This is a genomic window from Marinovum sedimenti, from assembly GCF_054052205.1.
On the sequence record NZ_CM133223.1, the window covers coordinates 2398918 to 2456588 of the forward strand.

Genomic DNA, 57671 nt, shown 5'->3' on the forward strand with positions numbered 1-57671 from the left:
CAACGCGATGTTCAGCGCGCCGGGCACGGGTTTGGCGGGCTTGGGGTCGCGCACCCAAAGGAAGAACGGGATCATGAACACCACGTACCACAGCGCTGAAAGCGGCCCGACAAACCGCGTGCCTTCGCGCGCCTCGGCGTCCAACCCCAACAGCGGCGAGATGCCGATCAACGTCTTGCCGGTGTCGGCGCTTTCGGCAAAACAGGTCAGCATGATCACCAGCGCCACCAGCCCGCCGCAATAGCCAAAGGCCCAGCCATTGCCCGAGATCCGGCCGATCTCTTCTTTGGTGCCCAAATCGGGCAGCATCGAGTTGGTGAAGATCGTGGCGAACTCCATCCCGATCAGACCGATGGCAAAGGCCACAAGGATCAGCACGAGGTTGAAATCCTGCGGCGCGGCAAACCACAGCGCAGCGGAGCCGACGACATACATTAGCGAAAACAGCCAGATAAAGCGCATGCGCTGGCCCGAGGTGTCGGCCAATGCGCCAAGCACCGGGGCGAACAGCGCGATCACCAGACCGGCGGCGCCGATGCCATAGCCCCAGGCGGCCTGTGCGGTGGTGCCGTCGCCGACCAGCTCCTTGACGTAGGGGCCAAAGATGAAGGTCAGCAGTAGGGTGTTGAACGGCTGGCTGGCCCAATCGAAAAAGAACCAGCCCCAGATGCGCTTGCGTTTGGTTGCGTCCATGATGTCCCCCGCGTTTGACGGGGTTAGAGCCCGCAGGGGTCGGTCGCGCAAGCCTTTTTGCTAGGCGACCCGGCTGGACGTTCCGTCGCTTGGGGCACTTTCGGCCATCGGCGGCCAGGGGCGCAGCTCTTCGGCGGCGATCCAGGCGGTGAAATGCGGCGGCAAGGGCGGAACGTCTGCGCCGCCGTCGAGGTTGATCAGTACCGTTTCGGGCGGCACGATCCCCTTGGCCCCGGTGATCGCCATGCGATACATCGCGTGGCCGGCGCATTCGCCATCGGTGCGCCACATCGACTGCTCAAGATAGACGAACCGGTGGTCATACCCTACCGCCCGCGAGCGCATTTCAAACTTTTCAAAGGTGCGGATGCGGCGGCGATAGCGGGTGCAGGACCCGGCCACCGTCAGCCCCCATTTGTTGGCCTTCAGCACCGGAAACAGCCCGGTTCGGATCGCCAGCGGAATGCGCCCGAGGTCATAGAGCGTGAGCGTGCGACCGTTGTTGAGCTCCATCCAGAAATCGATGTCCCACGGCCAGCAGCGGTGATGCGAGACATGCGTGCCCGTCAGCGGCAGCGGCGGGGCATTGCGGTGAACGAACAGTTCTTTGGCCATGCGGATGAAAGGGTACATATGGGCGACCTCCTGCTCCCAGATGTGCGCGGCGGTGCAGCATGGGGCAAGGTGTGACGCGGCGGCACTTGTGCTTTTGACGCGCCACGCTTACCTAAGCGGACGCAAAAGAGGCGGAGAATACCCCAGATGTACGCGATTTACGGCCCCCTGCAGCTTATCCTTGATGTGGTGTTCTTCATCATGATCGCTCATATCATCATGAGCTGGCTGATCAATTTTCAGGTTCTGAACCTGCATCAGCCGCTGGTGTCGCAGCTGTGGTACGGGCTGAACCGCCTGCTCGAGCCGATCTATCGCCCGATCCGCAACATCCTGCCCGACACCGGGCCTTTGGACCTCGCGCCGCTGGTGGCGTTCATCGTGCTGATTTCGCTACGGGATTTCATCCTGCCCGAACTGTTCGGCCTGATCTGACCCAGCCTGATCCATTGATGGATCAGTGCCGATCTGTTGACAGATCGGTTTGCCCCCTTGAGGCCGTCGCGTGACACCCGATCCATCAATGGATCGGCACCGATCTGTCAACAGATCGGGGTGCGCCCGGTCTCGGGCCTTGTTCACCGAATCTCAATGTGAGACTGTTTCTCTCAGAGCAGCTTGAAACAAAACACACAGGTTTTTCCCATGGATGATGCCGCCACGCTATTGCGGGACGTGTTCGGATTCGATGGATTCCGCCCCGGTCAGGGCGAAATCGTCGAAGCCGTGACGCGCGGTGAAAACGTGCTGGCCATCATGCCGACGGGCGGCGGAAAGTCTCTGTGTTTTCAATTGCCTGCCCTCACACGCCCCGGTGTGACCGTGGTGATTTCGCCGCTGATTGCGCTGATGCGCGATCAGGTGCGCGGCTTGCGCGAGGTGGGCGTGTCTGCTGGGGCGTTGACCTCGGGCAATACCCCCGAAGAGACCGAAGAGGTGTGGCAATCGCTCGAGGCCGGCACCCTCAAGCTGTTGTATCTCGCGCCCGAACGGCTGGCCGCCGGGGGCACGATGCAGATGTTGCGCCGCATCGGCGTTAATTCAATCGCCGTGGACGAGGCGCACTGCGTGAGCCAGTGGGGCCATGATTTCCGCCCGGATTACCTGCGGATTGGCGAGCTGCGCCGTGAACTTGGTGTGCCATTGGCCGCCTTTACCGCCACCGCCGACGCCGAAACCCAGGACGAGATCGTCACCCGCCTGTTTGATGGCGAAGAACCGGCGCGCTTCCTGCGCGGCTTTGACCGGCCCAACATCCACCTCGCGTTTCAGCCCAAGGATAGCCCGCGCCGCCAGATCCTCGATTTCGCCGGGGCGCGTCGGGGGCAATCGGGCATCGTTTATTGCGGCACGCGGGCCAAGACCGAGGGGCTGGCGCGTGCCTTGAACGAGGATGGCCACACCGCCTGTTTCTATCATGGCGGGATGGAGGCCGAAGATCGCCGTATCGTCGAAACCCGCTTTGCCCGCGAAGATGGGTTGATCGTGGTGGCCACCGTGGCCTTTGGCATGGGCGTCGACAAACCCGATATTCGCTGGGTCGCGCACGCCGATCTGCCGAAGTCAATTGAGGCGTATTATCAAGAGATTGGCCGCTCGGGCCGCGATGGCGGGCCGGCTGAAACGCTCACGCTGTTTGGCCCCGATGACATCCGCCTGCGCCGCACCCAGATTGACGAAGGGCTTGCCCCGCCAGAACGCCGCGCCGCCGATCACGGCCGGCTGAACGCGCTTTTGGGGCTGGCCGAAGCGCTGGAGTGTCGCCGCAAGACGCTGCTGGGGTATTTCGGCGAAACGGCTGACAACTGCGGCCATTGCGACCTGTGCCAGAACCCGGTTGAGACGTTTGATGCCACCGAGGCGGTGCGCAAGGCGCTCTCTGCTGCGCTGCGCACCGGCGAATGGTTTGGCGCGGGCCATTTGATTGACATCGTGATGGGCAATGAGACCGACAAGGTGCGCCAGAAGGGGCATGACCAGCTGCCGACCTTTGGGGTTGGCCGCGAGTTTGACAAACGGGGCTGGCAGGCGGTGTTTCGCCAGATGATGGGCCATGACCTGATGCGCCCCGATCCCGAACGCCACGGCGCCCTGCAAATGACCGAGGCCGCCCGGCCTATCCTGCGCGGCGAGGCCAGCATCACCCTGCGCCGCGACACGATTGCCAAGGCACAGGCCAAACGCCGCCCCGCCGTCAAGGCGATGGTGAGCGACGAGGATGCGCCGCTGCTGTCGGCTTTGAAGGCCAAACGCCGGGCGCTGGCCGAGGCCGCGAGCGTGCCCGCCTATATCATTTTCAACGACCGCACCTTGGTCGAGATGGCCGAAGGCAAGCCGCAAACCCTTGATGATATGGCGCGGATCAGCGGCGTTGGGGCCAAGAAGCTGGCCAGTTACGGCGCGGATTTCCTCTCGGTGATCACCGGCGCGAGCGAAGATATGCACCCGACCCGGCGCAAGCTGGCGGGGCGGGATGCGGGCTCGGTTTATGACCGGTTGATGCGGGTGCAGGCCGATCTGTCGCGCGGCGAAAGTGGCACGGAAAAGCCGCTGTCCTGCTCTGCGTCGCTACTGGCCAAAGTGGCCGAGCGGCGGCCCTCGGTGCCCGAAGATCTGGAACGGTTGCTCGGTGAACGCCGCACCGAACGTTTTGGCGCGGCCTTTCTGGACGTTCTGCGCCAAGCGTCTTAAGTCCGGCTCAAACGGAGTGATATGATGCTTGTGGTGATTTCCCCGGCCAAACGGCTGGACTGGTCCGATGTGGCTGTTGAGACAACCGAACCTGCGATGCAGGAGGATGCCGTGCGGCTGGTCAAAACCGCGCGCAATCTGACGTTGGGCGATCTCAAGGGGCTGATGGGGCTGTCCGACGATCTGGCCAAGCTTAACCGCGACCGGTTTGAAGCCTTTGCCGCCGCGCCCGCCGCCGACGCGACCCGCCCGGCGATGTATGGCTTTGCCGGCGACACCTATACCGGGCTCGAGGCGCGCACGCTCGACCCTGACGAAGTGCGCTATGCGCAGGATCACCTGCGGATTTTGTCCGGCCTTTACGGGGTGTTGCGGCCTTTGGATGCGATCCAGCCGTACCGGCTTGAGATGGGATCGCGGCTGAAAACCCGGCGCGGCAGCAACCTGTATCACTATTGGCGCGACCAGATTTCCAAGGCGCTGAATGCCCAGGCCGAGGCCACGGGATCGGACACATTGATCAATTGCGCTAGTCAGGAATATTTCGGCGCGGTCGACCTCAAGGCGCTGAAACTGCGGCTGGTGACGCCGCAATTTTACGACATGAAGGCCGGAAAACCCAAGATTATCAGTTTTTTCGCCAAGAAGGCGCGCGGATCGATGGCGCGCTATGTGGTGCAGAACCGGTTGAACGATCCGGCGGATATTCTTGGGTTTGACCTTGGCGGGTATCGCCACTGCCCTGAACTGTCTGCCCCCGACCGGCCCGCGTTTCTGCATGACGAACGGACCTGACCGCTTGCGTGCATCGGCGCGTGTAGAGCGGGTTTGAAGCAAATTTGAAATGACGCAAATGTCATGAGGCGCGGGGGAATCCTTGCCAGATGCGCGCGCCTCATGAGACACTGATGGGATTGATCCCGGAGGTTTTTCAGATGCGTCGTTTCCTAGTTTCGCTTTTTTCACTGGCCCTCGCGCTGCCCGCCACGGCGCAGGATATCGTGCCCGACAGGCGGGTTGTCGTCTCGCGCGATGTGGATTTTTACGGCTCCGATCTACAGGCGCTGTTTGACACCACGCTCGACGCCTGCCAGCGCATCTGCCTGAGTGACCCCGCCTGCCGCGCGTTCACGTTTAACACCCGCTCGAATGCGTGCTTTCCCAAAAGCGCGGTGACGGATCGACAAGAGTTTGAAGGTGCGATTTCGGCGCTGGTGGTGCCGACCGACCCCTCTGTCAAAGCCAAGGCCGAGGCGCGGGTCTCGGACCTTAATTTCCTGCGAAAGCAATATGTTGATGATGCTTACGCTCTGGCGATGGCGCTGGGCGGGCGGCATATGGGCGGCAAATGGACGGTCGAGGTCTTGCTCAAGGCGGCGCGCGATAAAGAGGCCGAAGGCGATCTGAAAAACGCGCTGCATTGGGTTGGCGCGGCGCTGGCGCAGAACGATGCGGCGGATCTTTGGGTCGATTATGGCCGGCTTGCGATGGCCAATGCGTCAAAGGCCAACACCAACGCGCAGCGCCGCAATTTTTCCGAAACCGCCCGCGCCGCCGCGATCAATGGCTATCTGCGCGCGCCAACCGATCCGGGGCGGGTTTCTGCGCTGTTGCTGCTGGCCGATGGCATTGAGAAAGCTGGAAATGGCCGCGACATGATCCCGGCGCTACGGCTTGCTGAAAGCATCCAGCCGCGCGCCGATGTGGTGGCGGCGCTGGATGACGCCATTGGCAAATACGGCTTTCGCGTCGTCGAAAACCGGGTTGAAAGTGACAAGGCCGAGCCGCGCATCTGTGCCGAATTCAGCGAGGATCTGGTGCGGTCGGGGCTGGATTATGCGCCGTATGTGCAACTGCCCGATCCCGGCCTCGTGGTGAGCGCGTCGGGCCGCACTATCTGTGTCAGCGGCGTTGCGCATGGGGCGCGGTACACGATCACCTTTCGCAAGGGGCTGCCCTCGGCTGCGGGCGAAGAGATCATTCGCGACGTGACACTCACGCAATATGTCCGTGACCGCGCGCCCTCGGTGGCGTTCAAGGGGCGGGCCTATGTGTTGCCGCGCGCTGCCGATGCCGGGCTGCCGATTGAAACGGTGAACCTGACCGAGGTCGATCTGACCCTGCGCCGCGTGTCCGACCGCAACCTGCTGCGCGCAATTCAAGATAGCTATTTTGGCGAGCCGATGGGCTATTACACCGAGCGGCGGTTTGAGGAAGAGGTGGGCGAAACCATTTGGCAAGGCGTGGGCGAGGTCGAGCAACAGCTTAACCGCGATGTGACGACGCGCCTGCCGATGGGTGATGTGCTCAAGGACCAGCCTGCGGGGATTTACGCACTGTCGGCGCGGGTGCCGTCGGACGATCAATACTCTGATAACATTGCGACGCAGTGGTTTGTGCTGTCCGATCTGGGGCTTGCAAGTATGTCGGGCAGCGACGGCTTGCATGTGTTCATTCGCGGCCTTGGCGATGCCGCCGCGCGCGAAGGGGTGGCGGTTCAGCTGATCTCGCAGGCCAATCGGGTGCTGGCCGAGGCAGAGACCGATGCGGCGGGCCATGTGCGGTTTGACCCCGGTTTGACACGCGGCACCCAGGGCGCGGCACCTGCGCTTTTGGTGGCGCAAACTGGCGAAGATATTGCCTTTTTGTCGCTCACCGATCCCAGCTTTGACCTGTCTGATCGGGGGGTTGAGGGGCGCGAACCGGCGGGGCCGGTGGATGTGTTCCTGGCCACCGATCGTGGCGCGTATCGTGCGGGTGAGGTGATCCATGCCACCGCCTTGGCGCGGGATGAGCAGGCGCGGGCTATCGACGGCTTGCCGCTTATTGCCGTGCTGACGCGGCCCGATGGGGTGGAATACGCGCGCCATCTGTCGAACGATCCTGTGGCGGGCGGGCATGTGTTTGACATGCCGATTGGCGCGACGGTGCCACGCGGCACATGGCGGATTGATCTGCATGCCGACCCTGAGGCTCCGGCTTTGGTGACGCGCACGGTGCTGGTTGAGGATTTCCTGCCGGAGCGGATTGATTTCGATCTGGCGTTGCCCGAAGGCCGGCTGACCATCGCAGACAGTCCTGATCTGACGGTCGAGGCGCGCTATCTGTTTGGTGCGCCGGGGGCGGATTTGCCCGCCGAGGTGGCGGTGCGCCTGTCGCGGGCGCGCGGCATCGCGGGGTGGGACGGCTTTACCTTTGGCCGCCATGACGTGGAATTTGATGCCCGCACCCGCTATCAGGACGGCCCGCTGCGCACCGATGCCGAGGGGCGTTTGACCATGCCGCTGGCCTTTCCCGAGGCTGATGGCGATGCGGCGGACCTGCCGATGCGGGCCGAGGTGGTGGTGACGATGACCGAAGGCTCTGGCCGTCCGGTGGAACGCCGCCTGACCCGTGATCTGGCTGCCGCCGGGCCGGTGATCGGGATCAAGCCGCTGTTTGATGGAGTGGTCCGTGAAGGCACGCAGGCGCGGTTTCAGGTGATTGGCTTGGCGGCTGATGGGCAGGCCGACACCATGCCGGTGCGCTGGACGTTGAACCGGGTGCAGACGCAGTATGAGTGGTATCGCCTGCACGGCCAGTGGAGCTGGGAGCCGACGGTGACGCGCACCGCTGCGGCCAGTGGCGAGGTCACGCTCGGCAGTGCTGCGACTGAGATTGCCGCCGACGTTGAGTGGGGCAATTACGAGCTGGTGGTGGAGCGCGCGGGCGGGGCCTATGTCGCTGCGTCGGTGGATTTCTGGGCCGGGTGGTATGCGCCTGCCGATACCTCGGACACGCCGGATACGCTGGAATTGTCGCTCGACAAACCAGCCTACCGCGCGGGCGACACCGCGACCCTGCGGCTGGTGCCGCGCTACGCGGGCACGGCGCTGATCACGGTGATGTCGAACCGGGTGATCGAGATGCAAAGCGTGGCCGTCACCGAGGGCGAAAACATCGTGTCGCTGCCGGTGACGGATGAATGGGGCGCGGGGGCGTATGTCTCGGCCACTGTGATCCGGCCGATGGATGCGCCAGCGGGGCAAAACCCGGCGCGTGCCTTGGGATTGGCGCATGCCAGCATTGATCCCGGCGACAAGGCGCTGGAGGTGAAGCTGATCACCGGCGACAGCTCTGCGCCGCGCGGGCCATTGCAGGCGATGGTCGAGGTGTCAGGTGTGGCCGCGGGCGAAGTGGCCTTTGTCACCGTTGCCGCCACCGATCTGGGTATTCTCAACATCACCGGTTTCCAAAGCCCCGATCCGAAGGCGCATTACTTTGGCCAGCGCAAGCTTGGGGTCGAAATGCGTGACATTTATGGCCGTCTGATCAATGGGTTGGATGGCACGATGGGGCAGGTGCGGTCGGGCGGGGATGCCGCCGACAGTGCCCGGTTCAACAGCCCGCCGCCAACCGAAGAGCTGGTGGCGCTGTTCAGCGGGCCGGTCTTGGTGGGGCCGGAGGGCCGTGCCGAGGTGACGTTTGACATCCCCGAGTTCAACGGCACGCTGCGACTGGCCGCTGTTGCATGGTCCGCCAGTGGTGTCGGGCAGGCCGAAAAGGATGTGCTGGTGCGTGATCCGGTGGTGGTGACGGCCAGCCTGCCGCGTTTCCTCGCGCCGGGGGACAGCAGCCGAATGCTGCTTGAGATCGTGCATGCCGAGGGGCCGAGCGGGCGCATGGCGCTTGATGTCACCGCGCAGGGCATTGGCCTTGATGCGGCGGCGATCCCGGCGGACATTGATCTGGCCCCTCTGGGCAAGGCAAGTTTTGCGGTGCCGGTGACGGCGGACAGGGAGGGCGATCACGAGATCACCGTTGCGCTGACCACGCCCGACGGCAAGGTGCTGCGCAAATCGCTGACCGTGGCGGTGCGCAACAACGATCCTGAGGTGTCCGAGACCCGGCGCTTTAGCCTCGCTCCCGGCGAAACCTTTACCTTTGACGACAACGTCTTTGCCGGGTTGCGGAGCGAGACTGCCTCGGCTTTGGTCGCGGCGGGGCCCTTGGCGCAGTTCGATGCGCCCCGGCTCTTGGCCTCGCTCGATCGCTATCCCTATGGCTGTACGGAGCAAATCACCAGCCAGGCGATGCCGATGCTCTATATGTCGTCGGTGGCCGAGGCGATGGGCCTGACGGAAACCACGCGCATTCAGCAACGGATCGATCAGACCGTCGCCCGCATCATGACGCGGCAGGCGCCGAACGGGGCCTTTGGCCTGTGGCGGGCGCAATCGGGTGACTTCTGGCTCGATGCCTATGTCAGCGATTTCCTAAGCCGGGCGCGGGGGCAGGGCTTTGCCGTGCCGGATCTGGCGTTTCGCCAAGCGATGGACAACCTCAAGAACCAGGTGAATTACGCCCCGGATTTCGACCAGGGCGGCGAAGACATCGCCTATGCGCTGTTGGTTCTGGCGCGCGAAGGGGCGGCGGCGGTGGGCGATCTGCGCTATTACGCCGACGTGAAAGGCAGTGATTTCGCCACGCCTCTGGCCGCCGCGCAATTGGGCGCGGCGCTGGCGATGTACGGCGATCAGACCCGCGCCGACCGGATGTTCCGCACCGCAGTCAACATGCTGACCCAGCGGCCCGAGGTTGAAACGCCGGTCTACCGCGTCGACTATGGCACCGACCTGCGCGATGCGGCGGGGCTGTTGTCGCTGGCGGTCGAGGCCGGGTCTTCGGTGGTGGACCGCGCGGCGCTGATCCAGCGCATTTCGACCCATAGGCCTGAACTTTCGACGCAGGAGCAGGCGTGGTCGCTGTTGGCCGCGCACGCGATGGTGGTTGATCCGTCGGCCTCCAAGGTGCTGCTTGATGGCGCGCCGGTGGCGGGCCCGATGGTGCGGCGGTTTGCCAATGGCACGGCCCCGCGCACGATCTCGAATTCCGGGGATCAGCCCACCAGCGTCACCCTCACCACCTTTGGCAAACCCGATGCGCCGGTCGCGGCGGGGGGCTATGGCTATCGCATCGAACGGCTGTATTTCACGCTCGAGGGCGAGGCGGTGAGCGGCCCGGTGCGCTTGGGCGAACGGCTGGTGACGGTGCTGCGGGTGATCCCGGCCGAGGACACCGGCGCGCGGTTGATGATCAACGATCCGCTACCTGCGGGGTTTGAGATCGATAACCCCAACCTGCTGCGATCAGGCGATATTCGGGCCTTGGACTGGCTCGATCCGGCCGAGGCGCGCCACACCGAATTCCGCGCCGATCGCTTTCTTGCGGCGGTGGATCATCGCGGTGATGCAGCGTTTGAGCTTGCCTATGTGGTGCGCGCGATTTCACCGGGGGCGTTCCATCATCCGGCGGCGGTGGTCGAGGATATGTACCGCCCGCAATACCGCGCGCGCACGGCGTCGGGACAGCTTTTGGTCAGCCCATGACACGGATCGCCCTGTTCCTGCTGGTCGCCATGATGTGGAGCGGGGCGGTCGCGCGCGATGCCTTTGACCGCTGGCTGGGCGCGACGGTTTTGCCGCCTGTTTTGGCTGCGACCTCGGTCGAGGTGCGCGACCGCAAGGGCCGGCTGTTGCGCGGTTATACGGTCGAGGACGGGCGCTGGCGGTTTTCCGTCACCTTGGACGAGATCGACCCCAAGCTGATCGCCATGTTGGTCGCCTATGAGGATAAACGGTTTTGGGATCACCCCGGCGTTGATGCCCTGGCGGTGGGCCGCGCGGTGTATCAGGCGCTGCGCAATGGCGAGGTGGTCTCGGGCGGCTCGACCCTGACGATGCAGGTCGCGCGGCTGCTTGAGGACAGCGGCACCGGCGCTTTGGCGGGCAAGCTGCGGCAGGCGCGGCTGGCGCTGGCGATGGAGCGGCGGTTAAGCAAGCGTGAGATCCTGACGCTGTATTTCACCCACGCGCCGTACGGTGGCAATCTTGAAGGCGTGCGCGCTGCGACTTTGGGGTATTTTGGTAAGGAGCCCGCGCGGCTAACCACGGCTGAGGCCGCCTTGCTGGTGGCTCTGCCGCAAAGCCCCGAAGGCCGGCGGCCCGACAAACGGCACAGGCGCGCGGTGGATGCGCGCGACCGGGTGTTGGTGCGGATGCAGCGCTATGGCGTGATTGATGGTGAGACCGCGAAGGCGGCGGTGCACGAAGCGGTGCCGCATCTGCGCAAGGATTTCCCGGTGCTGGCCGCCCATATCGCCGACCGCGCCCGCGAGGATGCGCCCTTTGCCCCGGTGCATGACCTGACGATTGACCGCGATCTACAGGCCCGGCTTGAGGTGTTGGCGGCGCGTGCGGTGCGTGGCAAAGGCGATCACCTGTCGATTGCGATGGTGGTGGCCGATCATGTCACGGGCGAGGTTTTGGCCTCGGTCGGGTCCGCCGGGCTTGATGCGGCGGAATCGCGCGACGGGTTTGTTGATATGACCCGCGCGCTGCGCTCGCCGGGATCGACGTTGAAACCGCTGATCTATGCCTTGGCGTTTGACCGGGGCTTGGCGCATCCGCAGACGCTGATCGATGACAGTCCGGTGCGCTTTGGCCCCTATGCGCCGCAGAATTTCGACGGGATTTTTCGCGGTGACGTCACCGTAGAGCGCGCGCTGCAACTTTCGCTTAACATTCCGGTGGTACGCATGACCGAAGCGCTGGGCCCGGCGCATCTGATGGCGGCGCTGCGGCGCTCGGGGGCGGAGCCTGCCTTGCAGGGCGGTCAGCCGGGGCTGGCGATTGCGCTGGGCGGTCTTGGGATGACGCTTGAGGATCTGGTGCAGCTTTACGCGTCACTGGCGCAAATGGGCGATGCCCGGCCCTTGGTGTGGCGCAAGGGGGCTGAGGCGACGATTGGCCCGGATGTCACCGGGGCGGTTGCGGCGTGGCAGGTGGGGCATATTCTGTCGGACCTTGCGCCACCGCCGGGCGCGCCACGCGACTGGCTGGCCTATAAAACCGGCACCTCGTATGGCCACCGCGATGCCTGGGCGCTGGGCTATGACGGGCGGCATGTGGCGGGTGTCTGGATTGGGCGACCCGACGGAACGCCGGTGCCGGGTGTCTTTGGCGGCGAAACCGCCGCGCCGGTGCTGTTTGAGGCGTTTCAGCTGGTGAAAACCACGCCCGCCGCCCTGCCGCCGCCGCCCGCCGCAACGCTGATGGTGCGCAATGCCGATCTGCCGCAGCCGCTGCGCCGGTTCCGGGTGCGCGATGGCCAGTTTCGCACCAAGACCAAGCCGTTTGAGATGGCCTTTCCGCCCGATGGCGCGGTGCTGGCGGGCCAACAGGTCACAGTTAAGCTGCGCCACGGCACGCCACCGTTCACCCTGTTGGTGGATGGCATGCCGTTTGTCACCGGCACGCGGGACCGCGTCTTGTCGGTTTTGCTGCCGTCAGCCGGGTTTTCGCGGCTGGCGGTGATTGATGGCACCGGCGCATCAGTGGACGCGACGGTGCGGCGGGAGTGACCCTGATCCATTGATGGATCAGCACCGATCCATCAATGGATCGGGTCCCGGTTAGAGACGTTCGATCGCCAGCGCGATGCCTTGACCGCCGCCGATGCACATGGTGATCAGCGCTTTCGACCCGCCAATCCGCTCCAGTTCATACAGCGCCTTTACCACCAGGATCGACCCTGTCGCGCCGACCGGATGGCCAAGCGCAATTGCGCCGCCATTTGGGTTCACCTTCGCCGGATCGAGACCCAGCTCCTTGTTCACCGCCAGCGCCTGCGCCGCAAAGGCCTCGTTCGATTCGATCACGTCGAAATCAGCGATGCTGAGCCCCGTCCGCTCCATCAGTTTGCGCACCGCCGGGATCGGACCGAAGCCCATCACCTCTGGCCGCACGCCAGCATGGGCGTAGCCGAGCACCCGTGCCCGCGGCGTAAGCCCCGCCTTCTCAGCCGCCGACGCACGCGCCAGCACAATCGCCGCCGCGCCATCATTGATGCCGCTGGCATTGCCTGCGGTAACAGAGCCGTCTTTCTGAAACACGGGTCGCAGACCGGCGAGCGCCTCAGCTGTGGTCGCCTTGGGGTGTTCATCCACCTCAAACGGCACCATGTCGCGTTTGACCCGCACCTCGACCGGGGTGATCTGATCGGCAAAGCGGCCCTCCGCGATGGCCTTGGCGGCGCGCGTTTGGCTTTCCACCGCAAAGGCGTCCTGCTCTTCGCGGCTGATCTGGCTCTCGGCGGCAACGTTCTCTGCTGTGACGCCCATGTGGCCGGTGCCAAACGGGCAGGTCAGCGCGCCGACCAGCATATCGACGGTGCGAATGTCGCCCATTTTCTGACCGAACCGCTGCGCCGAGTTGATGTAGGGCGCGCGCGACATCGCCTCGGCCCCGCCCGCAATCGCAAAATCCGCGTCGCCGAGCATCAACGCTTGGGTGGCCGACACAACGGCCTGCGCGCCCGAGCCGCAGAGGCGATTGACGTTCATCGCCGGGGTGGTGTCGGGGATACCGGCGGCAATCGCGGCAGCGCGGCTGAGGTACATGTCACGCGGTTCGGTGTTGATCACATGGCCAAACACGACGTTGCCGATCTGGCCGGGCTCGACGCCTGCGCGCTCCATCGCGGCCTTGGTCGCCGCCGTGGCCAAGTCGATCGGCGGGGTGTTGCTGAGCGCGCCGCCAAAGGTGCCGATGGCGGTGCGGGCACTGCCGAGAATGACGATATCGTCTGACATGGGATTTCCTCTCTCCGATTCTAGGGTGAGTATGTCGGGCCGCCCTTGGCTTGTCAGTGAGACGTTGGGTCACTGTTCGCGCTTGATATTTCGGCCCTGCCGCGCCAGTGTTCCGCCATGACGGAAGATACCGACGATATTCTGGCCTTGCTGCCAGCCCGGCTCAAGGAGGCGCGGCGCCAACAGGGGCTTTCGCTTGAGGCGGTGGCCAAGCTTTCGGGCGTATCACGCTCGATGGTAAGCCAGATTGAGCGCGGCGAAAGCTCGCCCACGATTGCGACTTTGTGGAATTTGACCCGCGCCTTGCAGGTTGATTTCGCCGGATTGCTCGAAGAGGAAAGCCTAGACAACCGCATCGAGGTGCTGCGCGCCGATCAGATCCCGACGATTGATAACATGGGCGAAGGCTGTCGCATTCGCATCATGTCGCCGCCCGAAGAGGCCGGTCGCAATGAGCTTTATGAGCTGAGATTTGACGAGGGCGGGCGGCTGCGCAGCCAGCCGCACAAGCGCGGGACGGTGGAAATTCTGAGCGTTATCAACGGCACTCTAGAGGTCACATCCGGGGAGGCTGTGGTGCGGCTCGAGCGGGGCGACAGTGCGCGCTACGCGGCGGATTTGGTGCATGTGATCCGGGCACTGGAGGGCAACGCCAAAGCGTTTCTCGTGGTGCAGGATTCTGGCTGAAACGCCCCTGAACGCTCCTAAAATCCAGTATATCGGAATTTTTCCGCCAAAACGATATTCCGTTATTTCGGACGGCCCTCTGTTGTGCTAGAAAGGGTGCAACAAGAGGAGTCGCATCATGGCGCAAGCATTTCTGGACCATCTCAAAAGCACGCTGACACAGATTGAGGCGGACGGGCTGATGAAGGTCGAACGACCGATCACCAGTGCCCAAGGTGCGCGAATGCAGGTGGGCGAGCGGTGCATGATTAATCTGTGCGCCAATAACTACCTCGGGCTGGCCGATCACCCGGCGCTGATCAAGGCGGCCAAGACTGCGATGGACAGCCACGGGTATGGCATGGCCTCGGTGCGCTTTATCTGTGGCACGCAGGACATTCACCGCGAGCTGGAGCAAAAGCTGGCCGATTTCCTTGGCACCGACGATTCCATCCTGTTTGCCGCCTGTTTCGATGCTAATGGCGCGGTGTTCGAGCCGCTGCTGGGGCCGGAGGATGCGGTGATTTCAGACGCGCTGAACCACGCCAGCATCATCGACGGCATACGGCTCTGCAAGGCCAAGCGGTTCCGTTATGCCAATTCCGATATGGCGGATTTGGAGGCCAAGTTGAAAGAGGCGCGCGCGGGTGGCGCGCGACATGTGATGATCGCCACCGATGGCGTGTTTTCGATGGACGGCTATCTGGCGAAACTGGGCGAGATCCGCGCGCTGGCCGATCAATATGACGCAATCCTGATGGTCGACGACTGCCACGCCACCGGCTTTATGGGGCCAAAGGGCGCGGGCACGCCGGCGCATGCTGGGGTTTCTGCCGACATTCTGACCGGCACGTTGGGCAAGGCGATGGGCGGCGCCATTGGCGGCTATATCGCGGCGGCACAGCCGGTGGTGGACTTGTTGCGGCAACGCGGGCGGCCTTATCTGTTCTCCAATTCGCTGCCGCCTGCGGTGGTGGCGGCGGGCATCAAGGCGCTGGAGCTGGTCGAACAAGGCGACGATCTGCGCGCGCAACTGTTTGAAAACGCAGCCTATTGGCGCGCGGGGTTGGAGCGGCTGGGGTTTGATATCCTGCCCGGCGAACATCCGATCATCCCGGTGATGCTGGGCGAGGCGCGGCTGGCGCAAGACATGGCGGCGGGACTTTACGACGAGGGCGTTTATGTCTCGGGCTTCTTTTTCCCGGTGGTGCCCAAGGGGCAAGCGCGGATTCGCACCCAGATGAATGCGGCGCTGACACGGGATGATCTGGATGAAGCGCTGACGGCTTTTGGCCGGGTCGGCAAAGCTTTGGGAGTGTTGAAATGAGAAATGATATGAAGGCTTTGGTCAAGGCCGAGCCGCGCGAAGGGCTTTGGATGCAGGACGTGCCGGTGCCGGAAATCGGACCGAATGACGTGCTGATCAAGATCAACAAAACCGGCATTTGCGGCACCGATGTGCACATCTGGAACTGGGATGAATGGGCGCAGAAAACCGTGCCGGTGCCGCTGGTGACAGGGCATGAATTCGCCGGTGAGATTGTCGAGATTGGCAATCGGGTCGAGGATTTGCACATTGGCCAGCGCTGTTCAGGCGAGGGCCATTTGATCGGCAAGCATTCGCGCCAGAGCCGGGCGGGAAAGTTCCATCTTGATCCGGAAACGCGGGGCATTGGCGTCAACGAACAGGGCGCGTTTGCGCAATATCTGCGGCTGCCCGCGTTCAACGTGGTGCCTTTGCCGGATGAGATTGATGACGAAATCGGCGCGATCCTCGATCCTTTGGGCAATGCCGTGCACACCGCGCTGAGCTTTGATCTGGTGGGTGAGGATGTGTTGATCACCGGGGCCGGGCCGATTGGCATTATGGCGGCGGCGGTGGCGCGGCATGTGGGCGCGCGCCATGTGGTGATCACCGATATCAACGCCGACAGGCTGGCGCTGGCGGCCAAGGTCGCGGATGTGGTGCCGGTCAATGTGGCCGAGGAAGACCTGAACGCCGTGGTCAAACGGCTTGGCATGAAGCAGGGCTTTGATGTCGGGCTTGAGATGTCGGGCAACCAGCGCGCGCTGGATCAGATGGTCGAGGCGCTGGTGATGGGGGGGCGCATCGCGCTGTTGGGCATTCCGCCGGGTAAATCGCCGGTGGATTGGAGCCGCATCGTGTTCAAGGCGATCACCATCAAAGGCGTCTATGGCCGCGAAATTTTCGAGACCTGGTACAAGATGATTGCGATGCTGGAGAACGGGCTTGATGTCAGGGGGGTGATCACCCACCGGTTCAAGGCGTCGGAGTTTGAGAATGGCTTTGCCGCCATGCGTGCGGGCAACAGCGGCAAAGTTGTGCTTGAATGGTAGTTTGCCTGTCCTTGCCGCAGGCGAGCTTGCGGCAAGGACAGGCGATTGAATGGCCGACCTCTTGGTCCTGAACACGCGTCACGCTCGGCATTACCGTCGGATCAAGCGCCAGTTCCCGGCCATTCTGCTCCTCTCACACCCCTGTGTCGGAACTCCCACGTAGAGGTTTAGTCATTCTGACTTACTAATTGATTACCAGCCGGTGCTTAGGTCATCGGCAATTGAATCAAACCGCTGTGACGATGCGAAGACGGGGCCCAATTCAGGCCCCGTAGGGCACCCAGATATTCTTGACCTCGGTTGCGGCCTCAAGGAAGGCGCGGCCCTCGCCATCGGCCCCAAACCAATCGCGCGCACGGCCATTGTTGACCCAAGTGCGTTTGAGGTTGGCGGCGGCGCCTCGTTCAATCTCAGCGCTGAGATCGGTGGAGGAAAAGCTCCAGACCGCATCGACATCCATATGCTCGGCCAGGGTTTTGGCCAGTTCGCCGTGCGACCCTGTCAGGATGTTGACCACGCCGCCGGGCACGTCGGAGGTTTCGAGGATTTGGTAGAAGTCAGTGGCGGCCAGCGGGAAGGCTTCGGAGGCCACGAGAACGCTGCGGTTGCCCATCGCCATCGCCGGGCCCATCGCCGAGACGAGGCCCAACAGCGGCAGGGCATCGTCACACAGCGCGCCGATCACGCCGACGGGTTCGCGCATCGCCAAGGCCACGGCGCGGATCGGCACGTTGTGCGCCTGACCGTCGAATTTGTCGGCCCATGCGCCATAGGTAAAGAGGCGGCTGATCGCGGCATCTACTTCCTTGGTGCCGTCCTTGCGCCCGGTTAACGCGTTGATCCGGTTGGCAAATTCATCCGCGCGGGACGAGAGGTTTTCGGCGATGTAATAGAGGATTTGCGCCCGCAGGTGGCCGGTGGTGGCCCCCCAAGACGCCGCACCCTTGGCCGCCTCGACCGCGTTGCGCACATCTTTGCGGTTGGCAAGGCTGGCGTGGCCGAGAAGCGCGCCTTTGGCCCCATACACCCCGCGCGAATAGCCGCCATCGGGACGGGCCTGTTTGCCGCCGACGTAAAGCTTGGCGGTGCGGTCGAGCGGGTCGCTGGGGCCTTGGTCGCCACTGAAGGCGGTCACTTGCGCAAGCGGTTTTGCCTCGGCTGTGGGGCGGGTGTAGGCGCTCATGCCCTCCCATCCGCCCTCGCGGCCAAAGCCACTTTCGCGCACGCCGCCAAAGCCTGCGGCGGCGTCAAACATATTGGTGCCGTTGATCCAGACCACGCCGGCCACCAGCTTGGGCGCGATGTCCAAAGCGACGTTGATATTCTCGCTCCACACCGTTGCGGCAAGGCCATAGCGGGTGTTGTTGGCGATTTCCAAGGCCTCGGACGGGGTGCGGAAGGTGGTGCCGACGAGCACGGGGCCGAAGATTTCGTCCTGCATCAGCGTGTCAGAGGGGTGCAGGCCGGTGATCAGGGTCGGCGGATAGAAACAGCCCTCGGCGGGCATTTGTACGTTGGCGCGGTAAACCTCGCCGGATTGGTTGGCGTCGACCATCTGCGAAATGGCCTGCAATTGCACCGGGTCAACGATGGCGCCGACGTCGATGCATTTGTCGAGCGGGTTGCCGAGGCGCAGCTTGTCCATGCGGGTGCGCAGGCGGCTGTGGAAGACCTCGGCGATGCCCTCTTGCACGATCAGGCGGGAACCGGCGCAACAGACCTGCCCCTGATTGAACCAGATCGCATCAACAAGGCCTTCGACGGCGCTGTCGATATCGGCGTCCTCAAAGACGATGTAGGGCGATTTACCGCCGAGTTCGAGCGTCAGCGCCTTGCCAGATCCGGCGGTGGCGGCGCGAATGGCGCGGCCGACGGGGGTGGACCCGGTGAAGGCGATCTTGTCGATGCCGGGGTGGTTGACGATGGCTTCGCCCACCGCGCCGTCACCGGTGACAATGTTGACGACGCCTTTGGGCAGGCCCGCCTGGGTGCAGATGTCGGCGAACAACAGCGCGGTCAGCGAGGTGTATTCCGCCGGTTTCAGCACCACGGTGTTGCCGGCCGCAAGGGCGGGCGCGATTTTCCACGCCAGCATCAGCAGCGGGAAGTTCCACGGGATGATCTGGCCGCAAACGCCAAGCGCCTCGCGGTCGGGCAGTTCGGAGGGCATCAGTTGCGCCATGCCGGCGTGGTAGTAGAAATGGCGCTGGGCCAGGGGGATGTCGATGTCGCGGCTTTCGCGGATCGGCTTGCCGTTGTCGAGGGTTTCGAGCACGGCGAAGAGGCGGGCGTGTTTTTGCAGTAGGCGCGCGATGGCATAGAGGTATTTCGTCCGGCCATGTCCGCCAAGCCCGGCCCAGTTTGGCTGGGCCTTGCGGGCGGCGGCGACGGCATCGTCGATCTCGGAGGGGATGGCTTGGGTTAGATCGGCCAGCGTTTCGCCGTTGGCGGGGTTCTTGGAGTGGAAATCGCCCCGTGCGGCGGTCCATTCGCCGTTGATGTACATGCCAAAGCGGCTGCCTTGATCGACGATCCATGTCAGCGCATCGGCGGCGCTTTCGGGGGCGGGGCCGTATTCCATGCTGTCGAATATCTCTTTGATTTTCATCGGTCTGTCTTTCCTCGGAAGCGATTTCTTACAAAGAAATCGGGCCGAAATCTTTTGAAGATTTCGGGACCTAGGCCAGTGCGTGGCGGTGGCTGGCCGAATAGCGGCCGGTGACGTGGTGTTCGAGTTGGCGTTCGATATCCCCCAAGAGCGAGGACGCGCCAAAGCGGAACATGTCGGGCTGGAGCCAGCGATTGCCCAGCTCATCCTTCATCAAGGCCAGATAGGTCAGTGAATCCTTGGCCTTGGAGATGCCGCCCGCCGGTTTATAGCCAATGTAAATGCCGGTGCGTTCGTGGTATTCGCGGATCGCGCGGATCATCACCAGACTGACAGGCAGAGTGGCGTTGACGCTTTCCTTGCCGGTCGAGGTCTTGATGAAATCCGCCCCCGCCATCATGCAAACCAGCGAAGCGCGGGCGACGTTCTTCAGCGTGCCGAGCTCTCCGGTGGCGAGAATGGCCTTCACATGCGCCTCGCCACAAGCCGCGCGAAAGGCGCGCATTTCGTCATACAGCGCCTGCCAGTTGCCGGTCAGCACATGGCGGCGGGAGATGACGATGTCGATCTCGCGCGCGCCCGCCTCGACGCTGGCGTAAATCTCGGCAATCCGCAGGTTGAACGGCGACAGGCCCGCAGGGAAGCCCGTGGACACGGCGGCGACGGGGATGTTCGTGCCCTCTAGCGCGTCAACAGCGGTCGCCACCATGTCGTGATAGACACAGACGGCGCCGGTGGTCAGCCCTTCCATTCCCAACTCTTGCAGGATGTCGGCGCGCACCGGTTGGCGGGCTTTGGCGCAAAGACGGCGCACCCGGCCTTCGGTGTCGTCCCCTGACAGGGTGGTCAGATCGATGCAGGCAATCGCGCGGCAGAGCCAGGCGGCCTGATAGTCCTTTTTCACGCTGCGCCGTCCGGGCAGGGTGGCGGCACGGCGTTCGATGGCCGAGCGGTTGGCATGTACGCCAAGCACCCAGTCGAGATCGAGGTCCATGCCGGGATTGCGCGGCGCGTAGGTTTGGGGAAGATGCGAGGTGTCTTCGGATGTCTTGGTTTTGGTCGCCATGGGCTCGCCTCCGGTCATTTGCTGTCACGGTGACATGCGAACGCGCAAGCGGCAAGGGGGCCGTGGCGGGAGGCAGCCCGATCCATCAATGGATCGGTTCCGATCTGTTGACAGATCGGGACTGCGCCCCGGATCAGCGGACCCAGACTTCCACCCGTCGGTTGGCCTGGCGGCCCCACGCGGTATCGTCGCAGGCCAGGGGCAGGGCTTCGCCAAAGGCTTCGGTTTCAATCAGAACCCGGTCGAGATTGGCGATTTCCGCAGCCGCAATCACCGCATCGCGCACCGCCGCCGCGCGTTTTGCGGCAATGGCGCGGTTGCCATCGGCCGGGCCATCGCCATCGGAAAAGCCCACGAACATCACCGACCGTGTGTCGTACTTTCCCGCCTCAAGCGCGCGCGCCAATTGCTGGACGTTCGACAAGGATTGCGCGTCGAGCAAGGTCGATCCGGCGCGGAATCGAAACGTGGTCGACAATCGGTGGCGGGTGCCAAGCGTCGACACCAGCCGCTTTAGTTCGACCAGAGAGGTTTCGCGGCCCGCGGCGGCGATGGCGTTGGCAAAGCGGTCGCCCTGGGCATTGAGTTCAACCTCTTCGGGGGCCTGATCGACAAATCCGGCGCGGCGGATCACGATCTGCGCCGGGTCCGAGCGGGTGAACGTCAGGAAATCCCGCGCAAGCTTCGGCAAGCGTCGCGCCGGCAGATACAGGAACATCGGCGCGGTCAGCGGGTAATCTTCGGTCTTGATCGCCAGCCGCGAGGCGCTGAGCTGAAATCCGCAGCGCCCCGACAGCACCACAGGCTTGGCGTTGCCAATCTCGGAATAGCTCGCGATGCCGATGCCCAGCACATCGCGGTCCACGGCCTGCGCCAGATCGGCATTGGTGCTGTGGCGTTCGACATCGCGCGCGAGGTCCAGCCGCGCCGGGGCGATCAGCTTGTCCTGCACCGATTGTGCCAGCCCGGATTTGGTGTCGCGCAGGTGCAACACCACCGGTGCATCCGGCCCGCCAAGCTGCATCCAATTGGTGACGCCACCGCCGAAGACACGCGCCAACCGCGCCGGGCTTATCGCGCCAAGCGGGTTTTTCGACGACACAATCGGCACCAGCGCATCAAGCGCCAGAACCCGGCTGCGGTTCGGCCCGGTCAGATCGCCAAGCCCAGCCTCGCGCGCGGCACGCACCTCGGAGGGGCGCACCTCGCGCAGGGACATGACGATATCGCTTTTGTCCGCCAGAAGATCGGCAAAGCCTTCGTCGGTGTTGCTGGTGTGAAAGTGGAACAGACCCTGTTCAATGCCACTGTTGCGGTCGCGCAGCGCATAGGTAAAGCGGTTTTCATCGATCTCGTCGCGGACCGCGTGCAGCCCATTGCGCAGGGCAAAGGCCTCGATCAGCGCGGGCATCAGCACCTTGCCCATGGTCGACGACCCCGACACCCGCATTTCGGCCACGAACGCCTCAAGATTGGGGCAGCCGGGCCCGTCACAGGCGACGCCAGAGGCATCGATGGTGATTTCGCCATAGATGGTATCAAGCCGGTAAAACTCGCCGTCAAAGCCGCGCAGGGTGCCCTCAATCTCGACCGCGCCATCAAGCGAGGTCAGGGTCACGTCCTGGGCAGTGGCGACGGACGGCAGGCCGACCACACATAGGAAAAGTGCGGCGCAGAACGCCGCACAGAACTTGCTCATAAAAACCGGCCTTTGTTGTCGCGTCTAGTTGGCGGCAACTTTCAGGTCTTCGAGCAGATTATTCAACACCAGAAAGTCACCCGAGGCTTCGCAGTCCGGCATATAAAGCGTCACGTCCTGCGTGCGCAGCGGGGTTCCGGGTTTGAGTTGCAGTGTCTGCGCCTCGATTTCGGTGCCGCAATTGTCGGCTGTCACTTCGGCTTCGACCGAAAGCCCGATGCGTCCGGCGTTTTGGGCCGTGCGGGTGGGGAAGGAATAAATCTCGGCGTTCAGAACCTGTGGTCCGGTGCCTTCGCCCAGGTGGGTCAGGAACCCGGAGGTGCCAGAGGCGGCGGTGCCCACATCGCCCGGCGCGCCATTGTGGATGTGACCCGCGCCGAAATAGGCGGCGTCAAATTCCAGAGCGTGCAGGCCCAGCCCGGAGTCGCCGCGCCATTGCACGACAACCCGGTCGTAGAAGTCGATCATCGGCACATCAATCTGCGCCACCGCGCCTTCGCCGCTTTCGAACGAGGCGATAAAGACCGACTTTTTGGCCAATGCCGGAACGCGCAGATTGGCGCGGCCACGGTCGTCGGTCATTGCGTGGAACATCATGCCGTTGTGGTGCAGGGTCAGCTGCTCTGAGGGCAGGCAGCTGGCATCGACGATCAGATCGACCATCGCCGCCGGGGCGGGATCGGCGGTCAGGGTGATGTCACAGGGCAGGCCGGGGATGGTTTCGACCGGCTCTGAGGGGATTGCGTCGCTGTCAAAGGCCACAACCAACGCCTGCGGCAGGCCAATGGCTGTACCAGCCTGAAGCGGCATCGGTGTGTCTGCGTCTTTCAGAACGGCAGCTTCAAAATTGGAAAACGTCATGTCCGGTTTGCTGGCCACGATCTTGGCCTGGGGCAGCTCGGGCAAAGCCGCTTCCTTGGGCATAAAGGCAAAGGAGGTCGGTGTGATCTCGGCCACGTCCAGAGCCTCGTCCAGCGCCACATCGAGCACTTGGGGCAGGGGGGTGGGCTCTGGCGATGCCTTGGCTGTCACCTTGTTGGGGGTGGCAACCGGACCCGCGCCGGGATGGCTGCCGAAATTCTGCATCGCAAAGCTGACCGCAAAGATGATGACGCCGCTGCCCAGGGCCACCGTTGCCTTGTTCACCGGGATGCGCCGCGATTTTGCCGCTGTGGCCGCGCCTGCGGGCGGGGTTGCCGCCGCGGGTGCGTCGCCCTTGCGTGCCATCATGCCGCTCAGTTTGCCCAGCGGCAAGTTGCCCAGGGAAAATTTGCCAATTGGAAGTTTCATCTCTGCCTCCTTGCCCCTTCAAGGGCGTCCAGTTGAGGCATTTATCGACTCGGATCGGGGCATAGATTTGACGCTGCGGCGGAGTCTTTCGGACCTGCGCCCAAGGATTGTACCCGATTGTGACACAATTCGTTTCGCCATTCGGGGCCGCAAATAGCAAAAGGCCGGACATAGCAAAAGGCCGGACACTGGGCCCGGCCTTTTGGTCAGTCATGTCGGATCAGGTCAGACCCGGCCGTGGCAGTGCTTGAACTTCTCGCCAGACCCGCAAGGGCAAGGCTCGTTGCGGCCCGGATTGCCCCAGGTGGTGGGGTCATCCTCGACAAAACCGGGCGCTGCACCCTCGACGGGCTGTGCGGGCTGGCCTTGGGGCTGGGCCTGTTCGGTCAGCTTTTTCTGCGCGGCCTGCTGTTCTTGGATCTGGCGCATCAGGGCGGCTTGCTCATCAGGGCTCATCGGACGGATCTGGGCCAGTTTCTGGCTCACATCCTCGCGCAGGCTTTCCAGCATCGATTCGAACAGCTGGAACGCCTCGTTCTTGTACTCGTTGAGCGGATCGCGCTGGGCATAGCCACGGAAGGCCACAACCGAGCGTAGATGCTCAAGCGTCAGCAGGTGCTCGCGCCATTTGCCATCGATGGTCTGCAACAGCATCTGCTTTTCGATGTTGCGCATGGTCTCGGGGCCAAAGGCCGACGCCTTCTGCGCCATGTACTTATCGCTTTCGTCTTCAAGACGCTCGCGCACAACCTCTTGGTCAACGCCTTCCTCTTCGGCCCAAGCCTGGATCGGCAGGTCGAGGCCAAGGTATTGGATGACGGCGCCCTGCAGGCCCTCGGCATCCCATTGGTCGGCGTAGGATTTCGGCGGCAGATACTGATCGACCAGCTCGTCGATCACCTCGTGGCGCATGTCTTGCACGATTTCCGACAGGTCCGCCGCTTCCATGATTTCGCGGCGCTGGGAAAAGATCACCTTACGTTGATCGTTCATCACGTCGTCGAATTTCAGCAGCTGTTTGCGGATGTCAAAGTTGCGGCCTTCGACCTTGGCCTGCGCGCGTTCGAGCGATTTGTTCACCCAAGGGTGCTCAATCGCTTCGCCCTCTTTCATGCCCAGCGTGTTGAGCACTTTGTCGAGCCGTTCAGAGCCGAAGATGCGCATCAGGTCATCATCAAGCGACAGGAAGAACGACGAGCGACCGGGGTCACCCTGACGGCCGGACCGGCCGCGCAGCTGGTTGTCGATGCGGCGGCTTTCGTGGCGCTCGGTGGCGAGAACATAGAGGCCGCCGGCTTTCTTGACCGCTTCCTCGTCCGTTTTGTGGTCCGCTTCAATCTGTTGCCGGATCTCTTCGGGGTCGGCCTCGGGATCGGCGGCAATCGCTTCCATGATCTGGAAATCAAGGTTGCCGCCCAGTTTGATGTCGGTGCCGCGACCGGCCATGTTGGTGGCGATGGTCACTGCGCCCAGCTTGCCGGCATCGGCGACAATCTGCGCCTCTTGCTCGTGCTGGCGGGCGTTCAACACGTTGTGCTTCAGCTCGGCGGCGGTCAACGCCTGGCTCAGCATCTCGGATTTCTCGATCGAGGTGGTGCCCACAAGAACCGGCTGGCCCTTGGCATGCGCCTTCTTGATCTCTTCGATGATCGCCTGATATTTTTCGTCGCCCGAACGGAAGACCTTGTCGTCTTCGTCGATCCGCTCAATCGGCTTGTTGGTGGGCACTTCGACCACGCCAAGGCCATAGATCTCGGAGAATTCCTCGGCCTCGGTGGCTGCGGTGCCGGTCATGCCGCCAAGTTTGTCATACAGACGGAAGAAGTTCTGGAAGGTGACAGACGCGAGCGTCACGTTCTCTGGCTTGATCTCGCAGCCTTCTTTGGCCTCAATCGCCTGATGCAGCCCGTCCGACAGGCGACGCCCGGCCATCATCCGGCCCGTGAACTCATCGATCAGCACAACTTCGTTGTCGCGGACGATGTAATCCTTGTCGCGCTGGAACAGCTTGTGCGCGCGAAGCCCCTGATTGACGTGGTGCACCACGGTGGTGCTTTCGGGGTCATACAGCGACTGGCCTTCGGTCAGCAGATCATGCGCGCGCAACTGGTTTTCAAGGAACTCGTTGCCGTCGTCGGTAAAGGTGACGTTGCGGGTTTTCTCATCAAGCGCATAGTGATCGTCCTGCAAAAGCGGGATCAGCTTGTCGATGGTCTGGTACATGTCGCTGCGGTCATCCGCAGGGCCCGAGATAATCAGCGGCGTGCGCGCCTCATCAATCAGGATGCTGTCGACCTCATCGACCACGGCAAAGTTATGGCCGCGCTGGAACATGTCTTTCAGCTCGGCTTTCATATTGTCGCGCAGATAGTCGAACCCAAGCTCATTGTTCGTGGCATAGGTGATATCGCAGTTATACGCGTCGTGCTTTTCCTGCTCGGACTGCCACGGATAGACCACACCGGTGGTCATACCGAGCGCGGCGTAAACCTTGCTCATCCATTCGGCATCGCGTTTGGCAAGATAGTCGTTGACGGTGACGATATGCACGCCCTTGCCGGTCAGCGCATTAAGGTATGACGGGAAGGTGGCAACAAGCGTCTTGCCCTCACCGGTCTTCATCTCGGCGATGTTGCCCTGGTGCAGGAAGATCCCGCCCATCAGCTGCACATCAAAGGCGCGCAGGCCCAGCGCCCGTTTGGCGGCTTCGCGGCAGTTGGCAAACGCCTCTGGCAGCAGCGCATCAAGCGCTTCGCCGCCCTTGGCGCGTTCGGCCAGCTCTGCGGTTTTTTGCTTGATACCGTCATCGCTCAGCGCCTCGAACTCAGGTTCAAGCGCGTTGATCTGTTCGACCAGCGGGCGGGTCGCCTTGATCTTACGGTCGTTCGGTGTTCCGAACACCGATCTGGCGAGTTTTCCAAAGCCCAGCATAATCTCTCCGTCGAATAATGCGCACATCTTTGTGTGCGCGCCTTGCCCGTCTCGCCTGCAACCCATATGCCTTTGCGGGAAACATGTGCCCGACGGGACAACAGCGATGTAAGGGGCACCCTACGCAGTGTCAACGCTGGCCGCGGGCAAGGGATTGAATGAAGGAACACATGATGTTGAAATATCTGAAAACCACGGCTTTGGTTGCCCTTCTTGCCACACCTGTTTTTGCAGAGCAGCACAGCGAAATCGATGCCGATACGGTTGTTGCCACGGTGGATGGCACCGAAATCACGCTGGGCCACATGATCATGGTGCGCGCCTCGCTGCCCGAACAGGTGCGCCAGCTTGACGACGATACGCTGTGGGACGGTATTCTTAACCAGTTGATCCAGCAAACGGTTTTGGTTCAGGCCGGTCCTGAAGAGATCACCCGCCGCGTCGCCCTTGCGCTCGACAACGAAGAGCGGGCGCTGCGTGCTGCGGAACGGGCGCAATCGGTGATGGAAGAGGCACTCTCGGAGGCCGCTGTCGAAGCAGCCTATGCCGAGGCCTATGAGGGCGAAAACCGCGCAATTGAATTTAATGCCTCGCATATTCTGGTTGAGGCCGAGGAAGACGCAGCCGCCCTGGCCGAACGCGCGCGGGCTGGCGAAGATTTCGCAGAGCTGGCCAAGGACAATTCCACCGGTCCCTCGGGCCCCAATGGCGGCGAGCTCGGCTGGTTTGGCGAAGGCATGATGGTGCCGGAATTTGAAACCGCCGTGAAAGCGATGGAGGTTGGCGCGGTCTCGGACCCGGTGCAGACGCAATTCGGCTGGCACATCATCAAGCTGAACGAAACCCGCACCCCCGAAGCGCCCGCACTTGACGCCGTGCGCGCCGAGATTGAGGCCGGCGTGCGCGAAGCGGCGCTTGATGCGCTTCTGGCCGAGCTGACCGAAGGCGCGGAAATCACCCAGACCGACAAGGCGGATGTCGACACGTCGGTTATCAAAAACCTCGATCTTATCGGACAATAATCATGGCAAAATCCCTGCCTGTCTCGCCGCTGGCCCCGGCACGGTTTCCTGATCTTCCGGTCATCGACGGCGTGCGTTTCGCCGCGACCGAAGCTGGCGTGCGCTACGCTGGCCGCAAGGATGTGATGCTTGCCCTGCTTGCGCCGGGCACATCAATGGCAGGGGTTTTCACCCGGTCCGCCACCCGCTCTGCCCCGGTGCGCGACTGCCAGGCCAAGCTTGGGGGAGACGCCAGCGACGGCGCGGCGATCTTGGTAAACGCGGGCAATTCCAATGCCTTCACCGGGCGCGCCGGCGATGCCTCGGTTGCGGCCATTACCGAAGCGGTGGCGGCCTCTGCAGGTGTGCCCTTGCAGCGGGTCTTCACATCGTCCACCGGCGTGATCGGCGAGCCGCTGCCGCATGACCGGATCACAGCCGTGCTGGACAAGCTGGTCGCGGCACAGGACGACAGCGGCATCGCCGACGCCGCCCGCGCGATCATGACAACGGACACCTACCCCAAGGGATCAAGCCGCAGCCTGACCATCGGCGGCAAACCGGTCAAAATCGCGGGCATCGCCAAAGGTTCGGGGATGATTGCGCCGGATATGGCCACGATGCTGGTCTATATCTTCACCGACGCGCTGATCGGCCAAGCGGACCTTCAGGCGACGCTGTCAGAGCTGACCGACCTCACCTTCAACTCGATCACCGTCGACAGCGACACCTCGACCTCTGACACCCTGCTGCTGGCCGCCACAGGCAAATCCGGCGTAGATGTGTCGGGCAATGCCGAGTTCAAGGACGCCCTGTTCGAGGTGATGATGGACCTCGCGCATCAGGTGGTGCGCGACGGCGAAGGGGCCACCAAGTTCGTCCAGATCGACATCACCGGTGCCGCCAGTGACGCCGAGGCGCACACCCATGCCATGGCCATCGCCAATTCGCCGTTGGTCAAGACCGCGATCGCAGGCGAAGATCCCAACTGGGGCCGGGTCGTCATGGCCATCGGCAAAAGCGGGGCGCAAGCCGACCGTGACCTGATCACCATCCGGTTTGGTGACGTGCTGGTGGCGGAAAACGGCTGGGTCCACCCCGATTACAAAGAGGCCGACGCCGCCGCTCACATGAAGGGCGAACACATCTCGATCGCGGTCGACCTCGGGCTCGGCTCTGGCAAGCGCCGGGTCTGGACCTGCGATTTGACGCACGGCTATATCGACATCAATGCCGATTACCGGTCCTGATCCTTCTTCTGTTTCTAAATACCTCGGGGAGCGCGAGGGGCTGGCCCTCGTTTCCTCGGCCAGCCACAGGCGCTCCAATGACAAAAATCGTCCTCGTTTCCGCCGTCGCCCTGATTGACCGTGACGGGCGTGTGCTGCTGGCACAACGGCCCGAGGGCAAATCGATGGCCGGTCTGTGGGAATTTCCCGGTGGCAAGGTCGAGGCGGGTGAAACGCCCGAAGCGGCGCTGATCCGGGAATTGCAGGAAGAGCTGGGCATCGACACTTGGGCCTCCTGCCTCGCCCCGCTTACCTTTGCCAGCCACGCCTATGAGAGCTTTCACTTGCTGATGCCGCTGTTTGCCTGCCGCAAATGGGAGGGCACGCCGCAAGCGCGTGAGGGGCAAACCCTTAAATGGGTGCACGCAAATGCGCTGCGCGACTATCCCATGCCGGCGGCCGATATTCCCCTGATCCCGATTTTGCGGGACTGGTTGTAAACCCTGAAAGGGGAAAATTCCCAGTTCAGTCCCCTCTAGTGACACTTATTTAACCGCACCTGTGCAAATTGAGGCGGTGTTACGACCAATTTTCGGGTCGACTTTGTGCAACAAGTGCTTAGATTTGGATTACAGCACTATAGGGAAACAGTATCATGCTGAAAACGATCACTCTAGGTAAGTATATTACTGTGCAAGGTATCTTTGTTCGCAAGCTGGAGGATGGCCGAATCGCTGTCCGTGACGGCGCGCGCATCTTTCTTGGGCGTCCTGTCTCTGCGAGCGCTTAAGACAAAGACTGTCTTCGACTGTCAGGCACCACTCTTCTGACTTCGTCGACACTGTTTATTCATAGAAAAAGGGGACAGATCGCTCTGTCCCCTTTTTTAGTTTTTCAGATCTGGCGCGGTGATCAGTCGAGCGAACGCTCAACTTCCTGACGTTCAAAGATCTCGATAACGTCGTTCGCGCGGACGTCATCATAGTTCTCGAACGCCATGCCGCATTCCTGACCGGATTGCACTTCGGGCACTTCGTCTTTGAAGCGCTTGAGCGTTTTCAGCGTGCCTTCGTGGATCACAACATCGTCGCGCAGCAGGCGGACACCGGCGGAGCGGCGTGCCACCCCTTCGGTGACCAGACAGCCAGCCACTTTACCAATGTGAGAGACCTTGAAGACCTCTTTGATCTTGGCATAGCCGATGAAGGTTTCGCGCACTTCAGCCGACAGCAGACCAGAGGCCGCCGCTTTCACATCGTCCACCAGATCGTAGATCACGCTGTAATAGCGGATTTCCACGCTTTTCTGGTTGGCCGAGTTCCGGGCCGAAGCGTTTGCACGCACGTTGAAGCCCAGGATCGGCGCGTTCGACGCTTCTGCGAGGCCGACATCGGTCTCGGTGATGGCACCAACACCCGAGTGAAGCACGCGAACACGCACCTCGTCGTTGCCGATCTTCTCCATCGCCTGAACGATCGCTTCGGCCGAGCCTTGCACATCCGCTTTGACCAGGATCGGCAGTTCCGCCACGTTCTGATCTTCTTTGGCTTTCGCCAGAAGCTGATCAAGCGTGGTGGCCGCGCCGGCAGCCGCACGTTTGTCCTTGGCCGCTTTTTCGCGGTATTCGGCAATCTCACGCGCTTGCGCTTCGGTGTCGACCACGTTCAGCACGTCACCCGCTTCGGGTGTGCCGTTGAGGCCAAGCACCTCGACCGGAACCGACGGGCCGGCTTCGCTCACACGGTCGCCCGTGTCGGAAATCAGCGCACGCACCTTGCCCCACTGTTCGCCGACAACAAAGATGTCGCCTTGGCGCAGGGTGCCGTTCTGGATCAGAACCGTGGCCACAGGGCCGCGGCCAACGTCAAGCTGTGCCTCGATCACGGCGCCTTGGGCGGCGCGCGCGGGGTTGGCATGCAGTTCAAGGATCTCAGCCTGAAGCGCGATGGCTTCGAGCAGCGAATCAAGGCCCTGACCGGTGATGGCCGACACTTCGATGTCCTGCACGTCACCCGAAAGTTTTTCGACGATGATCTCGTGTTGCAGCAGATCGGTGCGCACCTTGTCGGGGTTAGCCGCAGGTTTGTCGCACTTGTTGATTGCCACGATCATCGGCACTTTCGCCGCTTTTGCGTGGGCAATCGCCTCGATTGTTTGCGGCATCACGGCGTCATCGGCCGCAACCACAAGCACAACGATATCCGTCACCTGTGCCCCGCGCGAACGCATCGAGGTAAAGGCAGCGTGGCCCGGCGTATCAAGGAACGACAGAATCGCGCCGTCCTTGGTTTGCACCTGATAGGCACCGATGTGCTGGGTGATCCCGCCTGCTTCGCCGGACACAACCTTGGTGTCGCGGATCGCATCGAGAAGCGAGGTTTTGCCGTGGTCGACGTGGCCCATGATCGTGATGACCGGGGGACGCGGCTGAAGATCTTCGGGCTTGTCCACGATCTCTTTGATCACGTCCTCGACGTCCGCGTCGGAAACGCGGATCATCTTGTGACCGAATTCCTCGATGATCAGCTCGGCAGTGTCGGCGTCAATCGTTTGGTTCTGCGTGACCATCATGCCCATATTCATGAGCGATTTCACCACGTCAGCCACACGTTCAGCCATACGGTTGGCCAGCTCAGAGACAACAATCGCCTCAGGCAGCTTGACCTCGCGGACAACCTTTTCCCGCTCGATTGGGCCGCCCATCGCCTTTTGGCGTGCACGTTCCTGCTTGCGCTTCATTGCGGCCATCGAACGTTGCCGTCCGCCTTCGCCGCCTGTCAGCGCCTGGTTCACAGTCAGTTTGCCGGAACGGCGGCCAGCATCGCGGGCACCCTTGCCCTTGTTCTGACGGTCTTGCTCGCGCTCGGGCGCGCGCTCGACCTTTTTAACTGTCGAAACTTTGGCACCACGGGGCTGTTCGGCCTCGGGTGTGGGGGCAGCAGCCTTGGCAGCGGCGGCTTTCGCGGCTTCCTCGGTTTTGCGACGCTGACGATCTTCTTCCTCGGCCTTGGCCTTGGCTTTCTCTTCAGCTTCTTTCTGCTCGCGCTCCTTGGCCTCCATTTCGGCCCGGCGGCGCTCACGGTCTTCCGCGCGTGCCTTTTCGTCGGCCTCGCGGGCCGCAGCCTCTTCGACTTCGCGTGCTTTGGCGGCCTGGACCGCCTTTAGCCGGCGTTCCATTTCGGCATCGGTAATCCCGGCAGGGCGTTTGCCCGCGCCAGCACCACCACCAATTCCGCCGGATGCGGACTTGGACGCGCCGGCTTTAGGCACCACAACGCGCTTGCGTTTGGTTTCCACTACGACGTTCTTGGTTCGGCCATGGCTGAAGCTCTGCTTCACGTTCCCCGCACGGGGTCCGCCACGCAATCCAAGGGTCTTTTTGCCGTCATTATCGCTCATAAAGCTCTATTTTCCTTTCCGGTGGCCCCTGCCACCGTCGTCATGCACGCGCAGATTTTTCAATCTTGCGGCTTCCTCTACTACACGTTCCGTGAGTCCACCAGACGCGAGCGCGCCATGTATCACAGTTTGTCGTCCAAATGCCAATCCCAACTCGTCTGCGGTCAGCCAGCCGATGAATGAACCACTCTGAGGTGTGCTCAATTTCGACTTGCCACGCTCGGATCCGTCGCTGGCTTGGATCAAAACCTTGGCCTCTTCGTTTTGAAGCCAGATTTTCACCTTTTCATAACCCGCGATGGCCCGACCGCCCTTGCGCGCCAGCGAGATCAGATTGACCACGCGCCGCGCCAGTTGAGCTTCGACCGCCGCCACGAGCCCATCGGGCACCGTGACTGGCTGTTTGGCACTTCTGGCGAACAATTTCTTGCTCACCGCCAATTCAAGCGCTGCGCGGTTGGCCGAAACCCAGATGCCACGACCGGGCAGTTTGCCCAACACGTCTGGCACCGCCTGGCCCTCGGGGCCAACCACGAAGCGGATCATCTTTTCCACCGGCAAAACCTCGCCGGTGGCTATGCATTTACGTTCTGGACCGGCGTCTTCGCCGTCCTTGTCCTTGCCGCCGCGTGACATGATGTGACCTCCTGGACCGTTCAGCCCTTGGGCTCTTCGGCCGCACCGGCCTCGGCCACAGTCTCTTCACCGTCTTCGGCGGTCTCGTCTTCGTCGCCCTCAAGCTCGGCAGGATCAACCCAGCCCAGTTCGATCCGGGCGGTCATTACCATTTTTTGCGCCTCTTCCAGCGACATGTCGAAGGATTCGAGCAGGCCATCGTCTTTGGTCCGCTCGCCATCGACGGTTGTCCAGCCGCCAGCCAGCTCCCAGTCGGCGCAGGTGGCGAAATCTTCGAGCGTCTTGATGCCGTCCTTGGCGAGAACTTCGATCATTTGGGGCGTCAGGCCCTCAAAGTCAATGAGGCTGTCCTCGACACCCAGTTCGCGGGCATTGGCAAGCGCCTTGCGGGCCTGCTCTTCCAGGTGTTCGCGGGCGCGGGTCTGAAGCTCTTCGGCGGTGCTGTCGTCGACGCCGTCGATCACCAGAAGCTCGTCAACTTCGACGTAAGCCACCTCTTCGAGGTTGGTAAAGCCTTCGGACACAAGCAGTTGCGCGAAGAATTCGTCAAGGTCCAGCGTGTCCATGAACAGGCGGGTGCGCTCTTCGAATTCTTTCTGACGGCGGGCCGATTCTTCGGCTTCGGTCATGATGTCGATGTCGAGCCCGGTGAGCTGCGACGCAAGACGCACGTTCTGACCGCGACGGCCAATCGCCAGCGACAGCTGCTCTTCGGGCACCACAACTTCGATGCGCTCGGCTTCTTCGTCGAGAACAACCTTGGTCACTTCGGCCGGTTGCAGCGCGTTGACAAGGAAGGTCGGCTGGTCGTCGTTCCACGGGATGATGTCGATCTTTTCACCCTGAAGTTCGTTCACCACGGCCTGCACGCGCGAACCGCGCATACCGACACAGGCACCGACCGGATCAATCGAACCGTCATGCGAAATCACGGCAATCTTGGCGCGCGAACCGGGGTCACGGGCGACGGCCTTGATCTCGATGATACCGTCATAGATTTCGGGCACTTCCATTTTGAACAGTTCGGCCATGAACTCGGGCGCGGTGCGCGACAGGAAGATCTGCGGGCCACGCGCTTCGCGGCGCACGTCCTTGATAAAGCAACGGATGCGGTCGTTCGGGCGATAGCTTTCGCGGCCGATCTTTTCGTTGCGGCGCAGAATCGCCTCGCCACGGCCCACGTCGACGATGACGTTGCCATATTCTTCGCGTTTGACCTGACCGTTGATGATGGTGCCGGCGCGGTCTTTGAATTCTTCGTACTGACGGTCACGCTCGGCTTCGCGGACCTTCTGGAGAATCACCTGTTTGGCCGATTGTGCGGCAATCCGGCCCATTTCGACCGGCGGCACTTCTTCGACAAAGGTTTCGCCAACCTTCGGATCAGCCATGTATTGCTTGGCCTGCTCAACGGTGAACTCAGCCTGGTAGTTTTCCAGCTCTTCGTCTTCGACCACGGTGCGGACGCGGGTAAAGGTGGCGCGGCCGGTGCGGCGGTCGATGTTCACCCGAATGTCCATCTCGGAGCCGTAGCGCGACTTGGCGGCGCGGGCGAGGCTTTCTTCCATCGCTTCGACGACAAGACCGGGGTCGATCATCTTTTCGCGCGCCACCGCTTCGGCGGTCTGCAAAAGCTCGAGCTGGTTGGCTGATGTGATTGCCATTATTCTTTCTCCTCTTGAGAAGACGCTTCCGTCTCGATCTCGTCAAATTGGGTTTCGTCCACGCCGGCGGCCTTACGTTGGCGCAGCATCTCGCGGATGAGTTCGTCGGTCAAAACCAGCTTGGCATCGCTCAGCCAGTCGAAGTTCAGGCCCAGCGTCACGGTGTTTTCCGCTTCGCCTTCGCCGTCGACATTGATCAGAACCTCGTTGCCTTCGATTCCGGCCAGCATGCCCTTAAAGCGACGGCGGCCATCAATCAGCTCGGTGGTCTCGATCTTGGCCTCATAGCCTTCGTAGGTGTCGAAATCTTTGAGCCGTGTCAGCGGGCGGTCGATGCCGGGGCTGGAGACTTCCAGCGTATAGGTATCGAGAATCGGGTCTTCGACATCGAGCGTAGCACTCACCGCGTTGGAAATCGCGGCACATTCATCAACTTCGATGCCGCCGGTGGGGCGTTCGGCCATGATCTGAAGCGTCTGGGTCTTGCCGCTCATCAGGCGGATACGGACCAGCTCGAAACCCATATCTTCAATCACCGGCCCGAGAATTTCGGCCAGACGACGATCAATCGCGGCTTTGGCGATCAGTGTGTTCGAGAGAAAATCACTCATACTTGGTCCTGCGGCTACTTTCGGGCATTGCCCGGCGAGCGGGCACAAAAAAACGGGCGCGCGGCCCGTTGAACTTATCCGGTGGTGCTTCGGTTGAGGCCGACGCGCCGCTGTTGAAAGGGCATATACGCCCTGCCGCTCGCTGATGCAAGGGGGCAGGGCGCGGCATCTTGCCTAGAGCAGGAATTCGTCCTCGAGCACAGGCTCGTCGGTCGCCTGAAAACCGCCACTGTCGTCCTCTGGCGCACCAAGGGACAACAGGGCCATCGCCATATCCTCGGGTGTGGAGAGCTGTTGGGGGGCGGCTTCGGGTTCTGGCTCCGGTTCCGGCTCGGGTGCGCCCTCGAACGGCACCATCTGTTCGTCGGTGTCCGGCCCGGCCCAGCGCAGATACAGCATCTCGTCCTCGGTCCGCTCAAGATACAGCACCTCGAGCGTGTGAGTGCCGGGGTCGAGCGTCAGTTCGGTTTGCTGAAACGAGTCGGGGCCGTCCTGTTCGTTGGTCAGGATGATCTGCCCGTCGATGCTCACCACCGCGCCATCATCGGCAAACATGTCAAAGCGATAGGTGCCGCCGGTTTCGATCTCCAGCTCCGAGGTGTAGCGCACGGCGAAATGATCTTCGGGGCCGGTGGCCCAAGGCGCAGGGTCGCCATCAAGGAAGCCGATGCTGTCGACGGTGCCGGTTTCTTGCGCGGCCGAGAAATCGACTGTGGTCACCGTGGCGATGTCTGGCGCGACTGTCAGATATTCCGCCGTGATTGTGCCTGGGGTGGGGCCGGGTTCGGGCTCTGGCTCCGGTTCGGGTTCGGGCTCCGGTTCGGGCTCCGGTTCTGGCTCTGGTTCCGGTTCAGGCTCCGGTTCGGGTTCAGGTTCCGGCTCTGGTTCGGGTTCTGGCTCCGGTTCGGGCTCCGGCTCGGGCTCGGGTTCTGGCTCAGGTTCCGGCGGCGGGGCTTCGAAATCGGCGATGTCGAATCCGGCCTCCTCCAGCGCCACACTGATCACCTGATCGATCTCTTCCAGCCGCTCGCCGATGCGAGGGTCGATCGCGGGCGGAATGATCAAATCCGGCGGTATCGCCTCGCCGTAAATCCCGGAATAATTGATCATACTGGCAATGAAATAAAGCGTTTCCGTGCCATGCGGGGCGGTGTCGACATAGAGGTCGTCGACCGTCATATCGTCGAGGACGCCGCCATCCTCAAACAGCTCGGACAGGATCGCCCCGGTGGGCAGCACAACGACATTGGCATCGGGATCGGCGGCATTCACCTGATCTGCCAGATCGTTGAACCAATCAAGATATTCGCCCTGATTATAGTCGTGGTACGCCTCCATCACCGTATCAGCCGTGCTGAGGTCTTCGGAGAATATCCCAAGATCGGCCCAGCCCTGATAGATCAGGATATTGGCGGTGGGGTGCGCGGTGGTCATGTCGCCAACAACGTCGAGCATGTCCGACAACGGCGAGCGCGACCCATCGAGATAAGGCTCTCCGGCCGGTTGCCATTGGATGAAATTCGCCGGGCCAATCATGATCACATCAAGATCGGCACTCTCGAACAGCTCGCTTTCGGCGTCCCACGCGGGATCAACCCCGGCAAAACCCCAGTTCGATCCGGGCGTTTCTGCATCCGCGAACTGCGGCATGAACCCCGAATGACCGCTGACTTCATAGCTGTGGCCCGCCGCATCGGCGATGTAATTGGTCCAATGCGGCACATTGGTCTGGGGGCTTCCCGTGTGGTTCACAAGTGAATTGGCCAGAATGTATTGGCTGATGTCCTGGGGCATTTGAATCCTCGTATGTCGAGTTGACGCCCGGCGGAAAAAACAAACAGAGCGCGTCCCCGAACCGCCAGGCTGCGAGGCCCTTCAGGTCGATTGCGCGCCTCCCGACGGAACGGAAACGATTTCGCATTTGAGGCGAGATTGAGTTAATTTTTTGTTGATAAATTGGAGGCGATGGGTCGGAGAGGTATTCCAGCACCTGTAAGGTGCGATAACCAACGTTCCGTGGCGCAAAAAATTACCCCCGAAAGATGGCAGCGCCACCCGTCAGGGGCAAAATTGTCAGCAGTAATGATCGAATCGGTGGTTATTTCGCGTCGAGTCGCTGCGCCGATTCCTTGATCGCGTCGTATTGGCCGGCGGGGCGGAAGCGCCACAGGTAGTCAGGCAGAACCGCCTCCATCGCTGTGGGACGGATGCCCAATGCGTCAAACCCGCGTGCGCCGTCGGACACGACATTGTCGGATTGCAGGGTAAGCACCTGATCGCGGGTCAGGATGCCGTTGCTGAACGCGCCGAGCGTGAGCTTGGACAGCCCGTCGAACACGCCCGCCATGATCCGCGCGGCCCAGAACGGCATGTTAAGGATGAGCCTGCGACGGCGGATCACCGCGAGCATATCCTGCATCAATTCGCGGAACGTGGCCTGCTCTGGCCCGCCGAGTTCATAGATGCCGCCGGGTGCCGCGCCGGTGGCCCCCAGAGCCGCAGCTTGGGCGACGTCATCGGCATAGACCGGCTGGAATTTCGTGTTCTCCCCCACCACGGGCAGCACCGGCCCAAAGCGCGTCATACCGGCGAACCGGTTGAAAAAGCTGTCTTCTGGGCCGAAAATAACCGAAGGCCGCAGGATCACCGCGCCCGGCATATGCGCCAGCACGTTCGCTTCGCCTTCGCCTTTGGAGCGCTGATAGTCGCTCTCGCTTTCGGCGTCCGCTCCGATGGCGGAAATCTGCACCATGCGCGCCACGCCGGTCTCAGATGCGATGCGCGCCACACGGCCTGCGCCCTCGGCTTGCACGGCGTCGAAATTGTTCTTGCCGCCCGCATCAAAGGTGCCGACGCAATTGATCACCGCATCGGCGCCGGTCATCACCGCGCGCACGCTGTTGTCATCGCGAATGTTGCAGAGCACCGGCTCGACCTGGCCAACCGCGCCGTAGGGGCGCACAAAGATCGCCTCGTTCGGGCGACGGCATGCGACGCGCACGCGCCAGCCCTCTTTGGCCATGCGCCGTGCAATGTACCGGCCGAGAAAGCCGGAGCCGCCGTAGATCGTGACCAATTTGGACATGGGAGCCTCGCGTTTTGTCTGTTGTAATAGGGAATATCGTCGGGTCCGGTTTGTGACAAGGCGATTAGCGGTGTGCTTTCGTGCATTTCTTGCAGATTTTGCGTTGACACTGCGCGGGCCCCAGCTTAAACGCCGCTCCACGACACCTGCCCAGGTGGCGGAATGGTAGACGCGCTAGCTTCAGGTGCTAGTGTTCGCAAGGACGTGGAGGTTCGAGTCCTCTCCTGGGCACCATAATAAGCTCCTAAGGTTTTGACCTTGGGAGCTTATTTGTTTTCAGGATGCTCTATTGACCTTGCTCGGCGCGACTTGTCTTACGCGCCCGCCGCCTTGGAGCTGACGGTTTCGATCCGTGGGCGGCTTTTTGTCAGCAGGTTTGAACAGTTCGGTTTTTGACGGCAACTCCGCGTGCGCCTCCGCACAACCGAGGGACGGTGCCGCAGGTTTGCTTCTTGCGCAGTCGGTTCAGGGGTAAGCCAAACCTCAATCCCGGCCTCCTGCGCGGCGATGCGGCGAGGTCAAACCTTCGGCACCATACGGGCAAAAGGTGCGCGGGGTCCCGGTGTTTCGGGGTGAGTTCACCCGCCTATCCATTGGTCTCGCGGGCGGGTGCAAAGTGTCCCGAGGGCCACGACTTTGCGCGAAATGCGCGCTGTCTGCGGCGGAAAGCCCGGTTTTCCACACCTAAAGTATAGTCCTCCTGTCCATCCTGAAAGCCTGCCTGACCTTCTTGCACGCCGCGATTCTCCCTTCGGTTCGCTATTGAATTCTGTATCGAAACAGATCCCTTGGGGGGGCACACATGTTCAACAACGGCCAAACATCCGCGCGGCGAAGCCACGCCTGGGCGATCACGCAATTTCGCCTGACCAACTACTTTCGCATGCGCACAATGAACCCTGCGATGGCGTGCCTCGCTGGCGCGGCAGACGAAGAAGGCGACGCCGCGAATGGCCTCTCGCGCGAGGATCTGACCACGCTGTTTGCCGACGATTTGCAACGTGAGAACCGCGTCGCTGTCACACGCGCACGCAAGCTGCCGCAGGCCTGACCCTCCACACTTTGACGGCCTGCGCAAAAGTGGCAGTCCATTGGCGCATGGCAGGGCGCGCGCGACGCGCGTCTTGTGGCCAAACCTTTCGCTGACGTAACGTCGGTCACAGCCAGCCCGTCGCGGCGGCGTTACATTGCGCGGTGTACCCAAGCGTACAGACCGGCGCATGAGCCCGAAAAATCCTTGCCGTATGTCGGTTTTACCCTAGCTCCTCCGAAAGGGCGCGGCTGGGGACATCGGGATTTTTGCCAGAGTTTTCGACATTTTGAGTGGATTATAAACCGCGATCATGTTTCGATGTGAGTGTCGCTTTCATGCATCGGGGCACCAGGTGCGTGGCGAAGTTCGGTTGTGCCAAACCGCTTCGGACGCCCGTGTTTCCGATGAACGGCACCGAAGGACAGCCAAGGAATGCAAATCGGAACGCATCGATCGAAAGGCCGGATTTCAACACTCAGCCGGCCCAAGATAAAAGTTTCGATGGCACGAGCCTGAAAAAGGCCGAAAAAACAGTTCGCTCCTTTCGATGCGGGGACGGATAAATAAATGATAACAGGGAGAAAAAGATGAACAAACCAATGGACAAGGGCCTGATCGACAGGCTCTCGCTCGAGGCGCGGATGGGCCGCCTGTCACGTCGTGATTTCATGCGCCGCTCTGCGGCTGCGGGCATCGCGGCGACGGCGGCAACCGGCATTTGGACCTCGCAAGCCAAGGCAGAGCCCAAACGCGGCGGCACCCTGCGGGTGGCACAGCACGACGGCAACACCTCAGACACCCACGATATCGGCGCGTATCAGTCGAACTTCGACATCAACCTTGTGCATTCGCACCGGTCGTTCCTGACGATGATCAACCCCGACGGCACCCTTGGCCCGGACCTTGCGACCGAATGGAGCGCGACGCCCGACGCCACTGAATGGACGTTCAAGCTTAACACGGCGGCCACCTTCCACGATGGCAACAAAGTCACGGCAGCCGACGTGATTGCCTCGATGAACTATCACCGCGGCGAAGGGTCGACCTCGGCGGCGACGGCGCTGCTCAGCTCGGTCACTGACATCACCGATGGCGGCGATTCGATCACCTTCAAGCTGGATTCGGCCAACGCCGATCTGCCTTGGCTGATGACCGATTATCACCTCGCCATTGTTCCGGCCAACGACGACGGCACCGCCAATTGGCAGTCCGGCATCGGCTCTGGCCCCTACAAGATTGCGGAGTTGAACTTTGGCACCGGCTGTCGCCTTGAGCGGCACGACGATTGGCACGGCGAAGGCGCCTATTTCGACGCGATCGAAATTCTGGTGATCAACGATCCCAACGCCCGCCAGACCGCGCTTGTCACCGGCGATGTGGATTGTGCCTCGCTGCTTGAAAACAAGACGCTGGGCCTTTTGGCGCGTGACCCTTCGATCAAGGTGGAAAACATCCCGTCGGCGCAGGCGATCACCATGCCGATGTTCACCGATCAGGCTCCGTTCGACAATGTCGACGTGCGCATGGCGCTCAAGCTGGCGATGAACCGCGAAGAGCTGGTTGAAAAGATCGCCTTTGGTGCGGCAACCATTGGCAACGACTTCCACCATTCGCCCGCCATGCCTTATTGGCCCGAGGATATCCCGCAGCGCGAATACGATCCTGAAAAGGCCAAGGCGCTGTTGAAAAAGGCCGGGATGGAAGGGCTGTCTGTCAGCTTCTCCACCGCCGACTCGATCACCACCGGCGCGGTGGACATGGCGGTTCTGTACTCCGAACAGGCCAAGGCCGCGGGCATCGACATCAAGGTCGTGCGCGAGCCCAACGATGGCTATTGGTCGGATGTCTGGCTGGTCAAGCCGTGGTGCATGGTGGTCTGGGGCGCGCGTCCGACGCCGGATGTGATGTATTCGCTGGCCTACAAGGATGACGCGGCCTGGAACGAGTCGCATTGGCAGAACGAGCGGTTCAACGAGCTGCTCATCATGGCCAAGGCCGAGCTCAACGACGACAAGCGGGCCGAAATGTACCGCGAAATGGCAATGCTGGCGCGCGATGATGGCGGCACAATGATCCCGTATTTCCCCAACTTCGTCTACGCCCGCCGCTCGAACGTGCAACGTGGCGAAAATATCGCCGCAAGCTGGCAAATGGATGGCTATCGGTATGCCAGCCGTTGGTGGTTTGACAGCTGATCTGATAATCTTTGTGGTGGTCCGATGCACTTTCGGGCCACCGCCCCGGCCCCGCAAGGTGGCCCAATAAACCAGCCCAAAAGTGGCAACGAAAAAGGGGGATCCTCGTGGGGGACATTCTCAGTCTGATACTCAAGCGGTTGGGCTTTGGCCTGATCACGCTTTTGGTGATTTCGGTCATCATCTTCTTTATGGTCGAATTGTTGCCGGGCGATATTGCCCAGGCGGTGCTTGGCCAAGGCGCGACCGAGGAAAACCTCGCGGCGTTGCGGGAACGGATGGGCCTTAATAAGCCGGCCCCTGTGCGCTATTTCGAATGGCTTGGCGGCGCGGTGATTGGCGATTTTGGCACCTCGATCGTGAGTGGCGAGCGGGTCAGCACCATCATCACCGAACGTTTCATCAACACCATGTTCCTTGCGGCCTATGCGGCGGTGATTGCCGTGCCGTTTGCGATCACGCTGGGCGTTATCGTGGCGCTGCTGCGCAACACCTTGTTCGACCGGGTCGCCAATGTGCTGACGCTGACGTCGATCTCTTCGCCTGAATTCTTTCTCGGCTACGTGCTGATCCTGTTCTTCGCGGTAAAATGGCAAATGTTCCCGGCCATCTCGTCGCTCAGTTCCGGCATGAGTTTCCTTGACCTGCTCGAGCGCACCTTCCTGCCGGCGCTGACGCTGGTTTTGGTGGTGACGGCGCATATGATGCGGATGACACGCGCCGCGATCATCAACCTGCTGGCCTCACCCTATATCGAAATGGCGCGGCTAAAGGGCACGCCGCCGTGGAAAGTTATCGTGCGCCACGCGCTGCCCAACGCATGGGCCCCGATCATCAACGTGATCGCGCTGAACCTTGCCTATCTGATCACCGGCGTTGTGCTTGTCGAAGTGGTGTTTGTCTATCCCGGCATCGGCCAAGCGTTGGTCGACGCGGTGAGCAAACGTGATTTCCCTGTGGTCCAAGCCTCTTGCCTGATCTTCGCCGCCACCTTCATCCTGCTCAATCTTGCAGCCGATGTTGGGGCAATCCTCACAAACCCGCGTTTGCGGCATCCGAAGTAAGGGAGAGAGATCATGAGCCTTTTCGTCATTCTCTACTTCGCCTGCCTGATCATCGCGTCCTGTCTGGCGGCATTTTATGGTAAACGCGGGCCGTTTATCCTGCTGTTTTCGCTGACACTTGTTAGCTTTGTGATCGGTATCATCGGCGGGGCGGGCGCGTTGCGCTTTATCGCCATGTCGGCGGCGGCCTTGGCCTTTGCGGGCGGCGTGTCTTACTGTTTCCGCGAGTTTTTGGTGGTCATCATGCCAACGAACCTCGGCAAAGAGATCAAGACCGCGCCGCTCACAGCGTCCTTTGGCATGTTCATCATTTTCACTTATGCCATCGCCGCGATCTTTGCGCCGTGGATTGCGCCGTTTGGCGAAAGCGAGGTGATCTCGTCCGCCTTTGCGCCGCCGGATGACACCATGCTTTTGGGGGCCGATCAGCTGGGCCGTGATATGTTCAGCCGGATCATCTTTGGGGCGCGCAATTCCGTCGGTCTGGCGCTGTCGGCCACCCTTGCCGCGTTCTTTATCGGGGCCTCTGCCGGGCTTTTGGCGGCCACGCGCGGCGGCTGGCTTGACCAGTTCCTCGGTCGGTTTGCCGATGTGATCATGTCGATCCCCTCGCTGATTTTCGCGCTGTTGATGCTGTCGATCTTCGGACCGCAGATCTATGTGATCATCATTGCCGTAGCGATCATCTATGCGCCGCGCGTCTTCCGCCTGACGCGGGCGGTGGCGGGCAACGTCGTGGTGATGGATTACATCGAGGCCGCCAAGCTGCGCGGTGAAAAGAACAGCTACCTGATCCGCAAGGAGATCCTGCCAAATTCCACCGCGCCGCTGATCGCGGAATTCGGGTTGGAGTTCTGCTTTGTGTTCCTGCTGGTCGCCGGCCTGTCGTTCCTTGGGCTGGGCATCCAGCCGCCCACCGCCGACTGGGGCTCGATGGTGCGTGAAAACGCAACGTTGATCTCGTTTGGCGATATGACGCCGCTTATCCCGGCCGCGGCCATCGCGCTTTTGACGGTGTCTGTCAATTTCGTCGTCGACTGGATGCTGTTCCGGTCCTCGGGTCTGAAGGAGCAATAAACTATGGTACATGACAAAACCGTCCTGCTCGAGATTAAGGACCTCAAGATCGAGGGCTACACCGGCGAAGACTGGGTGCCGATCATCAAAGGCGTCGACCTGACGCTGCACAAAGGCGAGGTGATGGGCCTGATCGGGGAATCCGGCGCAGGCAAATCCACCATCGGAGCCGCCGCAATGGGCTATGCCCGCGACGGCACCCGCATTGTCGAAGGCTCGAAGATCGAGTTCGACGGCATGGAGTTGACCACCGCCACCGAAGGCGAGCGGCGCGCGTTGCGCGGCTCGCGGATTGCCTATGTGGCGCAGTCGGCGGCGGCCTCGTTCAACCCGGCGCATAAGATCATCGACCAGCACACCGAGGCACCGCTGCACTACCGCATCCAAAAGCGGCTTGAGGCGCAAGAGGATGCGATGGATCTTTACCATCGCCTGCGTCTGCCTGACCCGACCGAGATCGGCTTTCGCTATCCGCACCAGGTCTCGGGTGGCCAGCTTCAGCGGGCAATGACGGCAATGGCGATGGCCTGCCGGCCCGACCTGATCATCTTTGACGAGCCGACCACCGCACTTGACGTGACCACCCAGATCGAGGTTTTGGCCGCGATCCGCGACATTGTGGATCAGTTCAACACCGCGGCGATCTATATCACCCATGACCTTGCTGTGGTGGCGCAGATGGCCGACACCATCAAGGTTCTGCTCAAGGGCGAAGAGGTCGAACAGGCGCCGACCGAACAGATGCTGGACAATCCGCAAGAGGATTACACCAAATCGCTCTGGGCGGTGCGCAGCTTTGAAAAGCCACAGGTGATGCGCCCGGTGGGTGAAACGCCGATCATCTCGGTCAAGAACGTCGATGCGGCCTATACCGGCGGAATCAAGGTGCTCGATGATGTGTCGTTTGACATCTACAAGGGCATGACTGTCGCCGTGGTGGGCGAGTCCGGGTCTGGCAAATCGACCACCGCGCGCTGTATCACCGGGCTGTTGCCGCCCTCGTCGGGCGAGATCCTGTTCAAGGGTGAACCCCTGCCGCCGCGCTATCAGGACCGCTCCAAGGACCAGCTGCGACAGGCGCAGATGATCTATCAGATGGCCGATACCGCGCTTAACCCCAAGGTCAAGATTTCCGAGATCATTGGCCGTCCGGCACAGTTCTATTCCGGCCTGTCGGGGGCGGATCTGAAACATCGGGTGGATGAACTGCTCGATCTGATCGAGCTTGAGCCGTCGCAGTACTACAACCGTTATCCGCCCGAGCTGTCAGGCGGCCAGAAACAGCGGATCGGCATCGCCCGTGCTTTGGCGGCGGAACCGGCCTTCATCATCTGCGATGAGGTGACATCGGCGCTCGATCAACTGGTGGCCGAGGGCATCCTGAAGCTGCTCGACCGGCTGCAGGGCGAACTTGATCTGGCGTATATGTTCATCACCCACGATCTCGCGACGGTACGTTCGATCGCGGATGAGGTGGTGGTGATGCAATACGGCAAGGTGGTCGAGCAGGGACCGAAAGACCAGATGTTCACCCCGCCGCACCATCCCTATACCGATCTGCTGCTGAGTTCGGTGCCCGAAATGGACCCGAACTGGCTCACCGAGCTGCTCGAAGAGCGCGGCGTCGATAATGTGGGTGAGGCGGCAGACGTCTGAACCCAACTGCGCAAGGTGGGCCATGTGCCCGCCTTCGCGCGATTGGCTCAAGGCCGGGCTCAGGTCATCGCCATGCCGGTAAGGGCCATGGTGGCCAGCAGAATGCCATAGACAACAAAGACCGCGGGCAGGGTTCCTGCCCGTGAGCGTGCGTCGCGGATGATTTCGTCGCGTGTCAGCATGATGTCGACCTCTGCCATGCGTTCCGGTTTCGAAGATTAGGTGAATCGCAGGTAGGATATCATGCTGAGTCGGGCAAGGGCCGTATTTGGAATCTGACTGCGATTTTTGCATACCCGCCATGTGGTGAGCGCATTCCTCCGGTCTCGCGCACAGATGCTGTTGAAATGCGGCAGTTGGTGAATGGAATGCGACCGCGTATCTTGTGGTCACACCATTCGGAGGCCTGGGCCATGAGCCTGAAACACGATCTGCAAACCCTGAACGACCGGCTGAAAACCTCGGACAGACTGCCGGTGATCTTTCTGGGTCACGGCAGCCCGATGAACGCCATCCAAGACAATCCCTATGCCAAAAGCTGGGCCGCGTTGGGCCGCAATTTGCCGCGCCCGCAAGCGATCCTGGTGGTGTCGGCACATTGGATGACCAACGGCACGACGCTGGTGGATGTCTCGGCTGTGCCGCGCACGATCCACGATTTCTATGGTTTCCCCGAGGCGCTGTACCAAGAGCAATACCCGGCCAAGGGCGATCCGGCCTTGGCGCAGGATGTGATCTCGCTTTTGGCGAGCCACCATGCCGAGGGCGATGATACGTGGGGGCTGGATCACGGCGCGTGGTCGGTGCTGAAGTTCCTCTATCCCGAGGCCGATGTGCCGGTGTTTCAGCTCTCGATCGACATGACCAAAGACCTTGAGTGGCATCTGGAGATTGGCCGCAAGCTGGCCGAGCTGCGCAATCGCGGTGTTCTGATCCTTGGCAGCGGCAATATCGTTCACAACCTGCGCACCATGCGCCCGGGCGGCGCGGCCTATGACTGGGCCGAGGAATTCGACAGCCGTTTTGCCGAACGACTAGAGGCGCGTGATTTTGCGGCGCTGGCGAATAACAAGGAATGGGGAGCCCTGTTGAAACAGGCGCATCCTTCGCTTGATCACTATTTGCCGTCGCTGGCCATCGCCGGGGCAGCAGGGTCCGAGGATCACCTGACCTTCATGAACGACAGCATCGATCTCGCCAGCGTCTCGATGCGCAGTTTCATCTTTCACTAGAGAAATCCGCGTATCCCTAATCCGGTCAGCGTCTTGCAAGGCGTTGAAAATCCGCAAAGCTTTACCGGTCAAACGTGCCGCGCCATCGCCCCTTGGGAAGGCGATGGCGCGGCGAAAGCTGAGAGCCTATTCTGCCGCCCAGCCCGATACTGCCTTGATCTCGAGGAACTCGTCGATCCCCAGTTTGCCGCCTTCGCGCCCATTGCCCGACTGCTTATAGCCGCCAAACGGCGAACCTTGGGCAAAGCCCGCGCCATTGGTATCGATCATGCCGGCCCGAAGACGGCGCGCCACGCGGCGGCGTTTATCATCGTCTTGCGTTTGCACGTAATCGGCCAGCCCATACGGCGTGTCATTGGCAATCGCCACCGCCTCATCTTCGGTGTCGAAGGCAAGGATCGACAGCACCGGGCCAAAGACCTCTTCCTGCGCAATCGTCATGTCGTTGGTCACATCGGCAAACACCGTGGGCCGCACGAAATACCCCCGATTGAGCCCCTCGGGCCGCCCGGTGCCACCGGCCACCAGCCGCGCCTCTTTGGCACCGGTTTCGATCAGCGCCTGGATCTTGTCGAACTGCACCTCAGACACCACCGGCCCGATAAATTTACCGGCCTCAGAGGCGGGACCAACACGGGTTGCCTCGGCCACCTCAGCGGCAATTTTCACTGCCTCATCATACTTCGACCGTTCGACCAGCATCCGCGTCGGCGCGTTGCACGATTGGCCGGAGTTGGCAAAGCAATGCGCCGCACCGCGTTTGACCGCATCAGCGTCGGCATCGGCAAAGATGATATTCGCGCCCTTGCCACCGAGTTCGAGCGAGACGCGCTTGAGCGTATCAGCGGCGGCTTTGGAGATGGCAATCCCGGCGCGGGTCGAGCCGGTGAACGAGATCATATCCACATCCGGATGCACCGAAAGCTGCGAGCCGACGCCCGCGCCATCGCCGTTTACAAGGTTGAACACCCCCTTGGGGAAGCCCGCCTCATCGACAAATTCCGCGAACAGCAGGCTCGACAGCGGGGCCACTTCCGACGGTTTCAACACCACCGTACAGCCCGCGGCCAGCGCCGGAAACACCTTGAGCACCACCTGATTCATCGGCCAGTTCCACGGCGTGATCAGGCCGCACACGCCAATCGGCTCTTTCAGATGCTTCTCGGTGGCGGTGAAATCACTCTCAAAGCTGAAATCTTTCAGCGCATCAAGAAAGCCCTTCATGTGCCAGATCCCGGCGCCCACCTGATTGGCGTTGGCATAGTCAATCGGCGCGCCCATCTCGAGGCTGATCGCGGCGCCCATGTCCTTGGCGCGCGCTTTATACACGTCGTAAAGCTTGCGCAGCAGCGCGACACGGTCTTCCATCGACGTCTGCGACCAACCGTCAAAGGCGGCGCGCGCGGCGGCGACGGCGGCATCGGTATCGGCCTGATCGCCGAGCGAAATCACCGCGCAGGGCTCTTCCGTCGACGGGTCGATCACATTGAGATCTTTTGGTGCGGCGGGGTCCACCCAGGCACCGTCGATATAGAACTGACGTTTCTCGATCATTGGTTGACCTCCCTTGGATTAGCGGCACTGTGTCACCACATCTGAAGTGTCACAAGACACCACAAGCAGAATTTGATCAAATCTTCCGGCGCTGACCGGACCGACGTTACAGGAGAGAAACATGGGCTTACGCATCAACGACACCGTCCCGAATTTCACCGCCGAGAGCGATCAGGGCACCATCGCCTTTCATGACTGGATCGGCGACAGCTGGGCGATCTTGTTTTCCCACCCCAAGGATTTCACCCCGGTTTGCACCACCGAATTTGGCGCTGTGGCACAGCTGGCCGACGAATGGGAAAAGCGCGGCACCAAGGTGATCGGCATTTCCGTTGACGGTGTCGAAGAGCACAAGGGTTGGAAAAAAGACATCGAGCAGGTCGCCGGAACCAACGCGGGTTTCCCGATCATCGCGGACAAAGGGCTTGCCGTGTCCAAGGCGTTTGACATGCTGCCGGCCGAGTTCTACCTGCCCGACAATGCCACCCCGAACGACAGCGCCACAGTGCGCGTGGTCTATATCATCGGCCCCGACAAAAAGTTGAAGCTGTCGATGACCTATCCGATGAACGTGGGCCGCAACTTTGCCGAAGTGCTGCGCGCGCTCGACGGGCTGCAAACCGCGGCGAAACACGGCGTCGCCACCCCGGCCAACTGGCAGGTTGGTCAGGATGTCGTGATCCCGACGGCGGTCAATGACGAGGCGGCGAAAGAGAAGTTCGGCGAGTTCAAAACCGTGCTGCCTTATCTGCGGATGACCAAAACACCGGGCTAAGGCTTCCAGACCAAGGCCAAACAGATCGGCCCGAGGCACACGCCTTGGGCCGTTTTCATGCACACACACCGGCGCACTGGTGCAAGAGAACCGCGATATAGCCCCGACCCAAGGCAAACGGAGCCGGAACCGCGTCCGTAATGGACAAACGCCGGCATTTTACCTATCGCCGTTGAAACGCGGTTTCAGGGGACAGCCATGACCAAGCGCAACGGATTCCAAATCGGCGGCCAAACGATCGAGCCGGGCACGCGCGCGGTTGTTGAACTGCCGGTCAGCCAGATGCCCGATCATACCCCGGTGACAATGCCGGTGCATGTGATCCACGGGCGGCGCGACGGTCCGGTGATCTTTGTCTCGGCGGCGATCCACGGCGATGAGGTGATCGGCGTCGAGGTGGTGCGGCGGTTGTTGCGCGCCAAGCCGATCGAGCGTTTGGCGGGCACGCTTTTGGCGGTGCCGATTGTGAACTCTTTCGGCTTTATCAACCATTCTCGCTATCTGCCCGACCGGCGCGATCTCAACCGTTGTTTCCCCGGCCATCCTTCCGGATCGCTCGCGGCGCGGCTGGCGCATATCTTTGTGAATGAAATTGTGGCGCGCTCTGAGCTGGGGATTGATCTGCATTCGGCCGCGATCCGGCGCGAGAACCTGCCGCAGATCCGCCTGACGCCGGGCAACAAGCGGCTGGCCGAGATTGGCCTGGCGTTCGGCGCGCCGGTGATGCTGCAATCCAAGCTGCGCGAAGGCTCACTGCGTCATGCCGCCGAAGAGCTTAAGTGCGACGTGTTGCTGTATGAGGCGGGCGAGGGGCTGCGGTTTGACGAATATGCCGCCCGCGCGGGCCTGTCCGGTATCCTGCGGGTGATGCACCATATGGGCATGATCGGGCCGCGCGGCGTGCCGCACATCAAGACGCCGCCGCTGGCGTCTGAACGCTCAAGCTGGCTGCGTGCGCCTTTGGGCGGGTTGCTTCGGACCTATCGCACCATTGGCGACTATGTGACCGAAGGCGATTTGTTGGGCGTTGTGGCCGATCCGACCGGCGATGTGGAGCAAGAGGTCTTTAGCGAGATTGAGGGCATCATCATTGGCCGCACCAATATGCCGGTGGTCAACGAGGGCGATGCGCTGTTTCATATTGCGCTGACCCCGTCCGAAGCGGTGGCCGAGGCGGTGGTCGATGAAATGTCAGCCCAGCGCGACGCCGCGCCGCTGTTTGACGAAGACGAGATCATCTGACGGGCCTGATAAGGGCAGGAATACCAGTCCTTTCGTGATGTCCCTGCGGCGGCTATCAAGGTCGCAGCGGATTTCAACGAAGGGATTAGATTATGATAAGCCACGAAGTCGATTACGAAGTTTTTGGCGACGACATGCAGATTGTCGAGGTCGAGCTTGACCCCGGCGAGACGGTGATCGCCGAGGCCGGAGCCATGAACTACATGGAAGACGGCATTACGTTTGAAAGCAAGATGGGCGACGGCAGCACGCCAACCAGCGGTGTGATGGGCGCGCTTTTGAATGTCGGCAAACGGGTTTTGACCGGCGAGTCGATCTTTCTGACGCATTTTACCAATCGCGGGCAGGGCAAGCGCCGGGTGGCTTTTGCCGCGCCTTATCCCGGCAAAATCATCCCGATGGACATGGCGGTGCTCGGCGGCGAATTGATCTGTCAGAAAGACGCGTTTCTCTGCGCTGCCTTTGGCACCCGCACCGATATTGCCTTTCAGAAAAAGCTCGGCGTCGGGTTCTTTGGCGGCGAGGGGTTTATCCTTCAGCGTTTGACCGGCGATGGCATGGCCTTTGTGCACGCGGGCGGCACGCTGATCCGGCGGGAATTGCAGGCGGGCGAGGTGCTGCGCGTCGACACCGGCTGTATCGCGGCCTTCACCTCGGGCATTGATTACGACATCGAGCGCGCGGGCAATCTGAAATCGATGGTGTTTGGCGGTGAGGGCCTGTTTTTGGCCACCCTGCGCGGTCCGGGGACGGTGTTTCTGCAAAGCCTGCCGTTTTCGCGGCTGGCCGACCGGGTGCTTCAGGCCGGGCGCGTGGGCGGCAACAAGGGCGAAGGCTCGGTGCTCGGCGGCTTGGGCGATATGTTCGGCGACCGGTAGAGGCACTCCCGGCACGGAACCAAGGCGAAGCCGCCGTGCCAGCGCCGATCCGCCCCCCGGGGCGGCGCTTTGTCTGACCAAGGTTTATTGGGGAGAGCGCGGAGTGATTTTGCGGGCATAAACCGCCTTACATCTCCGCTACAGCGCCACCCCGCGGATCGGCGCAGTCACAGCTCACGTCAGATAGAAAAAGGCCCCGGCGTTTCCACCGGGGCCTCTTAAATTCTAGAAGGCGCGCAGATTACTCTGCGTCTTCTTCGCTTTTGGATTCTTCGCCGGTTTCCTGATCGACAACTTTCATCGACAGGCGCACCTTGCCACGATCATCAAAGCCAAGCAGTTTGACCCAGACTTCCTGACCTTCCTTCAACACATCCGACGGATGGTTCAGGCGACGATTTTCGATCTGGCTGACGTGCACGAGGCCGTCACGCTTGCCAAAGAAGTTCACGAAGGCGCCGAAATCGACGATCTTCACGACCTTGCCTTTGTAGACTTTGCCTTCCTCGGGCTCGGCCACGATCGAATAGATCATGTCGTACGCTTTCTGGATGGCTTCACCGTTCGGCGAGGCGATCTTGATGATGCCGTCGTCGTTGATGTCGACCTTGGCACCCGAGACTTCGACGATCTCACGGATCACTTTACCGCCCGAGCCGATGACTTCACGGATCTTGTCCGTCGGAACCTGCATGGTTTCGATGCGCGGAGCATGAACCGAGAATTCGGCCGCGCCGGTCAGCGCTTTGGACATCTCGCTGAGGATGTGGAGGCGGCCGTCTTTGGCCTGCGCCAAAGCGGATTTCATGATGTCGGCCGTGATGCCCGCAACCTTGATATCCATCTGCAGCGAGGTGATGCCGTTTTCGGTGCCTGCAACCTTAAAGTCCATGTCGCCGAGGTGGTCTTCGTCACCCAGGATGTCGGACAGGATCGCGTAAGATCCGTCTTCTTCCAGGATCAGACCCATCGCAACGCCAGCAACCGCCGATTTCAGCGGAACGCCCGCGTCCATCATCGACAAGGAGCCGCCGCAAACCGATGCCATCGACGAAGAGCCGTTGGATTCGGTGATTTCCGACACAACACGCACGGTGTAGGGGAAATCGGTCGGTGCGGGCAGAACGGCCTGAAGCGCGCGCCATGCCAGTTTACCGTGCCCGATTTCGCGACGGCCGGGAGGGCCCACGCGACCCGCTTCGCCAACCGAGTAGGGTGGGAAGTTGTAGTGCAGCAGGAAGTTGGATTTGAAGTTGCCATGCAGCGCGTCGATGAACTGTTCATCGTCGCCGGTGCCGAGCGTCGTCACAACCAGACCTTGGGTTTCGCCACGGGTAAACAGGGCAGAACCGTGGGTCCGGGGCAGAAGACCGGTTTCGCAAACGATCTGACGCACATCGGTGGTGCCACGACCATCGATCCGCTTGCCGGTTTTGACAACGTCGCCACGCAGGATGCCAGCTTCGAGCTTTTTGAGCGCGGAACCAAGGTTCGCATCGTCGAGCTGCTCTTCGGTCAGCGCGGCCTTGATGGCGGTGCGGGCCTCAGCAACGGCAAGCGTGCGTTCCTGTTTGTCGGTAAGAGCAAATGCAGCGCGCATCTGGGTTTCACCGGCGGCTTTCACGGCTTCATACAGCTCGGTGTATTCCGGCGGCTGGAAGTCGAACGGCTCTTTCGCGGCGTCTTCGGCCAGCGAGATGATCAGGTCGATCACCGGCTGGATTTGCTCGTGCGCAAAGTTCACCGCGCCCAGCATCTCTTCTTCGGTCAGCTCGTATGCTTCCGATTCCACCATCATCACGGCGTCTTTGGTGCCAGCAACAACAAGGTCGAGACGTTGTTCGGGGTTGAGGCGCAGATCGTGCATATCCTCGACCTCGGGGTTGAGGATGTATTCGCCATCCACATAACCGACGCGGGCACCGGCAATCGGGCCACGGAACGGTGCGCCGGAAATGGTCAGCGCAGCCGAGGCGGCGATCATCGCCACGATGTCGGGGTCATTGACCAGATCGTGGCTGAGCACGGTGCACATGACCAGCACTTCGTGCTTGAAGCCATCGACAAACAGCGGGCGGATCGGACGGTCGATCAGACGCGCAGTCAGCGTCTCTTTCTCGGTCGGACGCGCTTCGCGTTTGAAGAAGCCACCCGGCACTTTACCGGCGGCATAGTATTTCTCTTGGTAATGCACGGTCAGCGGAAAGAAATCCTGACCGGGCTTGGGTTTTTTGGCAAAGGTCACGTTGGCCATGACAGAGGTTTCGCCCAGTGTGGCGATAACCGAACCGTCGGCCTGACGGGCAACCTTGCCTGTTTCCAGTGTAAGCGTCTCCTCGCCCCACTGCATGCTTTTCTTCGAGATATTGAACATCATCGTATCCTGTAAGGGAGCGCTCCCGGCCCTCCGGGTCTCCCGTTTGAATGGCGGCCGCATTGCCGCCGACCCCTCCATCATGTGTGCGCCGGGGTCAAAGCGTCACGTCTCAGATTGCGGGGGAATACAGTGTTTTGCGCTGTTTGGAAAGGTGAGAGTTTGCAGCCGGGCGCTGCGCCGATTTGTTAACAAATCGGGACTGATCCATGAATGGATCCGGCTGCGCGCGGGGGCTTGAAACGAAAACGCCCGCTCGTGTCTGAGCGGGCGCAACGTAACTGGCTGTCGAAATCCTTAGCGGCGGATTTCCAGGCGTTTGATAAGGTCCTGGTAACGGGCCTCTTCTTTGCCTTTCAGGTAGTCCAGAAGTTTCCGGCGCTGGGCCACAAGCTTCAAAAGGCCACGACGGGAGTGGTTGTCTTTTTTGTGGGTCTTGAAGTGCTCGGTCAGCGTACGGATACGCGACGTGAGAATGGCCACCTGAACTTCGGGCGAACCTGTATCGCCTTCTTTGGTGGCGAAGTCTTTCATCACGCGGTTTTTGTCTTCTACAGTAATCGACATCGGGGTCTCCTTTCGGAAGAATTAAAGGGTTATGGCGCAAGCCGGGATGTCGTCCAGCAGGGCCCGTGGAGATAGAAAACCCCGACCATCAGGCCGGGGATAAGCGAGGCGTATAGGGGATTCTTGCCGGTTTGGGAAGAGGCCGCAGCCACGCGCCTATGCGGCAGGTGGCAGCACCTCAAGCGCGGCGGCATAGGCCTCAGAGACCAGCGTGATATCATTCATCGTCAGGTCCTCGGCTCCGCGCAGCACCGCCACCTCTTCGCCGTCCACCGCCATGTGCATCAGGCCCGCGTCGGTGGCATCCGGGGTCAGTGTGATCTCGACCCCGCCGCTTGGATCATCGACCACGATCAGCAGCCGGTCCTCTTGGGGTTCGAAGTCGATCAGGGTCAGGCTCTGACCGTTTCCGCCGTGAAACACGATGTCATCCGCGCCTTCGCCGCCGGTCACGATATCGCCATCGTCGGCCAGAATTGTATCGTCGCCCGCGTTGCCATTAAGGTAGTCCGGCGCATCGGCACTGCTTTCGGTGCCGTCCAGCAGGTCATTGCCCTGACCGCCAAACAGCGAATCCGCGCCCATCCCGCCATCAAGTGTGTCATCATCATGCCCACCAAGCAGCCCATCGTTGCCGTCCTGGCCGGCCAGCATGTCGTTGCCCATGCCATCGCTCAGCACATCATCGCCACTGCCGCCAAGGATCAGATCATTGCCGCCGTGGCCAAAAAGTTCGTCATTGCCGGCGTCGCCATACAGCGTGTCTTCGCCCGCTTCGCCGTGCAGGGTATCGTCATCCTCGCCGCCATGCAGCGCATCGTTGCCGTCGCCCGCCCAGATCCAGTCTTCGCCGCCGCCACCCGAGAGCGCGTCATCGCCGCCCAAGCCGTCAATCGCATCGCTGCCGTCGCCGCCATTTATGGTTGAGGCGCCATCGTCGCCGGACAGAGTGTCATTGCCGGGCGTGCCGTCGATGGGGCCAGTATCAAACGGGCCAGCTTCCTCGGCCGCCTCAAGAAACTCCGCAGGCTCGATCATGCCGCCGGGGCCGACATCTTCGTCAGGAAGCTCGTCCTCTGCGGCGTCTGTCTTTTCGAAATCGTCATCGTCTTCACCGATTGGCCCGATCATCATAACGGAGCCAACAGCGGCCAAGCCTAGCAAGCCTGCAATCAGAAACATTGGTTTTCACCCTTTTACCCGAGGCGCAGTATCGCCGCCGCACCCCCATCAGGTCAAAGGCTTTCCCACTAATTGGTTAACGCTTTCATACGCTTACAAATCGTTAACCAAATAGGGCTCAGGTTTGCGGGCATACGACACATACAGCGGGTGGCGCGGCAGCCCGTGCCGGGTGAGCCCGAGGGTAAAGAGTTTCGCCGGGTCCACGCTTAGCAAGGGCCGGGCCTCAACGTCGCGGCCGCGGTGCGTTCCATGCACGCCCCAGGCGGCCAGCACCATGTCGGCCCCGGCGCAGGCGCGCATAAGAAAACTGTCGTTCTCGGGGCCAATCGGGGCCTCGGCGGCGCGCAAATCCTGCGGCGCGGTGGCGCGAAAGGCAAAGAGGTTGACCACGTCCAACCCGCCAAACCCCAGCAATCGCGCGCGTTTTTCACAGCGCGCGATGGTCGGATCATTGACCTTTTCATTGGCGGTCGACGGGTTGAGCATGACAAAGGCCAGCCGCGTGCCGTCTGCGTCCCACGTCCGGCTAAGCCGGTAGCGGTAGAGGTCGCAGGCGGAATAGACCGCCTCAGAGCGGCACTCCGGCGTCTCGTGGGTCCGGGTGACGAGCATGACTTACGCGGTGACAAACACGCGCGACGGCTGCAACCGGCCGCCACGATATTCGCCTACGGCAATCGGCACGCCCTGATGGCTGACCCAAGCGATTTCGCCAAACTCGACATCGCCGCCGCCGGTGACTTCGGCGGGATTGCCATTGCGCAGCTTGATCGCGGCCTCGGTTCCGCAATGCAGCTCGGGCAAGTCCTGCAATCCGGTTTCCAGCGGCAGAAGCATCGCATCAAGCTCTGGCGTGCGGGCCAATTCCTCGACCCGGTCCAGCGTGACCGCACCGTCAAGATCGAACGGCCCCGACCACACCCGGCGCAGGGTGACAACATGGCCGAAACAGCCCAGCACGCGGCCCAGATCGCGGGCGATGGCGCGGACATAGCCACCCTTGCCACAGGTCATTTCCAGCACGGCGGTGTCGGCATCGGGCCGGTCGACCAGCAACAGCTCTTCAACCCAGAGCGGGCGGGCGGCAATCTCGACCTGTTCGCCATCGCGGGCCAGTTTGTAGGCGCGTTCGCCATCAATTTTCACCGCCGAGAACTGCGGCGGCACCTGTTCGATGTCCCCAACAAACTTGCCCAGTGCGGCCTTGATGTCCTCATCCGAGGGGCGGTTGTCGGAGGTCTCGATCACCTCGCCCTCGGCATCGTCGGTGTTGGTGGCAGCGCCCCAGCGGACGGTGAACTCATAGGCTTTCATCGCGTCGGTGACAAAGGGCACGGTCTTGGTGGCCTCGCCCAGAGCGACGGCCAGAATACCGGTGGCCTCGGGGTCAAGCGTGCCGGCGTGGCCCGCTTTCTTGGCGTCGAAGGCCCAGCGTACTTTGTTGACCACAGCGGTCGAGGTCGGCCCGGCGGGCTTGTCCACGATCAGCCAGCCTGAAATGTCGCGCCCTTTGCGTTTGCGTCCCATGATGCTCTCGCCCTGTGTTGTTGGAAGCGGCGGGATAGGAAGTCGCACCGGGGGCGTCAATAGCCCACGGGGAAAACCGCCCGTTGCGTGGCGTTACTGGGCGGGTTCGATCACGCCAACAATCGGCCCCATCGGAAAGCCGAGATCGCTGCGGCCAATTGCAGGCGCGTGCAGCCGCGAGACATTGCCATCAAGGAAAAGCGCCTGCGGCACGTCGAGCACATCGCGAAAGAAGCTGGCAAATTCCCAGAAGGTGACGGAATTCTGCGAAATCACGAAAAAGGCGGTCTTGCCATCGTCGGTGGTGCCGACGCCGTTGCGGATCAGGCGCGAGGTGCTGTCTTGCATGAACTTCGGGTGCAGTTCACCGTCGATCACCAGCATCGGGCCGGACTGCGTGGCATATTGGCACGTCGGCTGCGCCGCGATGTACGCGAGGGTTTCGATCACATTGGCGCGGCCCTGATTGATGCAGAGCACACCGTTGGGCAGCAGTCCGAAGTTGCCGGGGCCTTCGTTGGGAATAACGCGCATCTCTTCGGTGCCGTCTTCGATATAGTGGCCCACGGGGCCGCGGTCTTCGTGGTACATGCCGCCGTTGGTGGCAAAGCTGAGCACCTTGCCCTCAGGCTTGAGCGATTGCTCGAGCGTTGCGAAATTGCCGTAGGGCGTGCCGTTTTTGTTGGCGCGAAACAGGCGAAGCTCTTCGGTGCCGGGCGCGACCCGGCACACGGTGAAATCACTGCCCTCTGACGTGACCTCGGTGCAGGTCACGGCGAGCGCCGGAGAGGCCAGCAAGGTGAGGAAGGACGGCAGAATGAGCCTGGGCAGAAAATCGCGCAAGCTCATGCCTTCAGGTCACGCTCGTTTGCGTCAGGGCCATCGGCTTGGGTGTCCTCGGGGGCGTCGGCCTCTGGTTCGTCCGTCTCAGCTGTGTCTGATTCTGCCGCGTCGGGTTCTGGCGCTTTCAGATCGCGCTTGATGTCGTCTTGTTCGAACAGACGGCGGGTTTCGTCCATCTTGTCGAAGGTTTCATCAAGGCGAAAGCGCAGATCGGGCGAGAATTTGATCGTCAGCTGTTTGTTCACCAGCCGGCGGATTTCGCCTTTGTTGCGCGCCAAAAGGCCGACAACATCGTCGCTGCCTTGCCCGCCGAGGGGGCAGGCATAGACGGTTGCAATGCGCAGATCGGGTGACATGCGCACCTCGCCCACCGTAATCGAGACGCGGTTGAGATCGGGGTCATGAACCTCGCCCCGCATCAAAATCTCGGACAAACTGCGCCGGATCAGCTCGCCTACGCGGAGCTGGCGTTGGGATGGGCCTTGCCCGTCTTGGAAATTGTTCTTAGCCATACTCGCCAGATAAGCCTTTGTGCCGGCTTTGCCAAGCGGTGCCGCAAGGGGTAAGGGGGGCCAAGTCATAGGAGATCAGGAAAT

At 61.7% G+C, this 57671-nt stretch carries 43 protein-coding genes, 1 tRNA gene and 1 pseudogene (2 of these 45 only partly in view); 22 read left to right on the forward strand and 23 right to left on the reverse strand.

Annotated features, from left to right (window positions below; all coding sequences use genetic code 11):
• Nucleotides 1-693, reverse strand: partial view of an MFS transporter gene (locus tag ACW9UO_RS11585; RefSeq protein WP_457085962.1) — the 5' portion only. The gene continues 663 nt to the left of window position 1, outside the view; 693 of the gene's 1356 nt are visible here — the first part of the coding sequence; its start codon is at nucleotides 691-693; its stop codon lies beyond the left edge, outside the window.
• A gap of 60 nt (nucleotides 694-753) precedes the next feature.
• A complete protein-coding gene (locus ACW9UO_RS11590; RefSeq protein ID WP_457085963.1) occupies nucleotides 754-1326 on the reverse strand; it encodes an acyl-CoA thioesterase in 573 nt (190 codons plus the stop codon).
• A gap of 129 nt (nucleotides 1327-1455) precedes the next feature.
• On the opposite strand from ACW9UO_RS11590, the gene ACW9UO_RS11595 reads away from it, so the two are divergent.
• From ACW9UO_RS11595 to pbpC, 5 genes are all read left to right on the forward strand, one after another.
• Nucleotides 1456-1743 carry a YggT family protein gene (locus tag ACW9UO_RS11595; protein WP_457085964.1) on the forward strand — a complete coding sequence of 96 codons (288 nt, stop codon included), beginning with the start codon at nucleotides 1456-1458 and terminating at the stop codon, nucleotides 1741-1743.
• Between the two features lie 210 nt (nucleotides 1744-1953).
• Nucleotides 1954-3999 (forward strand): DNA helicase RecQ, encoded by a 2046-nt coding sequence (gene recQ / locus ACW9UO_RS11600; RefSeq protein WP_457085965.1) that lies wholly within the window; start codon nucleotides 1954-1956, stop codon nucleotides 3997-3999.
• 24 nt (nucleotides 4000-4023) lie between these two features.
• Nucleotides 4024-4794, forward strand: a complete 771-nt coding sequence (gene yaaA / locus ACW9UO_RS11605; protein ID WP_457088644.1) for a peroxide stress protein YaaA — start codon at nucleotides 4024-4026, stop codon at nucleotides 4792-4794.
• A 140-nt stretch (nucleotides 4795-4934) separates the two neighbouring features.
• Nucleotides 4935-10367: an alpha-2-macroglobulin family protein gene (locus ACW9UO_RS11610; RefSeq protein WP_457085966.1), complete on the forward strand. Its 5433-nt coding sequence runs from the start codon at nucleotides 4935-4937 to the stop codon at nucleotides 10365-10367.
• A complete protein-coding gene (gene pbpC, locus ACW9UO_RS11615; RefSeq protein WP_457085967.1) occupies nucleotides 10364-12400 on the forward strand; it encodes a penicillin-binding protein 1C in 2037 nt (678 codons plus the stop codon). The genes ACW9UO_RS11610 and pbpC overlap by 4 nt, the downstream gene beginning before the upstream one ends.
• A gap of 51 nt (nucleotides 12401-12451) precedes the next feature.
• On the opposite strand, the gene ACW9UO_RS11620 is transcribed toward pbpC, so the two are convergent.
• Nucleotides 12452-13630 carry an acetyl-CoA C-acyltransferase family protein gene (locus tag ACW9UO_RS11620; RefSeq protein ID WP_457085968.1) on the reverse strand — a complete coding sequence of 393 codons (1179 nt, stop codon included), beginning with the start codon at nucleotides 13628-13630 and terminating at the stop codon, nucleotides 12452-12454.
• Nucleotides 13631-13747: 117 nt separating this feature from the next.
• On the opposite strand from ACW9UO_RS11620, the gene ACW9UO_RS11625 reads away from it, so the two are divergent.
• The 3 genes from ACW9UO_RS11625 to tdh all read left to right on the forward strand — a co-directional run bounded on the left by ACW9UO_RS11625 (nucleotide 13748) and on the right by tdh (nucleotide 16654).
• Nucleotides 13748-14317: a helix-turn-helix domain-containing protein gene (locus tag ACW9UO_RS11625; RefSeq protein WP_457085969.1), complete on the forward strand. Its 570-nt coding sequence runs from the start codon at nucleotides 13748-13750 to the stop codon at nucleotides 14315-14317.
• Between the two features lie 118 nt (nucleotides 14318-14435).
• Nucleotides 14436-15623: a glycine C-acetyltransferase gene (locus tag ACW9UO_RS11630; protein WP_457085970.1), complete on the forward strand. Its 1188-nt coding sequence runs from the start codon at nucleotides 14436-14438 to the stop codon at nucleotides 15621-15623.
• Nucleotides 15620-16654: an L-threonine 3-dehydrogenase gene (tdh, locus tag ACW9UO_RS11635; RefSeq protein WP_457085971.1), complete on the forward strand. Its 1035-nt coding sequence runs from the start codon at nucleotides 15620-15622 to the stop codon at nucleotides 16652-16654. Before ACW9UO_RS11630 ends, tdh begins: the two co-directional genes overlap by 4 nt.
• 262 nt (nucleotides 16655-16916) lie before the next feature.
• On the opposite strand, the gene ACW9UO_RS11640 is transcribed toward tdh, so the two are convergent.
• From ACW9UO_RS11640 to secA, 5 genes are all read right to left on the reverse strand, one after another.
• Nucleotides 16917-19262 carry an aldehyde dehydrogenase family protein gene (locus ACW9UO_RS11640; RefSeq protein WP_457085972.1) on the reverse strand — a complete coding sequence of 782 codons (2346 nt, stop codon included), beginning with the start codon at nucleotides 19260-19262 and terminating at the stop codon, nucleotides 16917-16919.
• Between the two features lie 70 nt (nucleotides 19263-19332).
• Nucleotides 19333-20328, reverse strand: coding sequence for a deoxyribose-phosphate aldolase (gene deoC, locus ACW9UO_RS11645; protein ID WP_457085973.1), 996 nt, complete (start codon nucleotides 20326-20328; stop codon nucleotides 19333-19335).
• Between the two features lie 133 nt (nucleotides 20329-20461).
• A complete protein-coding gene (locus ACW9UO_RS11650; protein WP_457085974.1) occupies nucleotides 20462-22027 on the reverse strand; it encodes a substrate-binding domain-containing protein in 1566 nt (521 codons plus the stop codon).
• Between the two features lie 24 nt (nucleotides 22028-22051).
• Nucleotides 22052-23317 (reverse strand): translocase, encoded by a 1266-nt coding sequence (locus ACW9UO_RS11655; RefSeq protein WP_457085975.1) that lies wholly within the window; start codon nucleotides 23315-23317, stop codon nucleotides 22052-22054.
• Nucleotides 23318-23542: 225 nt separating this feature from the next.
• Nucleotides 23543-26248 (reverse strand): preprotein translocase subunit SecA, encoded by a 2706-nt coding sequence (gene secA, locus ACW9UO_RS11660; protein WP_457085976.1) that lies wholly within the window; start codon nucleotides 26246-26248, stop codon nucleotides 23543-23545.
• 170 nt (nucleotides 26249-26418) lie between these two features.
• Here secA and ACW9UO_RS11665 point away from each other — a divergent pair, with 170 nt between their 5' ends.
• The 3 genes from ACW9UO_RS11665 (at nucleotide 26419) to mutT (ending at nucleotide 28978) form a co-directional block, all read left to right on the forward strand.
• Nucleotides 26419-27270, forward strand: coding sequence for a foldase protein PrsA (locus ACW9UO_RS11665; RefSeq protein WP_457085977.1), 852 nt, complete (start codon nucleotides 26419-26421; stop codon nucleotides 27268-27270).
• Between the two features lie 2 nt (nucleotides 27271-27272).
• Nucleotides 27273-28499: a bifunctional glutamate N-acetyltransferase/amino-acid acetyltransferase ArgJ gene (gene argJ, locus ACW9UO_RS11670; RefSeq protein WP_457085978.1), complete on the forward strand. Its 1227-nt coding sequence runs from the start codon at nucleotides 27273-27275 to the stop codon at nucleotides 28497-28499.
• Nucleotides 28500-28576: 77 nt separating this feature from the next.
• A complete protein-coding gene (gene mutT / locus ACW9UO_RS11675; protein WP_457085979.1) occupies nucleotides 28577-28978 on the forward strand; it encodes an 8-oxo-dGTP diphosphatase MutT in 402 nt (133 codons plus the stop codon).
• A 412-nt stretch (nucleotides 28979-29390) separates the two neighbouring features.
• On the opposite strand, the gene infB is transcribed toward mutT, so the two are convergent.
• The 6 genes from infB to ACW9UO_RS11705 all read right to left on the reverse strand — a co-directional run bounded on the left by infB (nucleotide 29391) and on the right by ACW9UO_RS11705 (nucleotide 37873).
• Nucleotides 29391-31877: a translation initiation factor IF-2 gene (gene infB, locus ACW9UO_RS11680; RefSeq protein WP_457085980.1), complete on the reverse strand. Its 2487-nt coding sequence runs from the start codon at nucleotides 31875-31877 to the stop codon at nucleotides 29391-29393.
• 6 nt (nucleotides 31878-31883) lie between these two features.
• Nucleotides 31884-32513, reverse strand: coding sequence for an RNA-binding protein (locus ACW9UO_RS11685; RefSeq protein WP_457085981.1), 630 nt, complete (start codon nucleotides 32511-32513; stop codon nucleotides 31884-31886).
• A 20-nt stretch (nucleotides 32514-32533) separates the two neighbouring features.
• Nucleotides 32534-34177, reverse strand: a complete 1644-nt coding sequence (nusA, locus tag ACW9UO_RS11690; protein ID WP_457085982.1) for a transcription termination factor NusA — start codon at nucleotides 34175-34177, stop codon at nucleotides 32534-32536.
• The gene (gene rimP / locus ACW9UO_RS11695; RefSeq protein WP_457085983.1) at nucleotides 34177-34788 is read right to left on the reverse strand and encodes a ribosome maturation factor RimP; all 612 of its coding nucleotides are present in this window, start codon (nucleotides 34786-34788) and stop codon (nucleotides 34177-34179) included. The genes nusA and rimP overlap by 1 nt, the downstream gene beginning before the upstream one ends.
• A 174-nt stretch (nucleotides 34789-34962) precedes the next feature.
• Nucleotides 34963-36582, reverse strand: a complete 1620-nt coding sequence (locus ACW9UO_RS11700) for a PA14 domain-containing protein (protein WP_457085984.1) — start codon at nucleotides 36580-36582, stop codon at nucleotides 34963-34965.
• 304 nt (nucleotides 36583-36886) lie between these two features.
• On the reverse strand, nucleotides 36887-37873 hold the full coding sequence (locus tag ACW9UO_RS11705; protein WP_457085985.1) for a complex I NDUFA9 subunit family protein: 987 nt from the start codon (nucleotides 37871-37873) through the stop codon (nucleotides 36887-36889).
• Between the two features lie 148 nt (nucleotides 37874-38021).
• Between ACW9UO_RS11705 and ACW9UO_RS11710 the strand changes: the two genes are divergently transcribed.
• From ACW9UO_RS11710 to ACW9UO_RS11735, 6 genes are all read left to right on the forward strand, one after another.
• Nucleotides 38022-38107, forward strand: a tRNA-Leu gene (locus ACW9UO_RS11710).
• 568 nt (nucleotides 38108-38675) lie between these two features.
• Complete coding sequence (locus ACW9UO_RS11715) at nucleotides 38676-38924, forward strand: hypothetical protein (protein WP_457085986.1); 249 nt, start codon at nucleotides 38676-38678, stop codon at nucleotides 38922-38924.
• Nucleotides 38925-39493: 569 nt separating this feature from the next.
• On the forward strand, nucleotides 39494-41101 hold the full coding sequence (locus ACW9UO_RS11720) for an ABC transporter substrate-binding protein (RefSeq protein ID WP_457085987.1): 1608 nt from the start codon (nucleotides 39494-39496) through the stop codon (nucleotides 41099-41101).
• 107 nt (nucleotides 41102-41208) lie between these two features.
• Nucleotides 41209-42165, forward strand: a complete 957-nt coding sequence (locus ACW9UO_RS11725; RefSeq protein WP_457085988.1) for an ABC transporter permease — start codon at nucleotides 41209-41211, stop codon at nucleotides 42163-42165.
• Between the two features lie 12 nt (nucleotides 42166-42177).
• Complete coding sequence (locus ACW9UO_RS11730; protein ID WP_457085989.1) at nucleotides 42178-43242, forward strand: ABC transporter permease; 1065 nt, start codon at nucleotides 42178-42180, stop codon at nucleotides 43240-43242.
• 3 nt (nucleotides 43243-43245) lie between these two features.
• Nucleotides 43246-44898 (forward strand): ABC transporter ATP-binding protein, encoded by a 1653-nt coding sequence (locus ACW9UO_RS11735; RefSeq protein WP_457085990.1) that lies wholly within the window; start codon nucleotides 43246-43248, stop codon nucleotides 44896-44898.
• Nucleotides 44899-44957: 59 nt separating this feature from the next.
• Here the strand turns inward: ACW9UO_RS11735 and ACW9UO_RS11740 are convergent, their stop codons facing one another.
• On the reverse strand, nucleotides 44958-45098 hold the full coding sequence (locus ACW9UO_RS11740; protein ID WP_457085991.1) for a hypothetical protein: 141 nt from the start codon (nucleotides 45096-45098) through the stop codon (nucleotides 44958-44960).
• 213 nt (nucleotides 45099-45311) lie between these two features.
• Between ACW9UO_RS11740 and ygiD the strand changes: the two genes are divergently transcribed.
• A complete protein-coding gene (gene ygiD / locus ACW9UO_RS11745) occupies nucleotides 45312-46130 on the forward strand; it encodes a 4,5-DOPA-extradiol-dioxygenase (RefSeq protein WP_457085992.1) in 819 nt (272 codons plus the stop codon).
• Between the two features lie 126 nt (nucleotides 46131-46256).
• On the opposite strand, the gene ACW9UO_RS11750 is transcribed toward ygiD, so the two are convergent.
• Nucleotides 46257-47684 (reverse strand): aldehyde dehydrogenase family protein, encoded by a 1428-nt coding sequence (locus ACW9UO_RS11750; RefSeq protein WP_457085993.1) that lies wholly within the window; start codon nucleotides 47682-47684, stop codon nucleotides 46257-46259.
• Nucleotides 47685-47805: 121 nt separating this feature from the next.
• Here ACW9UO_RS11750 and ACW9UO_RS11755 point away from each other — a divergent pair, with 121 nt between their 5' ends.
• The 3 genes from ACW9UO_RS11755 to ACW9UO_RS11765 all read left to right on the forward strand — a co-directional run bounded on the left by ACW9UO_RS11755 (nucleotide 47806) and on the right by ACW9UO_RS11765 (nucleotide 50579).
• Nucleotides 47806-48459: a peroxiredoxin gene (locus ACW9UO_RS11755; protein ID WP_457085994.1), complete on the forward strand. Its 654-nt coding sequence runs from the start codon at nucleotides 47806-47808 to the stop codon at nucleotides 48457-48459.
• Between the two features lie 198 nt (nucleotides 48460-48657).
• A complete protein-coding gene (locus ACW9UO_RS11760) occupies nucleotides 48658-49701 on the forward strand; it encodes a succinylglutamate desuccinylase/aspartoacylase family protein (protein WP_457085995.1) in 1044 nt (347 codons plus the stop codon).
• Nucleotides 49702-49793: 92 nt separating this feature from the next.
• A complete protein-coding gene (locus ACW9UO_RS11765) occupies nucleotides 49794-50579 on the forward strand; it encodes a TIGR00266 family protein (RefSeq protein ID WP_457085996.1) in 786 nt (261 codons plus the stop codon).
• 241 nt (nucleotides 50580-50820) lie between these two features.
• Here the strand turns inward: ACW9UO_RS11765 and pnp are convergent, their stop codons facing one another.
• The 7 genes and pseudogenes from pnp to rbfA all read right to left on the reverse strand — a co-directional run.
• Nucleotides 50821-52953, reverse strand: coding sequence for a polyribonucleotide nucleotidyltransferase (pnp, locus tag ACW9UO_RS11770; RefSeq protein ID WP_457088645.1), 2133 nt, complete (start codon nucleotides 52951-52953; stop codon nucleotides 50821-50823).
• Nucleotides 52954-53250: 297 nt separating this feature from the next.
• Nucleotides 53251-53520, reverse strand: a complete 270-nt coding sequence (rpsO, locus tag ACW9UO_RS11775) for a 30S ribosomal protein S15 (protein WP_457085997.1) — start codon at nucleotides 53518-53520, stop codon at nucleotides 53251-53253.
• A 156-nt stretch (nucleotides 53521-53676) separates the two neighbouring features.
• Entirely contained in the window at nucleotides 53677-54702 is a 1026-nt protein-coding gene (locus ACW9UO_RS11780; RefSeq protein WP_457085998.1) for a calcium-binding protein, read from the reverse strand.
• A 93-nt stretch (nucleotides 54703-54795) separates the two neighbouring features.
• Complete coding sequence (locus ACW9UO_RS11785) at nucleotides 54796-55317, reverse strand: DUF1643 domain-containing protein (RefSeq protein ID WP_457085999.1); 522 nt, start codon at nucleotides 55315-55317, stop codon at nucleotides 54796-54798.
• A gap of 3 nt (nucleotides 55318-55320) precedes the next feature.
• On the reverse strand, nucleotides 55321-56232 hold the full coding sequence (gene truB / locus ACW9UO_RS11790) for a tRNA pseudouridine(55) synthase TruB (RefSeq protein WP_457086000.1): 912 nt from the start codon (nucleotides 56230-56232) through the stop codon (nucleotides 55321-55323).
• 93 nt (nucleotides 56233-56325) lie between these two features.
• Nucleotides 56326-57081 carry a phosphodiester glycosidase family protein gene (locus ACW9UO_RS11795; protein WP_457086001.1) on the reverse strand — a complete coding sequence of 252 codons (756 nt, stop codon included), beginning with the start codon at nucleotides 57079-57081 and terminating at the stop codon, nucleotides 56326-56328.
• A gap of 116 nt (nucleotides 57082-57197) precedes the next feature.
• Nucleotides 57198-57587: pseudogene (gene rbfA, locus ACW9UO_RS11800) on the reverse strand (30S ribosome-binding factor RbfA); the annotation flags it as partial.
• An 82-nt stretch (nucleotides 57588-57669) separates the two neighbouring features.
• On the opposite strand from rbfA, the gene dapB reads away from it, so the two are divergent.
• Nucleotides 57670-57671, forward strand: a 2-nt sliver of a protein-coding gene (gene dapB, locus ACW9UO_RS11805) for a 4-hydroxy-tetrahydrodipicolinate reductase (protein ID WP_457086002.1). It continues 817 nt past the right edge of the window; just 2 of its 819 coding nucleotides fall inside the window; the start codon is cut by the window's right edge — 2 of its three bases fall inside, at nucleotides 57670-57671; its stop codon lies beyond the right edge, outside the window.

Coding starts and splice junctions, on each gene's coding strand:
- ACW9UO_RS11655 (WP_457085975.1), bottom strand. CDS start 23,317: ATGAAACTTCCAATTGGCAAATTTTCCCTGGGCAACTTGCCGCTGGGC.
- yaaA (WP_457088644.1), top strand. CDS start 4,024: ATGCTTGTGGTGATTTCCCCGGCCAAACGGCTGGACTGGTCCGATGTG.
- ACW9UO_RS11700 (WP_457085984.1), bottom strand. CDS start 36,582: ATGCCCCAGGACATCAGCCAATACATTCTGGCCAATTCACTTGTGAAC.
- ACW9UO_RS11750 (WP_457085993.1), bottom strand. CDS start 47,684: ATGATCGAGAAACGTCAGTTCTATATCGACGGTGCCTGGGTGGACCCC.
- ACW9UO_RS11755 (WP_457085994.1), top strand. CDS start 47,806: ATGGGCTTACGCATCAACGACACCGTCCCGAATTTCACCGCCGAGAGC.
- ACW9UO_RS11705 (WP_457085985.1), bottom strand. CDS start 37,873: ATGTCCAAATTGGTCACGATCTACGGCGGCTCCGGCTTTCTCGGCCGG.
- ACW9UO_RS11730 (WP_457085989.1), top strand. CDS start 42,178: ATGAGCCTTTTCGTCATTCTCTACTTCGCCTGCCTGATCATCGCGTCC.
- ACW9UO_RS11630 (WP_457085970.1), top strand. CDS start 14,436: ATGGCGCAAGCATTTCTGGACCATCTCAAAAGCACGCTGACACAGATT.
- rpsO (WP_457085997.1), bottom strand. CDS start 53,520: ATGTCGATTACTGTAGAAGACAAAAACCGCGTGATGAAAGACTTCGCC.
- deoC (WP_457085973.1), bottom strand. CDS start 20,328: ATGGCGACCAAAACCAAGACATCCGAAGACACCTCGCATCTTCCCCAA.
- secA (WP_457085976.1), bottom strand. CDS start 26,248: ATGCTGGGCTTTGGAAAACTCGCCAGATCGGTGTTCGGAACACCGAAC.
- nusA (WP_457085982.1), bottom strand. CDS start 34,177: ATGGCAATCACATCAGCCAACCAGCTCGAGCTTTTGCAGACCGCCGAA.
- ACW9UO_RS11640 (WP_457085972.1), bottom strand. CDS start 19,262: ATGAAAATCAAAGAGATATTCGACAGCATGGAATACGGCCCCGCCCCC.
- pnp (WP_457088645.1), bottom strand. CDS start 52,953: ATGTTCAATATCTCGAAGAAAAGCATGCAGTGGGGCGAGGAGACGCTT.
- tdh (WP_457085971.1), top strand. CDS start 15,620: ATGAGAAATGATATGAAGGCTTTGGTCAAGGCCGAGCCGCGCGAAGGG.
- ACW9UO_RS11590 (WP_457085963.1), bottom strand. CDS start 1,326: ATGTACCCTTTCATCCGCATGGCCAAAGAACTGTTCGTTCACCGCAAT.
- mutT (WP_457085979.1), top strand. CDS start 28,577: ATGACAAAAATCGTCCTCGTTTCCGCCGTCGCCCTGATTGACCGTGAC.
- ACW9UO_RS11650 (WP_457085974.1), bottom strand. CDS start 22,027: ATGAGCAAGTTCTGTGCGGCGTTCTGCGCCGCACTTTTCCTATGTGTG.
- ACW9UO_RS11720 (WP_457085987.1), top strand. CDS start 39,494: ATGAACAAACCAATGGACAAGGGCCTGATCGACAGGCTCTCGCTCGAG.
- recQ (WP_457085965.1), top strand. CDS start 1,954: ATGGATGATGCCGCCACGCTATTGCGGGACGTGTTCGGATTCGATGGA.
- rimP (WP_457085983.1), bottom strand. CDS start 34,788: ATGAGTGATTTTCTCTCGAACACACTGATCGCCAAAGCCGCGATTGAT.
- ACW9UO_RS11785 (WP_457085999.1), bottom strand. CDS start 55,317: ATGCTCGTCACCCGGACCCACGAGACGCCGGAGTGCCGCTCTGAGGCG.
- ACW9UO_RS11715 (WP_457085986.1), top strand. CDS start 38,676: ATGTTCAACAACGGCCAAACATCCGCGCGGCGAAGCCACGCCTGGGCG.
- pbpC (WP_457085967.1), top strand. CDS start 10,364: ATGACACGGATCGCCCTGTTCCTGCTGGTCGCCATGATGTGGAGCGGG.
- ACW9UO_RS11610 (WP_457085966.1), top strand. CDS start 4,935: ATGCGTCGTTTCCTAGTTTCGCTTTTTTCACTGGCCCTCGCGCTGCCC.
- ACW9UO_RS11665 (WP_457085977.1), top strand. CDS start 26,419: ATGATGTTGAAATATCTGAAAACCACGGCTTTGGTTGCCCTTCTTGCC.
- ACW9UO_RS11595 (WP_457085964.1), top strand. CDS start 1,456: ATGTACGCGATTTACGGCCCCCTGCAGCTTATCCTTGATGTGGTGTTC.
- argJ (WP_457085978.1), top strand. CDS start 27,273: ATGGCAAAATCCCTGCCTGTCTCGCCGCTGGCCCCGGCACGGTTTCCT.
- ACW9UO_RS11795 (WP_457086001.1), bottom strand. CDS start 57,081: ATGAGCTTGCGCGATTTTCTGCCCAGGCTCATTCTGCCGTCCTTCCTC.
- ygiD (WP_457085992.1), top strand. CDS start 45,312: ATGAGCCTGAAACACGATCTGCAAACCCTGAACGACCGGCTGAAAACC.
- ACW9UO_RS11625 (WP_457085969.1), top strand. CDS start 13,748: ATGACGGAAGATACCGACGATATTCTGGCCTTGCTGCCAGCCCGGCTC.
- ACW9UO_RS11685 (WP_457085981.1), bottom strand. CDS start 32,513: ATGTCACGCGGCGGCAAGGACAAGGACGGCGAAGACGCCGGTCCAGAA.
- infB (WP_457085980.1), bottom strand. CDS start 31,877: ATGAGCGATAATGACGGCAAAAAGACCCTTGGATTGCGTGGCGGACCC.
- ACW9UO_RS11780 (WP_457085998.1), bottom strand. CDS start 54,702: ATGTTTCTGATTGCAGGCTTGCTAGGCTTGGCCGCTGTTGGCTCCGTT.
- ACW9UO_RS11735 (WP_457085990.1), top strand. CDS start 43,246: ATGGTACATGACAAAACCGTCCTGCTCGAGATTAAGGACCTCAAGATC.
- truB (WP_457086000.1), bottom strand. CDS start 56,232: ATGGGACGCAAACGCAAAGGGCGCGACATTTCAGGCTGGCTGATCGTG.
- ACW9UO_RS11620 (WP_457085968.1), bottom strand. CDS start 13,630: ATGTCAGACGATATCGTCATTCTCGGCAGTGCCCGCACCGCCATCGGC.
- ACW9UO_RS11760 (WP_457085995.1), top strand. CDS start 48,658: ATGACCAAGCGCAACGGATTCCAAATCGGCGGCCAAACGATCGAGCCG.
- ACW9UO_RS11740 (WP_457085991.1), bottom strand. CDS start 45,098: ATGGCAGAGGTCGACATCATGCTGACACGCGACGAAATCATCCGCGAC.
- ACW9UO_RS11765 (WP_457085996.1), top strand. CDS start 49,794: ATGATAAGCCACGAAGTCGATTACGAAGTTTTTGGCGACGACATGCAG.